44 protein-coding genes and 1 tRNA gene are annotated in these 48,290 nt (G+C 70.2%); 21 read left to right on the forward strand and 24 right to left on the reverse strand.

The window, feature by feature from the left end; translation table 11 throughout:
• Nucleotides 1–166: 166 nt before the first annotated feature.
• The 3 genes from ACIPWY_RS12750 to bldG all read right to left on the reverse strand — a co-directional run bounded on the left by ACIPWY_RS12750 (nucleotide 167) and on the right by bldG (nucleotide 3,783).
• Complete coding sequence (locus ACIPWY_RS12750; protein ID WP_362901013.1) at nucleotides 167–2,575, reverse strand: sodium-translocating pyrophosphatase; 2,409 nt, start codon at nucleotides 2,573–2,575, stop codon at nucleotides 167–169.
• A 331-nt stretch (nucleotides 2,576–2,906) separates the two neighbouring features.
• Nucleotides 2,907–3,344, reverse strand: coding sequence for an ATP-binding protein (locus ACIPWY_RS12755; RefSeq protein WP_362901015.1), 438 nt, complete (start codon nucleotides 3,342–3,344; stop codon nucleotides 2,907–2,909).
• Between the two features lie 97 nt (nucleotides 3,345–3,441).
• Nucleotides 3,442–3,783: an anti-sigma factor antagonist BldG gene (gene bldG / locus ACIPWY_RS12760; protein WP_003975386.1), complete on the reverse strand. Its 342-nt coding sequence runs from the start codon at nucleotides 3,781–3,783 to the stop codon at nucleotides 3,442–3,444.
• A gap of 80 nt (nucleotides 3,784–3,863) precedes the next feature.
• Here bldG and ACIPWY_RS12765 point away from each other — a divergent pair, with 80 nt between their 5' ends.
• A complete protein-coding gene (locus tag ACIPWY_RS12765; protein WP_401533097.1) occupies nucleotides 3,864–6,440 on the forward strand; it encodes a DEAD/DEAH box helicase in 2,577 nt (858 codons plus the stop codon).
• A gap of 18 nt (nucleotides 6,441–6,458) precedes the next feature.
• On the opposite strand, the gene ACIPWY_RS12770 is transcribed toward ACIPWY_RS12765, so the two are convergent.
• The 7 genes from ACIPWY_RS12770 to ssd all read right to left on the reverse strand — a co-directional run bounded on the left by ACIPWY_RS12770 (nucleotide 6,459) and on the right by ssd (nucleotide 12,074).
• On the reverse strand, nucleotides 6,459–7,049 hold the full coding sequence (locus ACIPWY_RS12770) for an Rv3654c family TadE-like protein (RefSeq protein WP_401533099.1): 591 nt from the start codon (nucleotides 7,047–7,049) through the stop codon (nucleotides 6,459–6,461).
• Entirely contained in the window at nucleotides 7,046–7,435 is a 390-nt protein-coding gene (locus ACIPWY_RS12775) for a TadE family type IV pilus minor pilin (protein ID WP_401533101.1), read from the reverse strand. The genes ACIPWY_RS12770 and ACIPWY_RS12775 overlap by 4 nt, the downstream gene beginning before the upstream one ends.
• A gap of 70 nt (nucleotides 7,436–7,505) precedes the next feature.
• A complete protein-coding gene (locus ACIPWY_RS12780; protein WP_401533473.1) occupies nucleotides 7,506–7,709 on the reverse strand; it encodes a DUF4244 domain-containing protein in 204 nt (67 codons plus the stop codon).
• 120 nt (nucleotides 7,710–7,829) lie between these two features.
• Nucleotides 7,830–8,615 carry a type II secretion system F family protein gene (locus tag ACIPWY_RS12785; RefSeq protein ID WP_362901021.1) on the reverse strand — a complete coding sequence of 262 codons (786 nt, stop codon included), beginning with the start codon at nucleotides 8,613–8,615 and terminating at the stop codon, nucleotides 7,830–7,832.
• Nucleotides 8,612–9,532: a type II secretion system F family protein gene (locus ACIPWY_RS12790; protein WP_393699626.1), complete on the reverse strand. Its 921-nt coding sequence runs from the start codon at nucleotides 9,530–9,532 to the stop codon at nucleotides 8,612–8,614. The genes ACIPWY_RS12785 and ACIPWY_RS12790 overlap by 4 nt, the downstream gene beginning before the upstream one ends.
• Nucleotides 9,533–9,625: 93 nt before the next feature.
• Nucleotides 9,626–10,762 (reverse strand): TadA family conjugal transfer-associated ATPase, encoded by a 1,137-nt coding sequence (locus tag ACIPWY_RS12795; RefSeq protein ID WP_389547505.1) that lies wholly within the window; start codon nucleotides 10,760–10,762, stop codon nucleotides 9,626–9,628.
• A gap of 190 nt (nucleotides 10,763–10,952) precedes the next feature.
• Nucleotides 10,953–12,074 carry a septum site-determining protein Ssd gene (ssd, locus tag ACIPWY_RS12800; RefSeq protein ID WP_393699624.1) on the reverse strand — a complete coding sequence of 374 codons (1,122 nt, stop codon included), beginning with the start codon at nucleotides 12,072–12,074 and terminating at the stop codon, nucleotides 10,953–10,955.
• A 594-nt stretch (nucleotides 12,075–12,668) separates the two neighbouring features.
• Here ssd and ACIPWY_RS12805 point away from each other — a divergent pair.
• Nucleotides 12,669–13,514: an HAD-IB family hydrolase gene (locus tag ACIPWY_RS12805; RefSeq protein WP_362901027.1), complete on the forward strand. Its 846-nt coding sequence runs from the start codon at nucleotides 12,669–12,671 to the stop codon at nucleotides 13,512–13,514.
• 418 nt (nucleotides 13,515–13,932) lie between these two features.
• Here the strand turns inward: ACIPWY_RS12805 and ACIPWY_RS12810 are convergent, their stop codons facing one another.
• Nucleotides 13,933–14,757 (reverse strand): oxidoreductase, encoded by an 825-nt coding sequence (locus ACIPWY_RS12810; RefSeq protein WP_362901029.1) that lies wholly within the window; start codon nucleotides 14,755–14,757, stop codon nucleotides 13,933–13,935.
• A gap of 101 nt (nucleotides 14,758–14,858) precedes the next feature.
• On the opposite strand from ACIPWY_RS12810, the gene ACIPWY_RS12815 reads away from it, so the two are divergent.
• Nucleotides 14,859–15,839: an ATP-binding protein gene (locus tag ACIPWY_RS12815; RefSeq protein ID WP_393699621.1), complete on the forward strand. Its 981-nt coding sequence runs from the start codon at nucleotides 14,859–14,861 to the stop codon at nucleotides 15,837–15,839.
• Between the two features lie 28 nt (nucleotides 15,840–15,867).
• Here ACIPWY_RS12815 and ACIPWY_RS12820 read toward each other — a convergent pair whose 3' ends face one another.
• On the reverse strand, nucleotides 15,868–17,148 hold the full coding sequence (locus ACIPWY_RS12820) for a hypothetical protein (protein ID WP_393699619.1): 1,281 nt from the start codon (nucleotides 17,146–17,148) through the stop codon (nucleotides 15,868–15,870).
• A 349-nt stretch (nucleotides 17,149–17,497) separates the two neighbouring features.
• Here ACIPWY_RS12820 and ACIPWY_RS12825 point away from each other — a divergent pair, with 349 nt between their 5' ends.
• From ACIPWY_RS12825 to ACIPWY_RS12850, 6 genes are all read left to right on the forward strand, one after another.
• Nucleotides 17,498–19,855 carry a bifunctional SulP family inorganic anion transporter/carbonic anhydrase gene (locus ACIPWY_RS12825; protein ID WP_393699617.1) on the forward strand — a complete coding sequence of 786 codons (2,358 nt, stop codon included), beginning with the start codon at nucleotides 17,498–17,500 and terminating at the stop codon, nucleotides 19,853–19,855.
• A 123-nt stretch (nucleotides 19,856–19,978) separates the two neighbouring features.
• Nucleotides 19,979–21,997, forward strand: a complete 2,019-nt coding sequence (acs, locus tag ACIPWY_RS12830) for an acetate--CoA ligase (protein ID WP_393699615.1) — start codon at nucleotides 19,979–19,981, stop codon at nucleotides 21,995–21,997.
• A gap of 204 nt (nucleotides 21,998–22,201) precedes the next feature.
• Nucleotides 22,202–23,617: a Na+/H+ antiporter NhaA gene (gene nhaA / locus ACIPWY_RS12835; RefSeq protein WP_362901038.1), complete on the forward strand. Its 1,416-nt coding sequence runs from the start codon at nucleotides 22,202–22,204 to the stop codon at nucleotides 23,615–23,617.
• A 98-nt stretch (nucleotides 23,618–23,715) separates the two neighbouring features.
• A complete protein-coding gene (locus tag ACIPWY_RS12840) occupies nucleotides 23,716–24,225 on the forward strand; it encodes a phage holin family protein (RefSeq protein ID WP_362901040.1) in 510 nt (169 codons plus the stop codon).
• Nucleotides 24,222–25,172, forward strand: a complete 951-nt coding sequence (locus ACIPWY_RS12845) for an alpha/beta hydrolase (protein WP_362901042.1) — start codon at nucleotides 24,222–24,224, stop codon at nucleotides 25,170–25,172. Before ACIPWY_RS12840 ends, ACIPWY_RS12845 begins: the two co-directional genes overlap by 4 nt.
• A 152-nt stretch (nucleotides 25,173–25,324) precedes the next feature.
• Nucleotides 25,325–25,513: a hypothetical protein gene (locus ACIPWY_RS12850; protein WP_362901044.1), complete on the forward strand. Its 189-nt coding sequence runs from the start codon at nucleotides 25,325–25,327 to the stop codon at nucleotides 25,511–25,513.
• Between the two features lie 36 nt (nucleotides 25,514–25,549).
• On the opposite strand, the gene ACIPWY_RS12855 is transcribed toward ACIPWY_RS12850, so the two are convergent.
• From ACIPWY_RS12855 to nth, 3 genes are read right to left on the reverse strand one after another with little or no spacing between them, the layout of a single operon-like run.
• Nucleotides 25,550–26,749, reverse strand: a complete 1,200-nt coding sequence (locus ACIPWY_RS12855) for a MarP family serine protease (protein ID WP_362901046.1) — start codon at nucleotides 26,747–26,749, stop codon at nucleotides 25,550–25,552.
• 13 nt (nucleotides 26,750–26,762) lie between these two features.
• On the reverse strand, nucleotides 26,763–27,479 hold the full coding sequence (locus ACIPWY_RS12860) for an NUDIX hydrolase (RefSeq protein ID WP_389547302.1): 717 nt from the start codon (nucleotides 27,477–27,479) through the stop codon (nucleotides 26,763–26,765).
• Nucleotides 27,480–27,538: 59 nt separating this feature from the next.
• Nucleotides 27,539–28,453, reverse strand: a complete 915-nt coding sequence (nth, locus tag ACIPWY_RS12865; protein WP_393699610.1) for an endonuclease III — start codon at nucleotides 28,451–28,453, stop codon at nucleotides 27,539–27,541.
• 450 nt (nucleotides 28,454–28,903) lie between these two features.
• On the opposite strand from nth, the gene ACIPWY_RS12870 reads away from it, so the two are divergent.
• From ACIPWY_RS12870 to ACIPWY_RS12880, 3 genes are all read left to right on the forward strand, one after another.
• A complete protein-coding gene (locus ACIPWY_RS12870) occupies nucleotides 28,904–29,578 on the forward strand; it encodes a Crp/Fnr family transcriptional regulator (protein WP_100596519.1) in 675 nt (224 codons plus the stop codon).
• A 116-nt stretch (nucleotides 29,579–29,694) separates the two neighbouring features.
• The gene (locus tag ACIPWY_RS12875) at nucleotides 29,695–30,495 is read left to right on the forward strand and encodes a nucleotidyltransferase domain-containing protein (RefSeq protein WP_362901050.1); all 801 of its coding nucleotides are present in this window, start codon (nucleotides 29,695–29,697) and stop codon (nucleotides 30,493–30,495) included.
• Between the two features lie 19 nt (nucleotides 30,496–30,514).
• Entirely contained in the window at nucleotides 30,515–31,387 is an 873-nt protein-coding gene (locus tag ACIPWY_RS12880) for a sigma-70 family RNA polymerase sigma factor (RefSeq protein WP_401533110.1), read from the forward strand.
• A gap of 13 nt (nucleotides 31,388–31,400) precedes the next feature.
• On the opposite strand, the gene ACIPWY_RS12885 is transcribed toward ACIPWY_RS12880, so the two are convergent.
• From ACIPWY_RS12885 to ACIPWY_RS12900, 4 genes are all read right to left on the reverse strand, one after another.
• Nucleotides 31,401–32,231 (reverse strand): MBL fold metallo-hydrolase, encoded by an 831-nt coding sequence (locus tag ACIPWY_RS12885; RefSeq protein ID WP_362901054.1) that lies wholly within the window; start codon nucleotides 32,229–32,231, stop codon nucleotides 31,401–31,403.
• Nucleotides 32,228–33,097 (reverse strand): NUDIX hydrolase, encoded by an 870-nt coding sequence (locus tag ACIPWY_RS12890; protein ID WP_362901056.1) that lies wholly within the window; start codon nucleotides 33,095–33,097, stop codon nucleotides 32,228–32,230. Before ACIPWY_RS12890 ends, ACIPWY_RS12885 begins: the two co-directional genes overlap by 4 nt.
• Before the next feature lie 121 nt (nucleotides 33,098–33,218).
• Entirely contained in the window at nucleotides 33,219–33,689 is a 471-nt protein-coding gene (locus tag ACIPWY_RS12895; protein ID WP_362901058.1) for a RidA family protein, read from the reverse strand.
• Nucleotides 33,686–33,844 (reverse strand): DUF4177 domain-containing protein, encoded by a 159-nt coding sequence (locus ACIPWY_RS12900; RefSeq protein ID WP_073492664.1) that lies wholly within the window; start codon nucleotides 33,842–33,844, stop codon nucleotides 33,686–33,688. The genes ACIPWY_RS12895 and ACIPWY_RS12900 overlap by 4 nt, the downstream gene beginning before the upstream one ends.
• 81 nt (nucleotides 33,845–33,925) lie before the next feature.
• On the opposite strand from ACIPWY_RS12900, the gene ACIPWY_RS12905 reads away from it, so the two are divergent.
• Both ACIPWY_RS12905 and ACIPWY_RS12910 read left to right on the forward strand, forming a co-directional pair.
• Nucleotides 33,926–34,921 (forward strand): ArsA family ATPase, encoded by a 996-nt coding sequence (locus ACIPWY_RS12905; protein WP_401533113.1) that lies wholly within the window; start codon nucleotides 33,926–33,928, stop codon nucleotides 34,919–34,921.
• Between the two features lie 6 nt (nucleotides 34,922–34,927).
• On the forward strand, nucleotides 34,928–36,349 hold the full coding sequence (locus ACIPWY_RS12910; RefSeq protein ID WP_401533115.1) for an ArsA family ATPase: 1,422 nt from the start codon (nucleotides 34,928–34,930) through the stop codon (nucleotides 36,347–36,349).
• Nucleotides 36,350–36,479: 130 nt separating this feature from the next.
• On the opposite strand, the gene ACIPWY_RS12915 is transcribed toward ACIPWY_RS12910, so the two are convergent.
• Nucleotides 36,480–36,824, reverse strand: a complete 345-nt coding sequence (locus ACIPWY_RS12915; RefSeq protein ID WP_206302096.1) for a WhiB family transcriptional regulator — start codon at nucleotides 36,822–36,824, stop codon at nucleotides 36,480–36,482.
• A 428-nt stretch (nucleotides 36,825–37,252) separates the two neighbouring features.
• On the opposite strand from ACIPWY_RS12915, the gene ACIPWY_RS12920 reads away from it, so the two are divergent.
• Nucleotides 37,253–39,490, forward strand: a complete 2,238-nt coding sequence (locus ACIPWY_RS12920; protein WP_362901064.1) for a transglycosylase domain-containing protein — start codon at nucleotides 37,253–37,255, stop codon at nucleotides 39,488–39,490.
• 158 nt (nucleotides 39,491–39,648) lie between these two features.
• Here ACIPWY_RS12920 and ACIPWY_RS12925 read toward each other — a convergent pair whose 3' ends face one another.
• Nucleotides 39,649–40,113, reverse strand: coding sequence for a GatB/YqeY domain-containing protein (locus ACIPWY_RS12925; protein ID WP_389547327.1), 465 nt, complete (start codon nucleotides 40,111–40,113; stop codon nucleotides 39,649–39,651).
• A gap of 76 nt (nucleotides 40,114–40,189) precedes the next feature.
• Between ACIPWY_RS12925 and ACIPWY_RS12930 the strand changes: the two genes are divergently transcribed.
• Nucleotides 40,190–41,128 (forward strand): metallophosphoesterase, encoded by a 939-nt coding sequence (locus tag ACIPWY_RS12930; protein ID WP_362901068.1) that lies wholly within the window; start codon nucleotides 40,190–40,192, stop codon nucleotides 41,126–41,128.
• Nucleotides 41,129–41,219: 91 nt separating this feature from the next.
• Nucleotides 41,220–41,293: transfer RNA gene (locus ACIPWY_RS12935), tRNA-Pro, on the forward strand.
• Nucleotides 41,294–41,504: 211 nt separating this feature from the next.
• Here the strand turns inward: ACIPWY_RS12935 and ACIPWY_RS12940 are convergent.
• A complete protein-coding gene (locus tag ACIPWY_RS12940; RefSeq protein ID WP_401533119.1) occupies nucleotides 41,505–42,482 on the reverse strand; it encodes an aldo/keto reductase in 978 nt (325 codons plus the stop codon).
• A gap of 272 nt (nucleotides 42,483–42,754) precedes the next feature.
• On the opposite strand from ACIPWY_RS12940, the gene ACIPWY_RS12945 reads away from it, so the two are divergent.
• Complete coding sequence (locus ACIPWY_RS12945) at nucleotides 42,755–43,642, forward strand: helix-turn-helix transcriptional regulator (RefSeq protein WP_393699551.1); 888 nt, start codon at nucleotides 42,755–42,757, stop codon at nucleotides 43,640–43,642.
• Nucleotides 43,643–43,693: 51 nt separating this feature from the next.
• On the opposite strand, the gene ACIPWY_RS12950 is transcribed toward ACIPWY_RS12945, so the two are convergent.
• On the reverse strand, nucleotides 43,694–44,113 hold the full coding sequence (locus ACIPWY_RS12950) for a cupin domain-containing protein (RefSeq protein ID WP_351986503.1): 420 nt from the start codon (nucleotides 44,111–44,113) through the stop codon (nucleotides 43,694–43,696).
• A gap of 45 nt (nucleotides 44,114–44,158) precedes the next feature.
• A complete protein-coding gene (locus tag ACIPWY_RS12955; RefSeq protein WP_362901091.1) occupies nucleotides 44,159–45,001 on the reverse strand; it encodes an SDR family oxidoreductase in 843 nt (280 codons plus the stop codon).
• A 171-nt stretch (nucleotides 45,002–45,172) separates the two neighbouring features.
• On the opposite strand from ACIPWY_RS12955, the gene ACIPWY_RS12960 reads away from it, so the two are divergent.
• The 3 genes from ACIPWY_RS12960 (at nucleotide 45,173) to ACIPWY_RS12970 (ending at nucleotide 48,218) form a co-directional block, all read left to right on the forward strand.
• Nucleotides 45,173–46,057, forward strand: a complete 885-nt coding sequence (locus ACIPWY_RS12960; protein ID WP_362901093.1) for a helix-turn-helix transcriptional regulator — start codon at nucleotides 45,173–45,175, stop codon at nucleotides 46,055–46,057.
• 207 nt (nucleotides 46,058–46,264) lie between these two features.
• The gene (locus ACIPWY_RS12965) at nucleotides 46,265–47,242 is read left to right on the forward strand and encodes an ATP-binding cassette domain-containing protein (RefSeq protein ID WP_362901095.1); all 978 of its coding nucleotides are present in this window, start codon (nucleotides 46,265–46,267) and stop codon (nucleotides 47,240–47,242) included.
• A gap of 145 nt (nucleotides 47,243–47,387) precedes the next feature.
• Nucleotides 47,388–48,218, forward strand: a complete 831-nt coding sequence (locus ACIPWY_RS12970; RefSeq protein ID WP_362901097.1) for an ABC transporter permease — start codon at nucleotides 47,388–47,390, stop codon at nucleotides 48,216–48,218.
• Nucleotides 48,219–48,290 lie beyond the last annotated feature (72 nt).

Raw genomic sequence — 48,290 nt, forward strand, 5'->3', positions numbered from 1 at the left:
GGCGGTTTTGGTTTTTTTTTGGTTTTTTTCCAACCGTTCCCCCCCCCCCCACCCCCCCCCCCCCCCGGGGCGCCCCCGGCCGGGGGGGGGGGGGGCCCCCCCCCCCGCCCCCCCCCCCCCCCGCCCGTTGAGCTTGCGGCCGTCCCTGACCAGGTGAAACCCGGGGTCAGGAAACCACCGCCGGATCCGCCGGCTGCTTCGGTACGTGGTCGGAGTTGTCGTCGTCGTCGCCGACCGTGATGCCGCGCCTCTTGGAGACATAAACGGAACCGACGATCACGGCGATCGACACCACGGCGATCCCGATCCGTACGCCCACGCTCGCGTCCGCCCCGTAGCTGAACTTGACGACCGCGGGCGCGATGAGGAGCGCCACCAGGTTCATCACCTTCAGAAGCGGGTTGATCGCGGGCCCGGCCGTGTCCTTGAACGGGTCTCCGACCGTGTCGCCGATGACGGTCGCGGCATGGGCCTCGCTGCCCTTGCCGCCGTGGTGCCCGTCCTCGACGAGTTTCTTCGCGTTGTCCCACGCGCCACCGGAGTTGGCGAGGAAGACCGCCATCAGGGTTCCGGTGCCGATCGCGCCGGCGAGGAACGCCCCGAGGGGCCCGACACCGAGCGTGAACCCGATCGCGATGGGCGCGAGAACGGCGAGCAGACCCGGCGTGGCCAACTCCCGCAGCGCGTCCTTCGTACAGATGTCGACGACGCGCCCGTACTCCGGCTTCTCCGTGTAGTCCATGATCCCGGGGTGCTCGCGGAACTGCCGCCGCACCTCGTAGACCACGGCGCCCGCGGACCGCGACACCGCGTTGATCGCGAGTCCGGAGAAGAGGAAGACGACCGCCGCGCCGGCGATCAGGCCCACCAGGTTGTTGGGCTGCGAGATGTCCATCACGAGGTTCATCGGGCCGCTGTCGCCGACCTTCTCGCCGACATCCTTGGCGGCGGAGACGATCGCGTCCCTATAGGACCCGAAGAGCGCCGAGGCCGCGAGTACGGCCGTGGCGATGGCGATTCCCTTGGTGATGGCCTTGGTCGTGTTGCCCACGGCGTCCAGGTCGGTGAGGACCTGCGCGCCCGATCCCGTCACGTCGCCGGACATCTCGGCGATGCCCTGCGCGTTGTCGGAGACGGGCCCGAAGGTGTCCATGGCGACGATGACGCCGACCGTGGTCAGCAGGCCGGTGCCCGCGAGGGCGACCGCGAACAGCGCCAGCATGATCGACGTGCCGCCGAGCAGAAACGCTCCGTACACACCGAGGCCGATCAACAGGCCGGTGTAGACGGCCGATTCGAGGCCGACGGAGATTCCGGCGAGCACGACGGTCGCGGGTCCGGTGAGCGACGACTTGCCGATGTCGCGCACCGGGCGCCGGCTGGTCTCGGTGAAGTAGCCCGTCAGCTGCTGGATCAGCGCGGCGAGCACGATGCCGATGGCTACGGCGACGAGGGCGAGGATCCGCGGATCGCCGTCCTTCACCTTGATCGCCGCGTCGGTGATGCCGTTGAGCTCGGCATACGTGGCCGGCAGATAGGTGTAGACCGCTACGGCCACCAGGGCGAGCGAGATGACCGCGGAGATGAAGAACCCGCGGTTGATGGCACTCATCCCGCTGCGGTCGGACCGGCGCGGCGCCACGGCGAAAATCCCGATCATCGCCGTCACTACGCCGATCGCGGGAACGATCAGCGGAAAGGCGAGCCCGGAGTCGCCGAAGGCCACCTTGCCGAGGATCAGCGCGGCGACCAGCGTGACGGCGTACGACTCGAACAGGTCGGCGGCCATACCGGCACAGTCGCCGACGTTGTCGCCCACGTTGTCGGCGATGGTCGCGGCATTACGCGGATCATCCTCCGGAATGCCCTGTTCGACCTTGCCGACCAGGTCGGCGCCGACGTCGGCGGCCTTGGTGAAGATGCCGCCTCCGACACGCATGAACATCGCGATGAGCGCCGCGCCGAGGCCAAATCCTTCGAGGACCTTGGGCGCGTCGGCCGCGTAGACCAGCACGACACAGGAGGCGCCGAGCAGACCCAGCCCCACCGTGAACATGCCGACTACGCCGCCCGTGCGAAAAGCGATCTTCATCGCCTTGTGCGAGACAGCGGTGAGATCCTTTTCCGGCTCGCCTTCCGCCGGGGTGGCTTCCCTGGCGGCGGCGGCGACGCGCACATTGCTGCGCACCGCGAGCCACATTCCGATGTATCCGGTGGTCGCCGAGAACACGGCGCCGATCAGGAAGAAGATCGAACGCCCGGCTCGCTGATTCCAATCGTCCGCGGGCAGCAGCATGAGCAGGAAGAACACCACCACGGCGAATACCGCGAGGGTCCGCAGCTGCCGCCCGAGATAGGCATTCGCGCCTTCCTGGACCGCTGCCGCGATCTTCTTCATGCTGTCGGTGCCCTCGCCTGCCGCCAGTACCTGGCGTACGAGCACTGCGGCCACCACGAGGGCGGCGAGCGCGACGATGCCGATCACCATGACGATGAGCCGGTTGTCGTCGGTCAGGACCGCGGCTGCGAAGGTTGAGGGGTGGTCAAACGCTTGAGGGGTAGAAAGCCCCGCCATTCGTCCTCCTTGACGCTTGGGCTGAGCTCAAGATGTGGACGGATTGTAGGGAGCGGCGCCTGATCAAAACAGTGCGCGAGAAACGGAATTTGCCATCCGTTACTACCCGGCAAATGATCGTCCAACACGATGGGCGCATAAGAAGCGGTAATGCCCTGAAAGCATTGAGGCGTGATCCAATTATGATCGACGATCTAGGAAACGCAAAAGGGCCCTGCTCACCGGGGTGAGTGCAGGGCCTCGAACCAGAAACGATCACATGGGGGCGCCGCCGGGCGGGGCCACGGGCGGGTGGTTCAGGGGGCGTTGTGTGGACGCCGGGTGGACCGCGTCAGGACGGAAGAGCCGCCGACGTGGTCGGCCAAGTCATCCGAATGAGTCCACCGGACTCGTCCGCGGTGACCTCCACATCGTCGACGAGGCCACTGATGACGGCGAGACCCATGTCGTCCTCGCCCTCCGCGTCCAGATCGTCCGACCCGCCGGGCGCGTCGGACGACTGTTCGCCGGGAACGCTCCGCGAAGCCTCGTCCCCGACCTCGATGGAGAACTGCTTCTCCTCCTCGGTGAGAAGGACCCGAACGGGTGCAGCGATACCGCCACTGCGGTGAAGGCCGACGGCGCGGCTGCAGGCCTCGCCGACGGCGAGCCTGACCTCGTCGAGCACGGCCTCGTCCACTCCGGCCCTGCGCGCCACCGCGGCCGCCACCAGACGGGCGGTTCTGACGTGCTCGGGCTGCGCGCTGAATCGGAGTTCGACGGTGGCCATGCATCCCCCTCGGATGTACGGGCGTGCTCGGAAGGGACCGGGCCATCGGCCCGGCCCCCACTTCCGCTCAGCCACCGGCCTGTGGGCCGGTGACCGATCAGTCGGTAGCCGCTACGGCTTCCTCGACCGAGGTGTGGATGGGGAACACCTTGGTCAGGCCGGTGATACGGAAGATCTTGAGAATGCGCTCCTGGTTGCAGACCAGTCGCAGCGAGCCCTCATGGGCCCGCACTCGCTTCAGACCGCCCACCAGTACGCCGAGCCCGGTGGAGTCGAGGAAATCGACTCCCTCCATGTCGACGACAAGGTGGAAACTGCCGTCGTTCACCAGCTCGACCAGCTGCTCACGCAGCTTGGGCGCGGTATATACATCGATTTCGCCACCGACCTCGACGACCGTACGATCGCCGACGGTACGGGTCGACAGGGACAGGTCCACGGATCCTCCAGCACCTTGCTATCGAGCGGTCGTCCCTCGGGACACCTCGGCAGAGCCCCCGGGACGGATCGCCAGCCGCGATGGCATTCAATCACTTACCGGCAGGCGTGCACGACGCCTTAGGAGCATTGTCCGTCACGCCAGTGACACACTCGGTGCCGATGGCCAAGAATCACCGTCGCGGACAACCCTCGGCGGACACCGCTTCCCGCCCCTCTCCAGGGGCGATTCTCGACCGGCTCGTCTCGGGTCCGGGCCGGGCTTCGCGCATCACTCATACGGAGCACTTGCCCCCGCGACCGGGTCGTCATGCCGTATGGCCCGACCGCATCCGATCCGAGGTCATCGCCGCCGTACAGTCGGCCGGAATCGAGCACCCCTGGGCCCACCAGGCACTCGCGGCCGAGCACGCGATGGACGGCGAGTCGGTCGTCGTCTCCACCGGAACGGCCTCCGGAAAGTCCCTCGCGTACCTCGTCCCGGTCCTCTCCCGGCTCCTCGACGGCTCCGAGGCGCCGAACGGCCGCGGCGCCACCGCGCTCTACCTCGCGCCGACGAAAGCGCTCGCCGCGGACCAGTGCCGATCGGTGAAGGAACTTTCACAACCGCTCGGCACGGCGATCCGCCCGGCGGTCTACGACGGCGACACCCCCGTCGAGGAACGCGAGTGGGTGCGGCAGTACGCCAACTACGTCCTGACCAACCCCGACATGCTGCACCGCGGGATATTGCCCTCACACCCCCGCTGGTCCTCCTTCCTCAAGTCGCTCAAGTACGTCGTCATCGACGAGTGCCACACCTACCGCGGTGTCTTCGGGTCCCACGTCGCCCAGGTACTGCGCCGGCTACGCCGCCTGTGCGCCCGCTACGGCTCGGAACCCGTGTTCCTCCTGGCGTCCGCCACCGCCGCCGACCCGGCCGTCGCCGCCGAGCGTCTGACGGGCCTCCCCGTCCTCGAGATCGCCGACGACGCCTCGCCCCGCGGAGAGCTCGTCTTCGCCCTCTGGGAACCCCCTCTCACCGAGCTCCACGGCGAGAAGGGCGCGCCCGTCCGCCGCACCGCAACCGCCGAGACGGCGGACCTGCTGACCGACCTGACCGTGCAGGGCGTCCACTCCGTCGCCTTCGTACGCTCCCGGCGCGGCGCCGAGCTGATCTCGGTGATCGCCCAGGAACGCCTCGCCGAGATCGACCGCTCCCTCGCCCGCCGCGTCGCCGCTTACCGCGGCGGCTACCTGCCCGAGGAACGCCGCGCCCTCGAACGCGCCCTGCACTCCGGCGAACTCCTCGGCCTCGCCGCCACCACCGCCCTCGAACTCGGCATCGACGTCTCGGGGTTGGACGCCGTCGTCATCGCCGGGTATCCGGGCACCCGGGCGTCACTGTGGCAGCAGGCGGGCCGCGCGGGACGGTCCGGGCAGGGCGCGCTCGCCGTCCTCGTCGCCCGCGACGACCCACTGGACACCTACCTCGTCCACCACCCCGAAGCCCTCTTCGACCAGCCGGTGGAGTCCACGGTCCTGGACCCTGACAACCCGTACGTCCTCGCCCCCCATCTGTGCGCGGCCGCCGCCGAACTCCCCCTCACCGACGACGACTTGCCTCTGTTCGGCCCGACGACCGCCGAGCTGCTCCCTCAGCTGGAGGACGCGAAGCTGCTGCGCCGTCGCACCAAGGCCTGGCACTGGACCCGCCGCGAACGCGCCGCCGATCTGACGGACATCCGCGGCGACGGCGGCAGCCCCGTACAGATCGTCGAGGCGGGCACGGGACGCCTCCTGGGCACCGTGGACGCCGGCTCGGCGCACACAACCGTCCACGACGGCGCGGTCCACCTCCACCAGGGCCGCACCTACCTCGTGAAGCACCTGGACCTGGAGGACTCGGTCGCCCTCGTCGAGGAGGCCAACCCGACCTACTCGACGACCGCCCGCGACACCACGGCCATCTCCGTACTGGAGACGGACGTCGAAGTCCCTTGGGGCGACGGCAGGTTGTGCTACGGCTCCGTCGAAGTCACCAACCAGGTCGTCTCCTTCCTGCGTCGTCGCCTCATCACCGGCGAAGTCCTAGGAGAGACCAAACTCGACCTCCCTCCGCGCACCCTCCGCACCCGCGCCGTGTGGTGGACGGTGACGGAGGACCAACTCGACGCGGCCCGTGTGAACCCGGAGATCCTCGGCGGCGCGCTGCACGCCGCCGAGCACGCCTCCATCGGCATGCTGCCGCTCTTCGCCACCTGCGACCGCTGGGACATCGGCGGCGTCTCCATCCCCCTCCACCCGGACACCCTGCTGCCCACGGTCTTCGTGTACGACGGCCATCCTGGCGGGGCGGGATTCGCGGAACGGGCGTTCCACACGGCCCGCGAGTGGCTCACGGCCACCCTCGAAGCGATCGCGTCCTGCGAGTGCGAGGCGGGCTGCCCGTCCTGCATCCAGTCCCCCAAGTGCGGCAACGGCAACGACCCTCTCCACAAGCGTGGCGCGGTACGGCTGCTGAAGGTCCTGCTCAAGGACGCACCACCGGGTGCGACTCCGACGGCTCCTGCGGCCCCGACACCGGCCTCGACGGCTACGGCGGCGTCTCCGCCTGAGCCCTCGTCCGAGGGCCGCCCGACACCGCAGGATCAGGAACCCAGCCAGACGGCTGACTGACCGGCCCCGTGCAGCCCCTCACCCGGGATCAGCGGGGCCGGCCGGATCGGCAGGCGCCGGGTCGACCAGAACCCCGGAGCCGGGCTGATCGGCAGGACCTGTGAGGTCGGGCTGGGCCCAGGAACTTGCCGGATCGGCAGGACCTGTTGGGTCGACCAGGACCCCGGAGCCGGCCGGACCGACAGAACCTGTGAGGTCTGCTGGGGGGACCTCAGGTCCGGCTGGATCGGCACCAGCCGGGTCGGTCGGGACCTCAGGCGCTACCGGCCCCGCAGGGCCCGCCCGGGCCCTGACCTCCGTGGTCAGCGGCGCCGCACCGGCCGCCGCGGTGACATCCGAGACCTCTCCGTACACCGCGCAGCGCACGAGCCGCGTGCCCTGTGCGGCCGCCACCCGGCCCGCGTGGGCGCAGGCCTCCTTCCGGCCCTCCATCCAGTGATCGGCGGCCGCGAGAGCGGCCAAGTCGGCGGCCCCGCCTGCCCGGTGACGTACTACGACGGCCTGCCCCATGGTCAGTACGCATCCGAAGACCAGTCCGAGCGCGGCCATCGCCATCACGGCCCACACGGTCGCGGAACCCCGGTCCCCGGCCGCCCTTCGCCGCTTCATGACGCCCCCACCGTCCCCACGGTCCCGGCCACCATGGCTGTCTCGGCCGTCCCCGCCGTCCCCGCCGTCCCCACCGTCTCCTCCGCCAACGCCACCGCGTCGGCCCGCAGGTGGACGTTCAGCACTCCAGGGCCCGGCGCTGCGGCCACGACCGCGACTCGGACCAGATCGCCCTCCCGGCTCACGGCGACCTTCGCGCCACGTGGCGCGACCCTCTTCGCCGTCTCCACGGCCGATGCCTGCGGGTCCTGGCGGGCGATCGCCCGGGCGCCCGCCCTGGCCGCGTCCACGCACTGAATCTGCGCGGACGCAGCCATCAGTGCCCAGACCAGCGCCACGGTAAAGGTCACGAGCACCGGCAGCACCACGGCCGCCTCCGCCGTCACGAACCCCCGGTCCCCGGCCCGCCGCATACCGGCCCGCCGCTCATCAGCCCGCCGCCTACGCTGGTCGGCCCTACTCATTGAGCGCCCTCTCGACGATCCCCTGAAGCGCGGCCTGCACCTGTCCGCTGGTCAGCACCTTCAGCAGCAGCCCGGCGAACCCGACCGCCGCGATCAGCCCCATCGCGTACTCCGACGTGACCATCCCCGCGTCCCGCCTCGCCGCACGCATCCGACGCACCCACATCCCCGCACGCGCCCGCATCACTCCGTACATCTCAACCCCCATGTAGTCCCGACTGAAGTCCCTCTGAAGTTCCTCACCGGCCGACGCCCCCATGACGTCCACCGAACTCGGCCCGAGCCATGCAACGGCCCGGGCCGCCCCCGCGGCCTCTCATCGACCTCCCAACAGCCCGCCGGCCACACCGATCACCACGGGCAGCACTCCGATGGCCACGAACGCGGGCAGGAAGCACAGGCCCACCGGCGCCGTGATCAGCACGGCCGCCCGGCGCGCCACCGCGGCGGTCGCACGCCCCCGCTCGGCCCGGGCCTCCGCGGCCAGCCGCGCCACCGGCTCCGCGGCCGGGGCGCCCGAATCGCCGGCCCGCTCAAGGAGCCCGGCCAGCGCACCGGCCCCCGGTATCGACGCCAACTGCCGCCACGCAGCACGTGGTTCACCGCCGAGCCGCACCTGGGCCGCACCCCGCGCCAAGACCTCCCCGACCGGGCCGCCCAGCGACTCCCCCACAGCCCTCGCCGCCCTCACGGGATCCGCCCCGGCGGCAATGCAAGCGGCGAGCAGGTCAGCGGCCAGCGGCAGTTGCCGACGTGCCTCTGCGTGCGCGGCCTCCGAGGACGACGTAGCGTCGGCCACCGCACGGGCCCTTCGCCGCCACCGCCACACCGCGAACGCCGCGACCAGCCCCAACAGCAGCCCGACCACCCCACCCACCAGCACGTATCCGGCACAGACCGCCCCCGCTGACGGCCCCCACCGGCCCACGGCGCCCCGCACATCCACCCCCCGCCCCGACGGCTTCTCGGCCACCGCCTCCAGCAGGGCGTTCAGCCTCCGCAGCAGCGCCCGTTCCCTGCGCCGTACCGCCACCTCGTGCACGACCCACCCCAAGGCCGCCACGGCACACAGCACGAGCCCCAGCCTGTGGACAACGTTCATCGCTCCTCCGCCCCCCGTACGATCCGCAGCGCCCACCACAGCCCCGCACCTTCCAACGCCCCACCCACCAACAGGCACCCGAACCCCGCACCGGTGTGCAGCAGCACCCTCAGCGGCCGGGCCCCGAGCACGCTCCCTAGCAACAGGCCCAGGACGGGAAGCCCCGCGAGCATCACCGCTGTCGATCTCGACCCGGCCAACTGGGCGCGCAGATCGGCCTTTTGGTCCCGCTCGGCCCGGAGCGCGTCGGCAAGGCGCTCCAGCCCGGATGCGAGTCCGGCGCCCCGGTCCACCGCCACCCGCCAGCACGCCGCCAGCCCCAACAGCCCCTCGGCCCCCGGGTCCCGTGCCGCCTCCCGCAACGCCCCCGGCACATCCCCTCCGAACCGGGCAGCAGCCACCACCGCCCCATCGCCGACACCCGAGCCGTCGCCCTCTCTCAGCCCTCCCTCCTCGCGCACAGCCACGACCAGCGCCTCCCCCGGCTGCCGCCCCGCCCGCACCTCCCCCGCCAGCACGCCGCACAGCGAGATCGCCGCGCCCGCCCGACGCTCCCGCACCCGCCGCTCCTCGCGGTCACCCCGCACCCGCGCCGCCAGAGGCACCCCGGCCGCACCCACCACCAGCGGCACCACGGAGGCCCCGAGGACCGCGAGCACGCCCCCTACGACCAGCACCCACCACTCCCACCGCTCCCGCCACCGCGCCCAGCCCACCCGCCACGCCCGCGAGCCCCACGGCACACCACCGCCGGCACCCAGCAACTCCCTCGCCCGCCGCACCTCACGCCCGCGCCCACCGCCGGCAACCCAGGCCGCGGCCCCGACACACACCAGAGCCGCACAGCCCGGACCCACCCCGACCCCCACCGGCCCAGCCCCAACCACACCCACAACAACCGCCCCCTCCACGGACATCACCCCTCACACCGCCCCACGCCCCGCCCGACCCGCGCCCCCACTCCAGTCCCGCCCCACTCCAGTCCCCACACGCCTAACCCCCTCCACGACCTACACGAACTCCCCGAGCAGCCCCCGCAACCGCCCCCACCCCCGCTCCCGCACGAACTCCCCCTCGCCCCACCGCAGCGCCGGCACCGTGACCACCCAGCCGGCCGCGTCACGCTCCAGGACATGCACCTCGGCGATGCGACGCCGCCCCCTCCGGTCCCGTACGAGGTGAAGAACCACCGACAGGGCCGCCGCCAACTGGCTGTGCAGGGCGCCGCGATCGAGGCCGGCCGCCGTCCCCAGGGCCTCCAGGCGGGCGGGCACATCGTGAGCAGCGTTCGCGTGGACCGTGCCGGAGCCACCTTCGTGTCCTGTGTTCAGAGCGGCGAGGAGCGCCACGACCTCCGGGCCCCGCACCTCGCCCACCACCAGGCGGTCCGGCCGCATGCGCAACGCCTGACGCACCAGGTCGTCCAGGGCCACGAGCCCCGCCCCTTCCTGATTGGCGGGCCGCGCCTCGAGTCGCACCACATGCGGATGGTCGGGCCGCAGCTCGGCGGAGTCCTCGGCGAGCACCACGCGCTCCCCCGGCCCCACCAGGCCGAGCAACGCGCTCAGGAGCGTCGTCTTCCCAGATCCCGTACCGCCGCTGATCAGGAACGACAGCCGGGCGTCGAGAAGGGCCCGAAGCACCCGGTCCCCGCCCGGCGGCACCGTCCCCGCCGTCACGAGTTCCTCCAGCGTGAAGGCACGCGGCCGCACCACCCTCAGCGACAGGCAGGCGCAGCCGACGGCGACGGGCGGCAGCACGGCGTGCAGCCGGGTCCCGTCCGGCAGCCGAGCGTCCACCCACGGCCTCGCGTCGTCCAATCGTCGCCCTGCCACCGCGGCGAGCCGCTGCGCGAGCCTGCGCACGGACGAGGCGCTCTCGAACGACACGCCTGTCAGCTCCAGGCCACCGCCCCGGTCCACCCACACCCGGTCGGGCGCGGACACCAGCACGTCGGTCACCGAGGGGTCGGCGAGCAAAGGCTCAAGCGGGCCCGTGCCCACGAGTTCGGAGCGCAACTGGCCTGCCGCGCCCAGCACTTCGGCGTCCCCGAGAAGCTTTCCCTGGGCCCTGAGCGCTTCCGCGACCCGCGCCGGCGTCGCCTCCGCGCCGTTCTCCGCGAGCCACTGCCGCACCCCGTCCAACATGCGCACGCCCACAACCCCACTCACGCGCCGCACACCGTCATCACCCACCACACCCGTACTCACAGCCCACCCCCGTCGACTCGCCGCACCCGCACCCGCACCCGCATAGCGACCCCTACGCCGCACGCCCACACACCGACCCCCACACCCCCGCTGTCACACCCCGCATACCGACCGCCACGCCCCGCCCTTACGCCCCACCCCCTTCAGCCGCCACAACCGGCACCCGCTCCCAAAAGGCCGCGCAGAACCGCGAGAGCGGCCCCCGCGCCGCGCCACCCGGCGGCAATCCGCCGTCCTGGCCCGCCAACAGCGCGCGGTCGACCGGAAGTTCACCGGCCAGGGGAAGCCCGAGAAGCCGAGCCACTTCCTCCGGGTCGAGCGCGCCGGCAGAGCCTCCGCGCGCGGGCCCCACTACGACGCGCAAATCCCGCAGCACCATCCCCACGCCGGAGGCGACCCGTTTCGCCGCCGCGACGGCCCTCAGCTCCGGCGGCACCACCAGGAGCCCCAGATCCAGCTGGGCCAGCGCCTCGGCCGCCCCCTCGTCGACCCGGCGCGGCAGATCCACCACGACCGCGCCGCCCCGCCGCCGCGCCGCGGCCAGCACCGCGCGTACGGCCTCAGGCGGGACCGACACCGTGTCGCCCCGGTCCCAGCTGAGCACCCGCAAGGCATGCAGCTCGGGGAGCGACTCCTCCAGTGCGCCACCCGCGACCCGCCCCCGCGACTCGGCGAACGCGGGCCACCGCATCCCTTCGGCGACCTCCCCGCCGAGCAGCACGTCGAGCCCGCCGCCGAGCGGATCCGCGTCGACGAGGAGGGTGCGCCGCCCGGCCTTCGCCGAGGTCACGGCGAGCGCGCACGCCAGCGACGACGCCCCGGCACCGCCCCGCCCACCGATCACCCCGACGGTGAGTGCGGGCCGTCCCACGCCTTCAGCAACATCGGCGATCCGGTCCATCAGCCACTGCTCGCCGTCCGGCAGCATCAGCACATGGTCGGCGCCGATCTCGACAGCCCGCTGCCACACGCCCGAGTCGTCCTGATCGCGCCCCACCAGTACGACGCAGCGCCGCCGCGCCACACCCCGTACCCGCTCGACCGCGTCGTCCCCGATGAGCACCAGCGGTGCGGATTCCCAGCTTCCTCTGTGCTCCGGCACCCCGTGATGGACCTCGGGCCGCGCGCCGGCGGCGGCGCACAGCCGCAGCAGGTCGTCCAGCAGATCCACATCCTCGGTCACGATCAGCGGTGTGCGCCGCCGCCCGTCGGCGACCGGCGCCCGGTCGCATGTGATGGCTCCCGCCACGATTTCCGCCCCCTTGCTCGCTGTCCCGCTCGCACCTGCGAGCCGGGCACTCCCCTCGCGCAGCCAGGCTCGGCCGACAGCCCTAGCGGCTGCCCGGCCGGCGAACCGAACCGGTAATGAACACCGGTCCCGACTTCGCGAGTGGAATCACCGTGCAGCGATCCCGGAAATCGTGTGGATCTTGGTCAATTACTGTGGACAAGAGAGTGCTTGTGAATATCCCCATCACCCATACCGGTGACATCACTTGTGCCGTCAAGGGCGACCCCTCAACTATCCTCTCCACGCCTTCCGTAGAGCAGCCCCACGGCTACACACGGTGACGACGTGGGGCAGTGAGGAGCCCGGCGCCGGAAGCGCGACACGGGGCGAAACAGGGGTGGAGAACGCAAAAGTCCGGACCCAAAGTGGGTCCGGACATGCGACGACCCCCGCCGGGGGGGAGAGCGGGGGTCGTCCCCACGGTCCGACTCGGGGGGGGAGGAGCCAGACCGGGTTAGCACGGTCGCGAACGATCCGTGACTTCCATGGTGTACCCGAGAGCCTTCTCAGGCAAACCCACGCGCCAGAGCTTACGCCGAATGGTGGGCGCCTATGCTCGGGCTCGTGGAAAACCACTCCTTGACCCACTCGCTGCCCCGCACAGCCGCGTTCTTCGACCTGGACAAGACGGTCATTGCGAAGTCGAGCACGCTCACCTTCAGCAAGTCGTTCTACCAAGGCGGGCTGATCAACCGCAGGGCGGTGCTGCGGACCGCGTACGCGCAGTTCGTGTTCCTCGCCGGCGGCGCCGACCACGACCAGATGGAGCGGATGCGCGAGTACCTCTCGGCACTCTGCCGCGGGTGGAACGTGCAGCAGGTGAAGGAGATCGTCGCCGAGACGCTCCACGACCTGATCGACCCGATCATCTACGACGAGGCCGCGTCGCTCATCGAGGAGCACCACACCGCGGGACGCGACGTGGTGATCGTCTCCACGTCCGGCGCGGAGGTCGTCGAGCCGATCGGTGAACTCCTCGGCGCGGACCGCGTGGTGGCCACGCGCATGGTCGTGGGCGACGACGGTTGCTTCACGGGCGAGGTGGAGTATTACGCGTACGGGCCGACGAAGGCGGAGGCGGTCGAGGAGCTCGCCCGGTCCGAGGGGTACGACCTCTCGCGCTGCTATGCGTACAGCGACTCGGTGACCGATGTGCCGATGCTGAAGTCCGTCGGCCACCCCTACGCGGTCAATCCTGACCGGGCGCTGCGCCGTGAGGCTCTCGCGCGCGAGTGGCCGATTCTCGACTTCAACCGGCCCGTCCGTCTTAAGCAGCGGCTTCCCACTCTGTCAGCGCCGTCGCGGCCTGCTCTCGTCGCGGCCGCCGCCGTCGGCGCCGCGGCTGCCACCGCCGGCCTGGTCTGGTATGCCAGTCGCCGGCGCGCCACAGCCGGCTGACCGGCCCCTTTGGGTAAGCCCGCCACACATGGCCACTGGACAGTCCCACATTCAGGGCGCCCGTTTCATCCCTAATTGAACCTAAAAGTAAAGAAGTCCGGCCAGGGGTTTCGCTTCCTCCACTCCTGGAGTACAAATGAGGCAACGGCCCGCGAGACCAAGGGACATCCGAGAGGATCACCTTTTAACGCAACCAGGCCCCACGGACCGAGCATGAACACCAGGCACCCACGCGACGTCGACCCGTCGATTACGGGCCAGCCGCACCAGGCCACGGGCTAAGTTCCCGACCTGATGGGCAATTTTCGAGGACGCTTGGTAACCAGGTGAACATGCCAGCGGCGGTACGAGGACTCGTACCGCCGCAACCCTTTACAGGGACCCCTTTTCAGGGACTTTCCAAAACCCGTTACGGCGCCTACGCCGCTCCGCGCTGGAGCGCCTCACAGACCGCCGTCGACTCCCTGACACCCAGCTCCACGGACCGGCCGCAGTGCGCGATCCATGCGGCCACTCCCTCCGGAGTGCCCGACGCATAGCCCTCGAGTGCGGCCAGATACTCCGCGCGCCCTTGTTCCGCGTGCCCCACCTCGGCCGGACAGATCGACTTCGGGTCGAGACCGCTGCCCACCAGGACGATGCGCTCGGCCGCGCGCGCGACCAGCCCGTTGTGCGACCCGAAAGGCCGCAGCGCGAGCAGTTCACCGTGCACGACGGCGGCGGTGACCAGGGCCGGAGCCGAGCCGCCCGCGATGATCAGCCCCGAGAGCCCTTCAAGGCGGCCCGCCACTTCCTGCGCGTCCGGCAGTGGCAGCTCGACCAGCGGCTCGTCGACCGGCTCGCCACCCTGACGGGGGCGCCCCACGGTGTCGCCGTTGTCGGCTGCCGCCACGAGGTGCAGGCGGGCGAGCACCCGGAGCGGGGACTGCCGCCAGATCGACAGGAGCTGGCCCGCCTCCGCGGTCAGCCGCAGGGCGGCGCCGACAGCGCGCGCCTCCTCGTCCCCGCCGGCGCCGCTGAAGTCGGAGCGCCTGCGCACCTCTTCGAGCGGCCAGTCGGCGCCGGACAGCGCCGCGCTGCCGCGTGCGCCACGCAGAGCGGCCTCGGAGGTGACCGCATTGCTGCGACGTCGCATGACCCGGTGGCCGTAGACGCGGTCCACCGCCTTGCGTACGGAATCCACGGATTCGGCCACGCCCGGCAGGGCCCCGAGGGCGGCGAGCGGATCGGCTGTCGTACTCATGAGTACGACACTACGCAGTTCAGAAGCCCCCTCCACGAAGGAGTGGTCTTCTTCACGCTTCCCGGACACGAACAGCGACTATCCCGCTACGCTTGGTGAACATGAAGATCGCTTTCGTGGGGAAGGGCGGCAGCGGGAAGACCACGCTGTCCTCGCTCTTCATCCGCCACCTCGCCGCCATGGGCGCCCCGGTCATCGCCGTCGACGCCGACATCAACCAGCACCTGGGGCCCGCGCTCGGCCTCGACGACGAGCAGGCTGCCGACCTGCCCGCCATGGGCGCACGCCTCCCGCTCATCAAGGACTACCTGCGTGGCTCGAATCCACGGATCGCCTCCGCGGACACGATGATCAAGACGACCCCGCCCGGCGAGGGCTCACGCCTCCTGCGGGTGCGCGAGAACAATCCGGTGTACGACGCGTGTGCCCGACCGGTGGAACTCGACGGCGGGGCCGTGCGTTTGATGGTCACGGGCCCCTTCACCGAAGCCGACCTCGGTGTCTCCTGCTACCACTCCAAGACCGGAGCGGTGGAGCTGTGTCTGAACCATCTCGTCGACGGCCGCGACGAGTACGTGGTCGTCGACATGACCGCCGGTTCGGACTCCTTCGCCTCCGGCATGTTCACCCGCTTCGACATGACGTTCCTCGTCGCCGAGCCGACGCGTAAGGGGGTCTCGGTCTATCGCCAGTACAAGGAGTACGCACGGGACTTCGGCGTCACGCTGAAGGTCGTGGGCAACAAGGTGCAGGGGCAGGACGACCTCGACTTCCTCCGCGCAGAGGTGGGGGACGACCTGCTCGTCACCGTCGGGCACTCCGACTGGGTGCGGGCCATGGAGAAGGGCCGCCCGCCCCGGTTCGACCTCCTGGAGGAGCCCAACGCGGCCGCCCTGCGCACGCTCCGCTCCACCGCGGACGCGGCATACGCGGGCCGTGACTGGGAGCGCTACACACGCCAGATGGTCCACTTCCACCTGAAGAACGCCCAGAGCTGGGGCAATGCGAAAACGGACGCCGACCTGGCCGCCCAGGTCGACCCCGGTTTCGTCCTGCGGGAGAGCGTGGCCGCACCGGCCTGACCGGCGCGGCCAGGCCCGAGAGACTCGGTCACTGCTTGACCGCCGGCGCGCCCGGGACCCCCTTGGGCGCCGGGGCCGGGCTGGTCGACAGGAAAGACGCCCAGCCCCGCTTCGGGGCATCGCCGACGCCCAGACTGGCGAGCCGGTCCAGGGTCTGCGGGTCCTGGGCGTCCAGCCAGTCGGCGAGCTGGCGGAAGGATACGCAGCGCACCTCGGGCTTGTTGCACACGGCGTGGACTGTCTCGCCGACGGCGCGCATGTAGTTGCCGCCGTTCCAGGATTCGAAGTGATTGCCGATGATCAGCGGCGCGCGGTTGCCCTTGTAGGCGCGGTCGAAGCCCTGGAGGAGGCCGTCCCGCATCTGGTCACCCCAGAGTTCCTGCTTGTCGGGGTCGCCCTGGGTCGCGGTGCCCGACTGCTTGATCATGAAGTTGTAGTCCATGGTGAGCTGCTCGTACGAGTGCCCCGGGAAGGGCACAAGCTGCATCGAAAGGTCCCACAGGCCGTCCTTCTTCCTGGGCCAGACCTGGTCGTTGATGCCGCTGGTGTCGTAGCGGAAGCCGAGGTCGTGGGCCGCTCGCCTGAAGTTCTCCTTACCCTCCAGGCACGGGGTGCGGGCGCCGATGAGCTCCTTGTCGTAGTCGAAGGGGAGCGGGGCCGCGTTCTTCATGCCCGAGTTCGTCTTCCAGGACTTCACGAAGGACTTGGCCTGGCCGATCTCGTTCTTCCAGTCGGCCACCGACCACTCGCCGACGCCGCCGTCCTTGCCGCAGAAGTGACCGTTGAAGTGCGTGCCGATCTCGTTGCCCTCGAGCCAGGCATCGCGGAGCTGGGCCACGGTGTCCTTGATTCCCTGCTCGTCATTGAATCCGATGTCCGAACTGCCCGGTGAGTGCTGCGGGGGCCGGTAGAGGTCACGCTTCTCCTCCGGGAGCAGGTACACGCCGCTGAGGAAGTACGTCATCGTCGCGTTGTTCTGCTTGGCGACCTTGCGGAAGTGCGAGAACAGCTTCTGGCTGTCCTCCCCTGCGCCGTCCCAGGAGAACACCACGAACTGCGGCGGCTTCTGACCGGCCTTCAGGCGCTCGGCCCTCGGCAGATGCGGCTGATGTCCCGTGAAAGCGGTCGAGCCGTCCCCGATCAGTCGCATCGCGCTTCCCGGCGCGGGGGCGGGGAGCGCCTCCTTCGGACCCGGAGCGCCCTTCTGGGGTCCGGTCGTCTGGTGGGCACCGGTCGCGCAACCGGACAGGACTGCGGCACACACCGCGGCGGCGGCGAAGCTCGCGGCGAGCTTCTTGGTGGCGGCCATGTCCGCCCACCTTCTTCCTTGGGTCTCTTCGGCTTGGATCTCTTCACGTCCGGGGCGGGGGCAATGCGGTGAAATGACGCATTTGCCGACGGTGCCGCCAACGTCGCACGAGTCCCGAGGAAGAATTAATACGACAAGCTGAAGAAAGACCCCCATTCACCCACTGAGGTGAATCATTGCCCCATTTGCTCCGAAAATACGTCCACAACCTTTACTCTGCATTACGATCCATTTACCGAGAGTTGATTCATCCCGCCGCTGCATGCCGTGATCCACGGCCGCGACCCTGCCCCGCCACAGACGGGGCCCCTCATTCCGCGACCGCGCTGCCCCGGAGGAGACGGGAAATATGTCAGCCTGCGTCCCCACACGCCCCGCCGATCCGACACGGACCGACGAATCCAGCCGTACCCACCCACCCCACAGCCCGCCGCCGAAGCCGCCCCGCCGCTTCCGCATCTCGGGCGCCGACCTGTCCGCGTCCGGGGCGGTCTTCCTGATCGCCCTGCCGCTTTCCCTCGGAATCGCCCTCGCCACCGGGGCCCCACTCCAAGCAGGACTCGTCGCCGCCGCCGTCGGCGGACTGGTGGCCGGCCGCCTCGGCGGCTCACCCCTCCAGGTCAGCGGCCCTGCCGCCGGCCTCACCGTTGTCACCGCCGACCTCATCCACCGCTACGGCTGGCGGACGACCTGCGCGATCACCGTCATCGCCGGACTCGCCCAAATCGGCCTCGGCTGCCTGCGCGTGGCCCGCACCGCACTCGCCGTGTCCCCCGCCGTCGTCCACGGCATGCTCGCCGGAATCGGCGTCACCATCGCCGTCGCCCAGCTGCACATCGTGCTCGGCGGCACCCCTCAGAGCGCGGTTCTGGACAATCTCCGTGCGCTGCCCGCCCAGTTGACCAACGCCGACCTGGCCGCGCTGCTCCTGAGCCTGCTGACACTCACGGTCCTGCTCACCTGGCCCCGGATCCCCGGGCGCGCCGGCCGGGCCCTGCGCCGGGTGCCCGCCGCGCTCGTCGCCGTTGCCTGCGCCACCGCGACGGCCGCGTTCGCCGGGATCTCCGTGACCAAGGTCGACCTGCCGTCCTGGAGCAGCCACGCCCTGGCGGGAATGCCCGAAGGGCCCGTACTGGGCCTCGCGGCGGCCGTCCTGACCGTGACGCTCGTGTGCAGCGTGCAGTCGCTGCTCGGCGCCGTCGCCGTGGACAAGCTCGCGTCCTCGAAGCCCGCCCTGCGGCCGGAGGCGCGCCGCTCCGACCTCGACCGCGAGCTGCTCGGCCAAGGCGCGGCCAACATTGTCTCCGGCACCCTCGGCGGACTCCCCGTCGCCGGGGTCGCGGTCCGCAGCGCCGCGAATGTGAACGCGGGCGCTGAAAGCAGGAACTCCACGATGCTGCACGGCGTTTGGGTAGTAGTGGCCGCGCTCCTGATGGTCCCGACGCTTGAGCTGATCCCCCTCGCCTCACTCGCCGCCCTGGTGATGGCCGTCGGCATCCAGATGGTGTCCCTGCACCACATTCGGACGGTCACCCGCCACCGCGAGATCCTCGTCTACGTCGTGACGACGCTCGGCGTGGTCGTCCTCGGCGTACTCGAGGGCGTGGCCCTCGGCATCGCGGTCGCCGTCGGGGTCGCCCTGCACCGGCTCGCCCGCACGCGGATCACCCACTCCGTGGACGAGGCGGGTGCCGAAGGCCAAGGCGGGACGCATCACGTGCGGGTACGCGGGCAGCTGACGTTCCTCGCCGTGCCCCGGCTCAGCCGCGTACTGCACCAGGTGCCCCAAGGATCCCGCTGCGTAGTGGAGTTGGACGGGTCCTTCATGGACCACGCAGCGTTCGAGTCCCTCCAGGACTGGCAGAAGTCGTATGTCGCGCAGGGCGGCAAGGTCGAGGTGACCGGGCGGGCGGGGACCCGTATCGCCGAGCCCGCCTCGGCGTCGAACTCCTGCTGCCGGCCGTGGACACCCTGGCGCAACCATCACTGCGACCGCCCGCAGAGCGAGACCGCCGCTCCCCCCGCGGGCGGTGGCGGGTATCAACTGGCCAGTGGGATCAGCGCTTTCCAGCGGAACACCGCTCCGCATGTGCGGGACGAGCTGGCCCGGCTCGCCCGCGAGGGACAGCGGCCCACCCAGCTGTTCCTGACCTGCGCCGACTCCCGGCTCGTGACGTCGATGATCACCTCCAGCGGTCCCGGCGACCTCTTCGTCGTCAGGAACGTGGGGAATCTGGTGCCGCTGCCGGGCGCCGAGAGTGGTGACGACTCGGTCGCCGCGGCCATCGAGTACGCCGTCGACGTACTGAAGGTGCAGTCGATCACCGTGTGCGGGCACTCCGGCTGCGGGGCGATGCAGGCGCTGCTCAACAGCCCGCCCGAGGGCGGCGCGCAGACACCCCTGAAGCGATGGCTGCGGCACGGCCTGCCCAGCCTGGCCCGCATGGAGGCCGCGAACCAGCCATGGGCGCGGCTCGCCGGGCGCGCCCCCGCCGACGCGGTCGAGCAGCTCTGCCTGACCAATGTCGTCCAGCAGTTGGAGCATCTGCGGGCGCACGAGTCGGTGACCCGCCGCCTCGAGGAGGGCTCGCTCGAACTGCACGGGATGTACTTCCACGTGGGCGAGGCGCAGGCCTATCTGCTCACCGAGGAGCCCGACGAGGTGTTCGACCAAGTGGAGCCGGAGGGTGAACTGCACCGCGCATGAAGCTGCTTGAACCCTTACGTGACGGCGTGCGTGCCGGTGAGTGACCCCTCGGCACGCGCGCCTCAAACCCAACAGGTCTACACCAATATTCGGACCCCCCTTGTCATCGAGGGGGGCCGTCTGATGAGCTGTGGCCTGGGACACAACGGTCGCGCCCCGGCAAAGCACCGTAAGGGAGATGTCGTGAGCAACGAAAGCCTGGCCAACCTTCTCAAGGAAGAAAGAAGGTTTGCGCCGCCGGCCGACCTGGCGGCCGCCGCCAACGTCACCGCGGAGGCGTACGAACAGGCCAAGGCTGACAGGCTCGGCTTCTGGGCCGAGCAGGCCCGCCGGCTGACCTGGGCCACCGAACCGACCGAGACCCTCGACTGGTCGAACCCGCCGTTCGCCAAGTGGTTCGCCGACGGGAAGCTGAACGTCGCGTACAACTGCGTCGACCGCCACGTCGAGGCCGGGAACGGCGACCGGGTCGCCATCCACTTCGAGGGTGAGCCGGGCGACAGCCGGGCCATCACCTACGCGGAACTCAAGGACGAGGTCAGCCGCGCGGCCAACGCGCTGACCGAGCTGGGTGTGCACAAGGGCGACCGCGTCGCCGTCTACCTGCCGATGATCCCCGAGGCCGTCATCGCGATGCTGGCGTGCGCGCGCATCGGCGCCGCGCACTCGGTCGTCTTCGGCGGATTCTCGGCCGACGCCATCGCGGCCCGTATCCAGGACGCCGACGCCAAGGTCGTCATCACGGCCGACGGCGGCTACCGGCGCGGCAAGCCGTCCGCGCTCAAGCCCGCCGTCGACGATGCCGTCAGCCGCGTCGACGGAGTCGAGAAGGTCCTCGTCGTCCAGCGCACCAAGCAGGACGTGGCCTGGACCGAGGGCCGCGACGTGTGGTGGCACGAGATCACGCAGAGGCAGTCGGCGGAGCACACGCCCGAGGCGTTCGACGCCGAGCAGCCGCTGTTCATCCTCTACACGTCCGGCACGACGGGTAAGCCCAAGGGCATCCTGCACACCTCCGGCGGTTACCTCACCCAGGCCTCGTACACCCACCACGCGGTGTTCGACCTCAAGCCGGAGACCGACGTCTACTGGTGCACGGCCGACATCGGCTGGGTCACCGGACACTCGTACATCACCTACGGCCCGCTCTCGAACGGCGCGACGCAGGTCATCTACGAGGGCACCCCGGACACCCCGCACCAGGGCCGCTTCTGGGAGATCGTGCAGAAGTACGGGGTGACGATCCTGTACACGGCGCCGACGGCGATCCGCACGTTCATGAAGTGGGGGGACGACATCCCCGCCAAGTTCGACCTGAGCAGTCTGCGGGTCCTCGGCTCGGTCGGTGAGCCGATCAACCCCGAGGCCTGGATGTGGTACCGGAAGAACATCGGCGCCGACAAGTGCCCCATCGTGGACACCTGGTGGCAGACCGAGACCGGCGCGATGATGATCTCGCCGCTGCCGGGCGTCACCGAGACCAAGCCGGGCTCCGCCCAGCGCGCCCTGCCCGGCATCTCGGCGACGGTCGTGGACGACGAGGCCAGGGAAGTGCCCGACGGGGGCGGCGGTTACCTCGTCCTGACCGAGCCGTGGCCGTCGATGCTGCGCACCATCTGGGGCGACGACCAGCGGTTCATCGACACGTACTGGTCGCGCTTCGAGGGCAAGTACTTCGCCGGCGACGGCGCCAAGAAGGACGAGGACGGTGACATCTGGCTGCTCGGCCGGGTGGACGACGTGATGCTGGTCTCCGGCCACAACATCTCGACCACCGAGGTCGAGTCGGCGCTCGTCTCGCACCCCTCGGTCGCCGAGGCGGCGGTCGTGGGCGCGGCCGACGAGACGACCGGCCAGGCCATCGTCGCCTTCGTCATCCTGCGCGGCACGGCGTCCGCCGACGACGAGGGTCTCGTCGCCGACCTGCGCAACCACGTGGGCGCGACGCTCGGCCCCATCGCCAAGCCGAAGCGGGTCCTGCCCGTGGCCGAGCTGCCCAAGACCCGCTCCGGAAAGATCATGCGGCGCCTGCTGCGTGACGTCGCGGAGAACAGGGAACTGGGAGACGTCACGACCCTGACGGACTCGTCCGTCATGGACCTCATCCAGACCAAGCTCCCGGCCGCGTCGAGCGAGGACTGACCGCACGCACACCACGATGGGCACCCGGCGCAGAACGCGCCGGGTGCCCATTTCGTGCGTAAAGTGATGATCACCAGCTACGGCCCGCGTACACCCGGTAGGGTGAAAGCTCAACTGGTGTGCCGGGAAGTCTGGTCGGCAACGCCGTCGGCGACCCCTCGTCGGCGCGTTCGCGAAAGCCGAATCCGCCGGAGGTCTTCACCCGTGGCCGCGCCCAGCAAGACGCCCGCCCCCAGCAAGAACAGCCGCAAGGCACTCGGCCGGCTCTCTCTGCCCGAGCGTACGTTCGTGGCGGACGCCCTGCGTACCGAGACCGTGGGCGGAGTCCTGCTCCTCGTCGCCGCGATCGCCGCGATCATCTGGGCCAACACCCCGCTCAGCCACAGCTACGAGGCCGTGAGCGACTTCCACATCGGGCCCGCGGCACTCGGCCTCGATCTGTCCCTCGAGCACTGGGCCGCCGACGGACTGCTCGCGGTGTTCTTCTTCGTCGCCGGCATCGAGCTCAAGCGAGAACTGGTGGCGGGCGACCTGCGCGACCCCAAGGCCGCCATGCTGCCGGTCGCCGCCGCGCTCTGCGGAATGGCGGTCCCCGCGCTCGTCTACTTCCTGGTCAACGTCACGGGTGGCGGCTCGCTCGACGGCTGGGCCGTGCCGACCGCCACCGACATCGCCTTCGCACTGGCCGTCCTCGCCGTCATCGGCACCTCGCTGCCGTCCTCGCTGCGCGCGTTCCTGCTCACGCTCGCCGTCGTCGATGATCTCTTCGCGATCCTGATCATCGCCGTGTTCTTCACCAGCGACATCAACTTCGCGGCCCTCGCCGGCGCCGTCGTCGGCCTCGCCGTCTTCTGGCTGCTCCTGCGGAAGGGCGTGCGCGGCTGGTACATCTACGTGCCGCTGGCCCTCGTCATCTGGGGCCTGATGTACAACAGCGGCATCCACGCCACCATCGCCGGTGTCGCCATGGGCCTGATGCTGCGCTGCACCCGGCAGGAAGGCGAGGAGCACTCGCCCGGCGAGCACATCGAGCACCTCGTGCGGCCCTTCTCCGCAGGCTTCGCCGTCCCGATGTTCGCCCTGCTCAGCGCGGGCGTCGCCGTGTCGGGCAGCGCCCTGACCGACGTGTTCACCAAGCCGGAGACGCTCGGCGTGGTGCTCGGGCTCGTCGTCGGCAAGGCCGTCGGCATCTTCGGCGGTACCTGGTTGACGGCCCGCTTCACCCGCGCCTCGCTCTCCGACGAACTGGCCTGGCCCGACGTGTTCGCGGTCGCCTCCCTCGCCGGCATCGGCTTCACCGTCTCGCTCCTCATCGGCGAACTCGCCTTCGCCGAGAACCCCTTGCTGACCGACGAGATCAAGGCCGCCGTCCTGATGGGCTCCCTCATCGCGGCGGTTCTGTCGGGCGTCCTCCTCAAGCTCCGTAACGCCAAGTACCGCGCGATGTGCGCGGAGGAGGAGCGCGACGAGGACCTCGACGGCATCCCCGACATCTACGAGGAGGACAAGCCGGAGTACCACTTGCGGATGGCGGAGATCTACGAGAAGAAGGCCGCCGAACACCGCAGGCTTGCCGAAGTGACGGGCGGGGCAAGCGACGGAAGCAGTCGTCCGGCATGATCTGACAGCAGGTCCGCGCAGGAGCGCGGCCCGCGGCGGACGACACGCCCGATACACCACCCGCTTCACAAGCCCGCGAAGAGACGAGGGAGTACGCGATGAGCGCACCCGACGGGACACCGGTCGGCGCCGAGCGCAGCATCGGCCAGCTGGTCGCCACGGCCACGACCGAGATGTCCGCGCTGGTGCACGACGAGATCGCCCTGGCGAAGGCCCAGCTCAAGCAGGACGTGACGCGCGGCGCGATCGGCAGTGTCGTCTTCGCGGTGGCCGGCGCGATCCTGATCTTCTCGCTGCCGATGCTGAGCTTCGCACTCGCGTACGGGATCCATGCGTGGACCGGCGGACACAACGGCGAGGGCGGCTGGAACCTCGCCTGGTGCTTCCTGCTGTCCTTCGTGGCGAACGTGCTGGTGGCCGTCCTGCTCGGCCTGATCGGCCTCGTCTTCTTCAAGAAGGCCAAAAAGGGCAAGGGCCCGCAGAAGGTCGCCGCCTCGGTCAAGGAGACGGCCGGCGTCCTGGGGAACGCCAAACCGCACCCCCGTCAGGCGACCCCGGCGAACCGAGTCGGCGACACGGTCGAGGCTGTGGCACGCTCGTCTTCATGACGGACCCCGCCACACCTTCGGCGCAACCTGCCTCGGTCGTACGCATCGGCATCCCGGGCGGCGGCGAGCTGACCCACCGGGACGTCGCCGCCAACGGCGCGCGCTTCCACATCGCCGAGATGGGCGACGGGCCGCTGGTCCTGCTCCTGCACGGCTTCCCGCAGTTCTGGTGGACGTGGCGGCACCAGCTCGTGGCGCTCGCCGACGCCGGGTTCCGGGCCGTGGCCATGGACCTGCGCGGCGTCGGCGGCAGCGACCGCACCCCCCGCGGCTACGACCCGGCGAACCTCGCCCTCGACATCACGGGCGTCGTCCGCTCCCTCGGCGAGCCCGACGCGGCGCTCGTGGGGCACGACCTGGGCGGCTATCTCGCGTGGACCGCGGCCGTGATGCGGCCCAAGCTGGTGCGCCGGCTCGTCGTCTCCTCGATGCCGCACCCCCGGCGCTGGCGCTCGGCCATGCTGTCCGACCCCAAGCAGACCGCCGCGGGCTCGTACGTCTGGGGCTTCCAGCGGCCGTGGATTCCGGAGCGTCAGCTCGCCGCGGACGACGGCGCGTTGGTCGGGCGGCTGATCCGGGACTGGTCGGGACCGCGCCTCCCCGACGACGAGGCCGTGGACGTCTACCGGCGCGCGATGTGTATCCCGTCCACGGCGCACTGCTCGGTCGAGCCGTACCGGTGGATGGTGCGGTCGATGGCCCGTCCGGACGGCATCCAGTTCAACCGGCGCATGAAGCGTCCGGTGCGGGTGCCGACGCTGCATCTGCACGGCTCGCTCGACCCCGTGATGCGTACGCGCAGCGCGGCGGGCTCCGGCGAGTACGTCGAAGCGCCGTACCGCTGGCGGCTGTTCGACGGTCTGGGCCACTTCCCGCACGAGGAGGACCCGGTCGCGTTCTCGAACGAACTCGTGAACTGGCTGAAGGACCCCGAGCCCGACCGGTGACGGCTGTGCGGCCACCCCTCCCACGATCAGGTGACGCGTTCGAGCCATGTCCGGGAACAACTGTCCTTCGAACTGCCAATTGCCTGGCGCATAGGCCAATTGGGGGGCGTGCGGGCGATTACCGACCTTGGGGCACGGGCACAGGTCGGGGTATGGGCTGGACGCACGACTACAGTGACGCAGCACGCAACCGCCGCTCAGCCACGGTGCTGAGCCGTCACCCGGGGGGTGGCCCGCGGGAAGCGGGCCATGGCCGAACCCCTCCGGGGATCAACATTCCCCGCCTCCTGCGCCGCCGGGCCCGCTGGGTCTCGGCCCGGCTGCGGCACACGCGCGACTGACGCGTCACCGGCCCGGCCTTCACCGCCTCCAGAACCTCACAGGGCGCAGCTGTCGCTGTCCACCTGCTGGTTGGCCGTGCGGCCGCGTTCGATGTCCTGGCTGATCTCGTCGCGGGTGAGCGCGTACCCGGTCTGGGCGCTGTCGAGTGACTTCGCGAAGACCACGCCGTACACCTTGCCCTCGGGCGTGAGCAGCGGGCCGCCGGAGTTGCCCTGACGGACCGTCGCGTAGAGCGAGTACACATCGCGTTGCACGGTGCCGCGGTGGTAGATGTCCGGGCCGTTGGCCGTGATGCGGCCGCGCACGCGCGCGGGACGGACGTCGTACGCGCCGTTCTCCGGGAAGCCGGCGACGATCGCGCTGGCGCCGCGCTCGGCGTCCGTGGACGTGAACTGGAGCGGAGGCGCCTTCAGGGTGGGCACGTCGAGTACGGCGATGTCGCGCTTCCAGTCGTAGAGGACGACCTTCGCCGCGTACATCCGGCCCTCGCCGCCGATCTGCACGTTCGGCTCGTCCACTCCGCCGACCACGTGCGCGTTCGTCATGACGCGGCGGTCGGCGAAGACGAATCCGCTGCCTTCGAGGACCTTGCCGCAACTGGGCGCCTGGCCCGTCACCTTGACGATGGAGCGCTTGGCCGTCGTCACGACCGGGCTGTTCGCCAGCTTCGGGTCGGGGGGCTGGACCTCGGTGATCGGCTCGTTCGAGAACGGGCTGAAGACCTGTGGGAAACCGTTCTGCGCGAGCGCGGAGGAGAAGTCCGCGAACCACGTGTTGGCCTGCGTGGGCAGGGCTCTGGACACGCCGAGCAGGACCTTGGAGTTGCGGACTTCCTTGCCGAGCGTGGGCAGCGTCGTGCCGGCCAGGGCCGAGCCGATGAGCCACGCGACCAGGAGCATCGCCACCACGTTCACCAGGGCGCCGCCCGTGGCGTCCAGGGCGCGGGCCGGGGACCAGGTGATGTACCGGCGCAGCTTGTTCCCCAGGTGCGTGGTGAACGCCTGTCCCACGGAGGCACAGACGATGACCACGATGACGGCGACGACGGCCGCGGTCGTAGTCACCTTGGCCTCGTCGGTCACCGCGCTCCAGATGGCGGGCAGGACGTAGACCGCGACGAGGCCGCCGCCCAGGAAGCCGATCACCGACAGGATGCCGACGACGAAGCCCTGGCGGTAGCCCACGATCGCGAACCACACGGCGGCTACGAGCAGCAGGATGTCCAGCACATTCACGTGGGCCACCCTGTCATGAGCGCCAGTCGAGTGGGACCTGCTTACTGCGGTCCCAGGGGCGCTCCCATCCCGCGTAGTGCAGGATCCGATCGATCACTCCGGCCGTAAAGCCCCAGACCAGCGCTGATTCTACGAGGAATGCCGGGCCCTGGTGGCCGCTCGGGTGGACCGTCGTCGCACGGTGGCGCGGATCCGTGAGATCCGCCACGGGGACCGTGAAGACGCGGGCCGTCTCCGCCGGATCGACCGCCTGTACGGGCGTCGGTGTGCGCCACCAGCCGAGGACCGGCGTCACCACGAAGCTGCTCACCGGGATGTACAGCTTCGGCAGGACACCGAAGAGCTGGACGCCCCGCGGATCGAGCCCGGTCTCCTCCTCCGCCTCGCGCAGGGCGGCGCGCAGCGGCCCGTCCGTACGCGGATCGCCGTCCTCCGGGTCGAGGGCACCGCCGGGGAAGGACGGTTGGCCCGCGTGCGAGCGCAGCGATGTGGCCCGCTCCATGAGCAGCAGCTCGGGGCCGCGCTCGCCCTCCCCGAAGAGGATCAGGACGGCGGACTGGCGCCCGTCGCCGCTCTCGGGCGGCAGGAAACGGCTCAGCTGGAGCGGCTCGACCGTGTCGGCGGCCTTCACGACCGGGTCGAGCCACTCGGGCAGCCCCTCTCGGCTCAGCCGCACAGGCTCGTCCTTCGTCACGCGCTCTTCCTGCGCCTCACTGTGTGCATGCGTCATAGGCACCCCCGTCCAACTGAACACAACGCTTGCGTCCCCACCGTTCGTTCCGCGATGCGTCACTCCCCCGTGGCGGGCGGCGCGGTGGCGCCGAGCGGGGGCGCCGGAATGCCGCCGGCGTCCAGGTACGACTGCGGGGGCTTCAGGCGCTGGCCGGGGAAGCCGCCCTTCTCGTACTTCAGGAGCTTCTTCGCCTTCTCCGGGTCGGTCTCGCCTTCCCCGTACGCCGGACAGAGCGGGGCGATCGGACAGGCGCCGCAGGCGGGCTTCCGGGCGTGGCAGATACGGCGGCCGTGGAAGATCACGCGGTGCGAGAGCATCGTCCAGTCGCTCTTCGGGAAGAGCTCGCCGACGGCCTTCTCGACCTTGTCCGGGTCGGTCTCCGGTGTCCACTTCCAGCGCCGCACGAGCCGCCCGAAGTGCGTGTCCACGGTGATTCCCGGCCGCCCGAAAGCGTTGCCCATCACGACGAAGGCGGTCTTGCGGCCGACGCCGGGCAGCTTGACGAGGTCTTCGAGACGCCCCGGGACCTCGCCGCCGAACTCGTCCCGCAGGGCCGCCGCCAGCCCGATGATCGACTTCGTCTTGGCGCGGAAGAACCCGGTGGGCCGGATCAGCTCCTCGACGGCCTCGGGGTTCGCGGCGGCGAGGTCCTCAGGGGTCGGGTACGCGGAGAAGAGGGCCGGCGTCGTCTGGTTCACCCGCAGGTCGGTGGTCTGGGCGGACAACACCGTGGCGACGAGCAGCTGGAAGGGGTTCTCGAAGTCCAGCTCGGGGTGGGCGTACGGGTACACCTCGGCGAGCTCGCGGTTGATGCGCCGGGCACGCCGGACGAGGGCGGTCCGGGACTCGGGCTCGGCGGCGGCCTTCTTCACGGCCTTGTCCGACTTCGCAACAGCGGCCTTCTTCGGGGACTTGTCCGACTTGGCGGCGACTGCCTTCTTCGCCGGCTTGGCGGGAACAGTCCTCTTCACGGCAGCACGCTTCCCTCCGGAACTCGTGGCGCCACCGGAACCCGCGGCACCACCGGAACCCACGCCGCCACCAGCGCCCTTCCCCGCGGAAGCCTCAGCACCCCCGGCGCCATCCCCGGCACCCCGAGTCCGCTTTACCCCTTTTGCCGCTTTCTTGGGCGCGGCCGAGGCCTGTTCGCCCACAGCGGAATTACGTCCTGCGGTCACCGTCCCAGCCCCCTTGGCCTGTGCTCTCACCGGCGTTTTGGACACTCGGCCAGCGTAAAGGCAGTCGCTGACATCCGCCGTTGACCCCGCAGATCAGTCCTCGATTGGCCCCCTCCCCCACAGCTTGCGACGCCCGTGCGGCAGACTTGTGCCTGAGTGACTGATCACACTGTTTGGACCGTCCGGCAAAATGGGGAGCGGGAACCCGGTCCCCGGATGCAGGTCGACATAGGAGAGAAACTCGTGGACGACGTTCTGCGGCGCGCCCCGCTTTTCGCGGCGCTCGATGATGAGCAGGCCGCGGAGCTCCGCGCCTCCATGAGTGAGGTGACCCTCGCGCGCGGCGACGCCCTCTTCCACGAGGGCGACCCCGGAGACCGCCTGTACGTGGTCACCGAGGGCAAGGTGAAGCTCCACCGCACCTCCCCCGACGGCCGCGAGAACATGCTCGCGGTGCTCGGCCCCGGCGAGCTGATCGGCGAGCTGTCGCTGTTCGACCCGGGCCCGCGCACGGCGACCGCCTCCGCGCTCACCGAGGTCAAGCTCCTCGGCCTCGGCCACGGCGACCTCCTGCCCTGGCTGAACGCGCGCCCCGAGGTGGCCTCCGCCCTGCTGCGCGCCGTCGCCCGGCGCCTGCGCAAGACCAACGACCAGATGTCCGACCTGGTCTTCTCGGATGTGCCGGGCCGCGTGGCCCGCGCGCTCCTGGACCTCTCCCGCCGCTTCGGCGTGCAGTCGGAGGAGGGCATCCACGTCGTGCACGACCTGACGCAGGAGGAGCTGGCCCAGCTGGTCGGCGCCTCGCGCGAGACGGTGAACAAGGCCCTCGCGGACTTCGCGGGCCGCGGCTGGCTCCGTCTGGAGGCCCGCGCCGTGATCCTGCTCGACGTGGAGCGCCTCGCGAAGCGCTCGCGCTGACACCTTCGTACAAGGCGACGCAACGGGTCCCGTCTCCCCCTGGGGAGGCGGGATCGCCCGTTCGACGCCGCGGAAAATGCCGCGCCCACACCCGCCCTACACGGCACAGTGGACCCATGGCGATCACCGCACGTGGCCTCGACGACCACGGATTCATCGAGCGCGAAGGCTCCCTGGGCCGGATCCAGCCGGACTTCCGCCCCGTGGTGTCCGCGGCGCGCGACGGTCTGCTCGCCGCCTTCGGGCCGCGGATGACGAGCGCGTACCTCTACGGCTCCGTGCCGCGCGGCACGGCACGCCCCGGCCGCAGCGACCTTGACCTCCTTCTCGCACTGCGCGAGGAGCCGGCGGACGAGGACAGGGCGGAAGCCGAAGCCCTGGGCGACAGGCTGGACGAGGACTTCGCCCAGATCGACGGCGTAGGCATGATCGTGCTCAGCCGGGCCCAAGTCCTCAGCGACCTCGAACGACACGACCTGGGCTGGTTCGTGGCCTGCCTCTGCACGCCGCTCCTGGGCGAGGACCTGGCCGAACACCTGCCGCGCTACCGCCCCGATTCCCTCCTGGCCCGGGAGACCAACGGCGACCTGCCCCTGCTCCTGACCCGCTGGCGCGAACGCATCGCGCGAGGCGACGACCCGCGCACCCTGGACCGTCAGATCTCCCGTCACCTGGTCCGCACCGGCTTCACGCTCGTGATGCCCCGGTGGAACGGCTGGACCAGTGATCTGACGCAGATGGCCGAGGTGTTCGGCACGTACTACCCGCAGCGGGCAGACGCGATGCGACAGGCGGCCGAGGCGGCGTACGACCCGGTGGGCGCACCGCACACCCTCCGCACGTACACCGAGGACCTGGGCCCGTGGCTGGCGGCAGAATACGAAGCGGTACACGGGGTGAAGGCCCCCCGCCCCTGACCCGGGAAGCAGGACACCGATGAGCTCAGCGTCGACGGACACCCTGGCCGAGCGGTTCGAGGAGTCACGGGGCCACTTGCGTGCCGTGGCCTACCGGATGCTCGGCTCGCTCAGCGAGGCGGAGGACGCCGTACAGGAGACGTGGCTGCGACTCCAGCGGTCCGACACGGCGGCCGTCGAGAACCTGGGCGGCTGGCTCACCACCGTCACGGGCCGGATCTGCCTGGATCTGCTGCGCTCGCGCAGGGCGAGGGGCGAAGAGCCCCTGGAAACCCACGTACCCGACCCCCTGATCACGAGCCTCGACACCCCGGACCCCGAACAACAGGCGCTCCAGGCCGACTCGGTGGGCCTGGCACTGCTCGTGGTCCTCGACTCGCTGGCGCCGGCGGAGCGGCTGGCGTTCGTGCTGCACGACATGTTCACGGTGCCGTTCGAGGACATCGCGCCGATCGTGGAGCGCACGCCGGCGGCGACCCGGCAGCTGGCGAGCCGCGCGCGCCGCCGCGTCCAGGGAGCCCCGCCGCCGGAAACGGATCGAGTACTCCAGCGCGAGATCGTGGAGGCGTTCCTCTCGGCGTCCCGCGACGGCGACTTCGAACGGCTGGTCGCGGTCCTGGACCCGGACGTACTGCTGCGGGCGGACGCCGGGGCAACAGACCTCTCGCGCCTGGTCCGTGGCGCTCACGCGGTGGCGTCCGGGGCGATCACGTTCCAGCGCATGGCACCGCATGTACGCATCGTGCTGGTCAACGGCACGATCGGCCTCCTGGCACTCCCAGCAGGCCGCCCGGCATCGCTGATGTCGTTCACGATCACCGGCGCCAAAATCACCGAACTGAACGTCCTGGCGGACGAGGCCCGCCTGCAGGGCCTGATCCGCGAGGCCTGACCCGCGAGGCGCTCTAAATGAGCCCGTGCTCCGTCAGATAATCGAGCTGAGCCAGCACGGACAACTCGGCGGCGGGCCACAGAGACCGATCCACACCCGCGTACACGTGGGCAACGATTTCTGACGCCGTGACATAACCGCTCTCGACGGCGGTCTCGACCTGGGCGAGCCGGTTGGCGCGGTGGGCGAGGTAGAACTCGACGGCGCCCTGGGCGTCTTCGAGTACGGGCCCGTGCCCCGGCAGCACGGTGTCGACCCCGTCGTCGACGGTCAGGGACCGCAGCCGCCGCAGCGAGTCGAGATAGTCGCCGAGCCGCCCGTCGGGATGGGCGACGACGGTGGTCCCGCGCCCGAGCACGGTGTCACCGGTCAGCACGGCCCGGTCGGCGGGCAGATGGAAACAGAGCGAATCAGCGGTGTGCCCGGGCGCGGCGACAACACGCAGCTCAAGCCCGCCGACAGCCACGACATCCCCACCGCCCAGCCCCTCGTCCCCCAGACGCAGCGCGGGATCGAGGGCCCGCACCTTGGTCCGGGTCAGCTCGGCGAACCGGCCGGCGCCCTCCGCATGATCGGGATGCCCGTGCGTAAGAAGGGTCAGAGCCACACGCTTACCAGCAGCCTCGGCGACCGCGACGACATGCCGCAGATGCACGTCGTCGAGCGGCCCGGGATCGATCACGACGGCCAGTTCGGAATCAGGCTCGGAAACGATCCACGTATTGGTCCCGTCCAGGGTCATCGCGGAGGCGTTCGGAGCCAGCACGTTGACCGCGCGCGCGGTGGCGGGCCCCGACAACACCCCGCCGCGGGGCTGTCCGGGAAGGGCGGCGGCTTCGGTCATGCGGAGGCTCCCCCGGTCGGAATGTGCTTGGTGAACTCATCATGACCGGGCCAGGACAGAACAATCTCCCCACCCTCCAGCCGGGCCCGCGCGAGCACAGGGGAGAGATCCTGCGCCGCGGCCCCCACGAGGGCCCCCTCGGCGCTGTCGAAGCCGGCCAGCGCCCGCAGCGTCGCGATCGTGGGCGGCATCATCATGAGCTCGCCCTTGTCGTACCCCTCGGCAGCCTGCTCGGGCCGGATCCACACGGTCCGATCGGCTTCGGTGGAAGCGTTACGGGTGCGCTGCCCCTCAGGCAACGCGGCGACGAAGAACCATGTGTCGTACCGCCGGGGCTCGAACTCGGGCGTGATCCACCGCGCCCAGGCCCCCAGCAGATCGGACCGCAGGACCAGCCCGCGCCGCCCGAGGAACTCCCCGAAGGACAACTCCCGCTGGACGAGCGCCTCCCGGTCGGCCTCCCAGGACTCACCGGTCGTATCCCCCACCACGGACGCCGCGTCGGGCCCGGCGAGCAGCACGCCCGCCTCCTCGTACGTCTCCCGCACGGCGGCGCACACGATCGCCTGCGCCGACTTCTCGTCCACGCCGAGCCGCGCCGCCCACGCCGCACGTGAGGGCCCGCCCCACCGCACGACCGACTCGTCGTCACGGGGATCGACACCCCCGCCCGGATACGCGTACGCGCCCCCGGCGAAAGCCATGGAGGCGCGTCGACGCAACATGTGCACCTCGGGACCGGCGGCCGCGTCCCGCAGAAGCAGCACGGTCGCGGCCCGCCGCGGCACGGCGGCCGTCAGCTCACCCGCCGCGAGCGCACGAATCCGCTCGGGCCACTCCGGGGGATACCACTGCCCATTCGCCATGGCCGGAGGCTATCCGCTACCAAGCGGATGTTCGAGAGCCACAGACGATCAAGTAGGACAGAGAGCCGAACCACAGACCTCGGCCGAACGAACCCCTCGGCGGAAGCGCCCGGTCGCCCGGTCAGGCCGAAACGAGCTCGACCTGAACCTCGACCTCAACAGGCGCGTCCAGCGGCAGAACGGCCACACCCACGGCGGACCGAGCGTGCACACCCTTCTCACCGAGAACCTCGGCGAAGAGCTCACTGGCCCCGTTCACCACACCCGGCTGCCCCGTGAAGTCAGGTGCGGAGGCGACGAACCCGACAACCTTCACCACACGAGCGACCCGGTCGAGATCACCGGCGACGGACTTCACCGCGGCGAGCGCGTTCAGCGCGCATGTCCGGGCCAGCTCCTTGGCCTGCTCGGCGGTGACCTCGGCCCCCACCTTCCCGGTGAGCGGAAGCTTCCCGTCCACCATCGGCAGCTGACCGGCCGTGTACACGTACACACCGGACTGCACGGCCGGCTGGTAAGAGGCGAGCGGCGGCACGACCTCGGGCAGGGTCAGCCCGAGCTCGGCGAGGCGCGCGTCGACGATCCCGCTCATGCCCTCTCCCGCTTCAGGTAGGCCACGAGCTGTTCGGGGTTGTTCGGCCCGGGCACGACCTGGACGAGCTCCCAGCCGTCCTCGCCCCAGGTGTCCAGAATCTGCTTGGTCGCGTGCACGAGAAGGGGCACGGTCGCGTATTCCCACTTGGTCATACGGCCGACTGTAGCCGCTGGACCGGCGATGACCGACAGCCTCCTGCGTAGCCCGCGCCCGGACTGGTTAGGCTCGAAGACGTGAGCAGGCTCCAGGTCGTCAGCGGCAAGGGCGGTACCGGAAAGACCACGGTCGCCGCCGCACTGGCGCTCGCCCTCGCGACCGAGGGCAAGCGCACTCTCCTGGTGGAGGTGGAAGGACGCCAGGGCATCGCACAGCTCTTCGAGACGGAAGCGCTGCCGTACGAGGAACGGAAGATCGCGGTAGCCCCGGGGGGCGGCGAGGTGTTCGCACTCGCCATCGACCCGGAGCTGGCGCTGCTGGACTACCTCCAGATGTTCTACAAGCTGGGCGGCGCGGGCAGGGCGCTCAAAAAGCTGGGCGCGATCGACTTCGCGACGACGGTGGCGCCGGGACTGAGGGACGTACTCCTGACAGGCAAGGCCTGCGAGGCGGTACGCCGCAAAACAAAACAGACCACCAATGCCAAGCAAGACAAATACGCCTACGACTACGTGGTGATGGACGCCCCGCCGACGGGCCGCATCACACGCTTCCTGAATGTGAACGACGAGGTCGCGGGCCTGGCCAAGATCGGCCCGATACACAACCAGGCGCAGGCGGTCATGCGGGTCCTCAAGTCACCGGAGACGGCGGTGCACTTGGTGACGCTGCTGGAGGAGATGCCGGTCCAGGAGACGTCGGACGGCATCGCGGAGCTGCGGGCGGCGAACCTCCCGGTGGGCAGGGTCATCGTGAACATGGTGCGCCCGGCGGTCCTGGACGAGGCCGAACTGGCCCTGGCGCAGGGCGGCGTACCCCGGGCGGCCATCGCCAAGTCCCTGTCGGCGGCGGGCCTGGGCGGCGCCCGCAGAGGCGGCGGCGCCGAACGCCTGGTGACCCCGCTCCTCGACCAGGCGGCGGAATACGCGGAACGGCACGAGCTGGAGCGCAGCCAGCGGGCGGTGCTGGCCGATTCGGGCCTGCCCCTGCACGAACTGCCGCTGCTGACCGAGGGGATGGACCTGGCGGGCCTGTACCGGCTGGCCACGGAACTGCGGAAGCAAGGGATCTAGAGACACATGACGTCGTCCCTGAGCCTGAATCCGGCGGACACCCGCGTACTCGACGTGGACCCGCTCATCGACGACCCCGGGACACGCATCGTGGTGTGCTGCGGTTCCGGCGGCGTCGGCAAGACGACGACGGCGGCGGCACTCGGCCTGCGCGCGGCCGAGCGCGGGCGCAAGGTCGTCGTGCTGACGATCGACCCGGCACGCAGGCTGGCCCAGTCCATGGGCATCGACAGCCTGGACAACACACCGCGCCGCGTGAAGGGGATCGCCACCGCCGAAGGAGCAGAGGGCGGCGAACTGCACGCGATGATGCTCGACATGAAGCGGACGTTCGACGAGATCGTCGAGGCGCACGCGGACGGCCAGCGGGCCGAGGCGATTCTGGGCAACCCGTTCTACCAGTCGCTCTCGGCGGGCTTCGCGGGCACGCAGGAGTACATGGCGATGGAGAAGCTGGGCCAGCTGCGGGCCCAGGGCGAGTGGGATCTGATCGTCGTCGACACGCCGCCGTCCCGCTCGGCGCTCGACTTCCTGGACGCGCCGAAACGTCTCGGCTCGTTCCTGGACGGCAAGCTGATCCGGGTCCTGATGACTCCGGCGAAGGTCGGCGGCCGGGCCGGCATGAAGTTCCTGAACGCCGGGATGTCGCTGATGACGGGCGTGCTCGGAAAGCTGCTCGGCGGTCAACTCCTGCGCGACGTGCAGACGTTCGTGGCGGCGATGGACACGATGTTCGGCGGGTTCCGCACCCGCGCCGACGCGACGTACAAGCTGCTCCAGGCCCCCGGTACGGCGTTCCTGGTGGTGGCGGCTCCGGAGCGGGACGCGCTGCGCGAGGCGGCGTACTTCGTGGAGCGCCTCGCCGCGGAGGACATGCCGCTGGCCGGCCTCGTACTGAACCGGGTGCACGGCAGTGGTGCCGCGCAGCTGTCGGCCGAGCGGGCGCTGGCGGCCGCAGAAAATCTTGACGAGCGCGGCATTGTGGATCAGGGGGACGGGAATGTAGAGCTGCGTACCGCTCCCGAAGCAGGCTCCCCCGCCCCAGCAAGGGACACGACCGACGAGCACGCCCAGACGCCGGACAAAACCCCACATAGCGCACCTGTGCACGCACACGAGCCCAACTCGCCTGCCACAGGCACGCCTGCCACCGCGACCACAGACCGCGCCACGACAGACCGCTCGGCCGCCACAGACCACACAGCGACAGACCAACTCACAGCAGGCCTACTGCGATTGCACGCGGAACGCATGCAGTTGCTGGCACGCGAACAGCGCACACGCGACCGCTTCGCCGCGCTCCACCCGGAGGTGGCGGTCACCGAGGTCGGCGCCCTGCCCGGCGATGTGCACGACCTGGCAGGCCTGAGGAGCATCGGGGACCGGCTCGCGGCCGGCACGAACCCGTACCCGACCGGAGCTGCGTGAGCCGTACGGACACCCCCTGAGGCGCGGGCCACACCACACGGCTCGCACCCCTCGGACACCCTTGAATACCCTTCGGACGCCCTCGAACACCCCTCGGACGCCTTGAGGGAGCTCAACCAGCTCGGCTCCCTCACCCCACGGCGGCGTACCTCTCGTACGTCTCGTCGTCATCGATGTCCACGGGCAGCAGGCCCGCTCCGCGCTCGTACTCCGTACGAGCCGTCTCGAGCAGTCGGCGCCACGAGGTGACGGTGGGGCGCCTGCGCAGCAGCGCACGGCGTTCCCGCTCGGTCATGCCACCCCACACGCCGAACTCGACGCGGTTGTCCAGCGCGTCGGCCAGGCACTCGGTCCGCACCGGACATCCGGTGCACACCGCCTTCGCCCGGTTCTGCGCTGCTCCTTGAACGAACAGTTCATCTGGATCGGTAGTGCGGCAGGCCGCCTGCGCACTCCAGTCGGTTACCCAGCCCATACCGGCGCCGTCCTCTCCCGAATCGAGGCTCCCCCACGGCGGCAGCGGCATATTCACCGCCGCCAGTTGAGGACGTTACGGAAGGTGGGCACAGCGCAACACCCCCTTCGGGCCCAATCTTGAATGGCCCGAACGGACTATGCGTAAGCGGCAGATCACCCGACGGAGTGAGCCGAGGGCATGTGCGACCAACCCGGCAAACCGGGGCATTTCAGTTGAGTCACAGCGGACACCGGGTGACACTCAAGGCGGTTTCGGACACGCCCTCACCAACCACGGAACGACCGCGGCGGAGTGGTGAGATGACTACCGGAACGATTCGGGTTCGCCGGACGTCTTGATACGTGACCGCACTGCTGTGACAGTTGAGTGCAGCTTAGGCCAAGGCATATACGCCTGTCCGGAGAATCAGAACGTAGGCTGCCCTCATGGGAAAGAAGCGCTCGGGCGGTGGACTGTCACCGACTCAGCAGGCCGCCAAGTTCCTTGGTGTCAGTGTCCTCGCGGGAGCCGTCCTCGCCGGAATCGCGCTGCCCGCAGCGGGTGCGCTCGGCCTCGCGGCGAAGGGCTCGGTCGAGGGGTTCGACGAGATCCCGGCCAATCTCAAGCAGCCGCCACTCAGTCAGCGCACCACGATCCTGGACAACAAGGGCAGCACGATCGCGACGGTCTACTCGCGCGACCGCACCGTGGTGCCCCTCAAGAGCATCTCGCCGTACATGCAGAAGGCGCTCGTCGCGATCGAGGACTCGCGCTTCTACGAGCACGGCGCCATCGACATGAAGGGCATCCTGCGCGCGATCAACGAGAACGCGCAGAGCGGGGGCGTCGCGCAGGGCGCGTCCACCCTCACCCAGCAGTACGTGAAGAACGTCTTCATGGAGGAGGCCGGCGACGACCCGACGAAGCTCGCCCAGGCCACCCAGCAGACGATCGGCCGCAAGGTCCGCGAGCTGAAGTACGCGATCCAGCTCGAGGACAAGCTCGGCAAGAAGCGCATCCTCGCCAACTACCTGAACATCACGTACTTCGGTGAGCAGGCGTACGGCGTCGAGGCCGCATCGCAGCGGTACTTCTCCAAGTCGGCCAAGGACCTGACGCTGGAGGAGTCCGCGATGCTGGCCGGCATCGTCCAGTCCCCGAGCCGCTACGACCCCGTCAACGACGAGGCGGAGGCGACCAAGCGACGGAACGTCGTGCTCCAGCGGATGGCCGAGACGCACGACATCTCCCAGGCCGAGGCGGACCGCGCGAAGGAGAAGCCGCTCGGCCTGAAGGTCAGCAAGCCGCAGAACGGCTGCATCACGGCGGTCAAGGGCGCGGGCTTCTTCTGCGACTACGTGCGCGAGGTGTTCCTCACCGACCCCGTCTTCGGCAAGACGAAGGAAGCGCGGGCGAAGCTCTGGAACCGGGGCGGTCTCCAGGTGCAGACCACCCTCGATCCGCAGACGCAGGAATCGGTGCAGACGTCGATAAAGGATCACGTCTACCAGACGGACAAGGTCGCGTCGGCGGCCACGTTCGTCGAGCCGGGCACCGGCAAGATCCTCGGCATGGGGCAGTCGAAGCCGTACGGCTTCGGCAAGAACGAGACGCAGATCAACTACTCGGTCGACCGCAAGATGAGCGGGTCCAACTACGGCTTCCCGACGGGTTCGACGTTCAAGCCGTTCCTCGCCGCGGCCGCCCTGGAGCACGGCACCCCGGTGACGAAGTCGTACCCGGCGCCGTACCGGATGCCGTATCCGAAGTCGGTCCAGACGTGCAGCGGCAAGCCGTGGGTGAACAGCGGCGGCTTCACCGTGGAGAACGAGAACGAGTCCGAGGTCGGTCCGTACGCACTAGAGGAGGCGATGGCCAAGTCCATCAACACCTACTTCGTGCAGATGATCGGCGACACGGGCATGTGCCCGGTGATGGACATGGCCGACAAGCTGGGCGTCGTCCAGGGCAACGGCGACAAGCTCCCCCAGGTCCCGGCCATCGTCCTCGGCTCCAAGGGCATCTCGCCGCTGACCATGGCGAGCGCGTACGCCGCCTTCGCCAACCGCGGCACGTACTGCACCCCGATCGCCATCGAGTCGATCACGGCCCCCGGCGGCAAGTCGCTGCCGGTGCCGAAGTCGTCGTGCTCGCGCGCGATGACCACGAAGACCGCCGACAGCATCAACACCCTGCTGAGCGGCGTGATCGACTCCGGTACGGGCCAGGAGGCCGGTCTGACCGACCGGGCGAACGCGGGCAAGACGGGTACCACCGACAGCCGTAAGAACGCCTGGTTCGTGGGGTACACGCCGAACCTGTCGGGCGCGGTCTGGGTCGGCAGCGCCGGGCAGGACGTCCCGATGACGAACATCGTCATCGGCGGCGTGTACCAGGCGAAGGTCTTCGGCGGCCAGGTCCCCGGGCCGATCTGGAAGGACGCCATGGTCGGCGCCCTCTCGGGCAAGCCGTCCCCCGACTTCAACCTGATCGACATCCCCGACCCCGAGACAGACCATGACCGGGACCATGGCAGGGACCACGGCAGGGACCGTGACAGGGGCGAGGACCCGGGCCAGGGCGGCTCGAAGCCGAGCAGCGGCGGAACCGGCAACACCCCGTGGCCTGGCCTCCCGACGGGCCTGCTGGGTGGCGGGAACGGACACGGGGGCGGGCGCCGCTGAGGCGGCCACCGCTCGGACCGGACGGTGACGGTACGCCGATGGGGCACCCCCTTTACTCGGGGGCGCCCCATCGGCGTATGTGTGGTGATGAGGGGTGAGGGCGAGACGCGTGGCTCAGCCCGACTCTCCCACCGGGCCGGCTGAGCCGGCCGGCCCGCTCAGCCGGCGAGCAGCTGCTTCACGACGGCGGCCACGCGCCCGCCCTCGGCGAGCCCCGCGACCTTCGGGTTCACGATCTTCATGACCTGGCCCATGGCACGCGGCCCCTCGGCGCCGGCCGCCTTCGCCTCCTCGACCGCCTGGGAGACGATCTGGTGCAGCTCGTCGTCGGAGAGCTGCTTCGGCAGGTACTCGGCGAGCACCACACCCTCCGCCTTCTCCCGCTCGGCCTGCTCGGCGCGGCCGCCCTGCGCGAACGCCTCGGCCGCCTCGCGGCGCTTCTTCGCCTCGCGGGTGATCACCTTCTGCACCTCGTCGTCGGACAGCTCGCGTGCCGTCTTGCCCGCGACCTCCTCCTTCGTGATGGCGGAGAGGGTGAGCCGGAGCGTCGAGGAGCGCAGCTCGTCACGCCCCCGGATCGCGGCGGTGAGGTCTTCCTGCAGCTTCGACTTGAGCGTGGTCATGCAGCGATTGTCGCAGGTATGCAATGCCCTACGCCCCTTGATTTCCGGGACCTGCCGGGTCTGACACGATGGGCGTATGCGCGCGCGATACGGGATTCCCCTGAAAGTGACAGCAGGCATCACGGCGGCGGGCGCCGCCGGACTGATCTACGCGGCGGGGTTCGAAACCCGCTCGTTCCGCCTCCGACGGGTCACGGTCCCCGTTCTGCCCGCGGGGATGCGCCCACTGCGCGTCCTCCAGGTGTCCGACATCCACATGGTCGGCGGCCAGCGCAAGAAGCAGCGCTGGCTGCGCTCCCTGGCCGGACTGCGCCCCGACTTCGTGATCAACACGGGCGACAACCTGTCCGACCCGGAGGGCGTGCCGGAGGTCCTGGACGCGCTGGGCCCCCTGATGGAGTTCCCGGGGGCGTACGTCTTCGGCTCGAACGACTACTACGGCCCCAAGCTCCGCAACCCCGCCCGCTACCTCGTCGAGAAGGCCCGCGGCGCCCACGGCCTCAACGGCAACGCCCCCGCGGTCGGCGCAATCCACAACCCGTGGGAGGACCTTCGGGACGGCTTCGACGGGGCGGGCTGGCTGAACCTGACGAACGCGCGGGGCGCCCTCAAGATCGAAGGCATGGAGATCGGGTTCACGGGCCTGGACGACCCGCACATCAAGCGCGACCGGTACGCGCGCGTGGCGGGCGGCCCGGAGGCGGGCGCCGACTTCTCGATGGGCATCGTGCACGCCCCGTACCTGCGGACCCTGGACGCGTTCACGGCGGACGGCTACCCGCTGGTGCTGGCCGGCCACACCCACGGCGGCCAGCTGTGCATCCCCTTCTACGGGGCGCTGGTCACCAACTGCGACCTGGACACGGACCGCGTGAAGGGCCTGTCGTCCCACGAGGCCGAAGGACGCCGCTCCTACCTGCACGTCTCGGCCGGCTGCGGCGCGAACCGCTACACCCCGGTCCGCTTCGCCTGCCCCCCGGAGGCGACCCTCCTGACGCTGACCCCCGGCTCCTGAGAAAACCGGATTTCGTCTCCGGCCGCCGGTCCGCTAAAGTAATCGATGTCGCCACGACCTGCAGAACTGCGGGCCGGTGGAGCAACGACATCGGGGTGTAGCGCAGCTTGGCAGCGCGCTTCGTTCGGGACGAAGAGGTCGTGGGTTCAAATCCCGCCACCCCGACAGCTGAAATAACAGATCAGGCCCGGTTTCCTTCCGAGGAAACCGGGCCTGATCTGTTGTCTGGGGACCTCTCGGGAGTGAGCGGGGAGTGGATCATGGAAATCCCGCTCCGTGGGGGTGCTTAGCCGAGTACGAGCCCCCGGACCATCCGACCCGCCGGTTGCTTATCAAGGGGTACTACTCCAAAGGGAGAGCGCTGGGGGGCGGGAGGTCAGCGTTCGAGCATCCGTGCCTGGGCCTCGGTGTGGGTGGCACCGGCGGCGGGAGGCAGGCTGCTGAGCTGGTCGAGCTGTTCGGCGGTCAGCGTGACGGCGTCGGCGGCGGTGTTCTCCTCGACGCGGCTGACCCGCTTGGTGCCGGGGATCGGGGCGATGTCGTCGCCCTGGGCGAGCAGCCAGGCCAGGGCCACCTGTGCGGGAGTGGCGCCGACCTGGGCGGCCAGGGCCTTGACCTCGTCGGCGAGTGCGAGGTTGCGCTGGAAGTTCTCGCCCGTGAAGCGCGGGTTGTCGCGCCGGGCGTCGCTCTCGTCGAACTGGTCGATGGAGCGGACGGTGCCCGTCAGGAAGCCGCGTCCCAGTGGGGAGAACGGCACCAGGCCTATGTTCAGCTCCCGCAGGACGGGCAGGACGCGGTCCTCGATGCCCCGGGTGAACAGGGAGTACTCCGACTGCACTGCGGTGACGGGCTGGACGGCGTGGGCGCGGCGGATCGTGTCCGGTCCTGCCTCCGAGAGTCCGAAGGCGCGCACCTTGCCCTCGGCGATCAGCTCGGCGACGGCTCCCGCGGTCTCCTCGATGGGGGTGTTCGGGTCCACCCGGTGCTGGTAGTACAGGTCGATGTGGTCGGTGCCCAGTCGCTTCAGGGAGCCCTCGACGGCCGTGCGGATGTTGGCCGGGCTGGAGTCCAGGTTCCAGGCGCCGTCACCGCCGTGGGAGATCAGGCCGAACTTCGTGGCCAGCACCACCTGGTCCCGGCGGCCCTTCAGCGCCGTTCCGAGCAGCTTCTCGTTGGTGTAGGGGCCGTAGATCTCGGCGGTGTCGATGAGCGTGACGCCCAGCTCCAGCGCACGGTGCACGGTCCTGATCGACTCCGCGTCGTCGCTGCCGGCGCCGGTGTAGCCATGGGACATGCCCATCGTACCCAGCCCGATCCGGGAAACCTCCAGGTCACGCAGCTTGATGTAGTGCATCTCGACCTCTTCACATCGTGGGGTCGCCCGACACCCTCAGCGTCGTGCGGGCCGCAGGTCGTGCCTGCGGCCCGCCGGCGTTATGGCGGTGGCCACAGGCGTCATGTGGTGTCTCGGCGTCATGTGGTGTCTCGGCGTCTTGCGGTGTCTCGGCGTCTTGCTCATTCAGCTTCACCCGGATTGCGCGGGTGTGGCAGGGCGAGTTCTTCGGGGGCAATGACAGGGCCCCCTCGCACCTGCCGACCAGATCGTGTGCAGGCGAGACCGGAGCCATGGCAACGGAGAGCGCGCACAGTGAAGGCGCCGAGCTGGGCCGCTACCTGCGCGCCCGCCGCACCCAGACCAGCCCCGAACAGGCCGGTCTCACCGTCGGCACCGGCATCCACCGCACCCCCGGCCTGCGCCGTGAGGAGCTGGCCACCCTCGCCGGCATCAGCATCGACTACTACGTACGGCTCGAACGCGGCAAGGAGACCCGCCCCAGCCCCGCCGTCCTCGACTCGCTCGCCCGCGCCCTGCAGATGGACGACCAGGAACACCAGCACCTGCGCGAGCTCGCCGCCCGCGCCGCCCGATACGCCCCCGAACCGCCGCCCGCGCCCAGCCGAACGGTGCGCCCCCACATCAAACTGCTGCTCGAGTCCCTGCGTCCGAATCCGGCGTACGTGATCAGCCGCAGCATGGACATGCTGGCCTGGAACCCCGGCGGCCTGGCCCTGTACGCGGGCCTGGACGGCTGGCCGGCCAAGCACCGCAACCTCGCGCGCTACCTGTTCCTGCATCCCGCGGCCCGCGACCTCTTCACCGACTGGGACCGGCAGATCACCGCCTGCGTCGCCCGCCTGCGCGCCATCGCCGGCACCGCCCCCGACGCACCCGACCTCACCCACCTCGTCGGCGAACTCCTCCTGAAGAGCCCCGACTTCGCGGGCCTGTGGGAACGCTACGAGGTGACCGGACGCAAGCCCGCGCAGAAGACCTTCCACCACCCGCAGGTCGGCACGCTCACCCTCACGTCCCAGTCCCTGCACGTGGAAGGCACGCCCGGTCAGCGCATCGGCGTCTACACCGCCGAACCCGGCAGCCCCGACCACGACGCGCTGCTCCTCCTCGACATGACCGCACCCCGGCCGGCGCCCACTTCCGCGCCGACCAGGTGAGGGCAGGAGTCACCAGGTGAGAGTCAGTGGTCACCAGGTGAGGGCCGGTGGTCAGTGGCTGCGGGTGCGGCCGGCGTTGTACTGCTCGTCGGTGACGTGCTCCAGCCAGGTGGTCTCGGGCCGGTCGTCGTCGGGGGCGGTGCCCTCCCACAGGGCGAGGTGCTGCATGAAGCGGTCCTCGGTGGCGCCGTGCCAGTGCTCCTCGCCGGGCGGGCAGGTGACCGTCTCGCCGGGCCGGGCCTCGTACACGGTGCCGTCGCGGGTGCCGATCAGGGCGGTACCGGCGATGACGTGGAGCGTCTGACCGACGGCGTGGAGGTGCCAGGCGGTGCGGGCGCCGGGGGCGAAGCGCACCATGTTGGCGCGGATACGGGAGGGTTCCTGGCCTGCGTGAATGACGTCGAACCAGACGTCTCCGTAGAACCAGTCCTGGGGTCCCTTGCCGGTGGCCTGGGGCTTGACGAATTCCATGCGGGCTCCTGCGAACGTAGGGGGGTGGGGGTGTGCTTCGGGGTCTCAGGCCGCGTCTTCGTGGGACAGGCCGGTGCCCAGGGCACGTGAGGCCCGGGCCTGGTCGGTGATCTCCTTGCCCTTGGCCTCGATGGCGGGCACGGCGTCGTCACCGGCGACGAACCGCAGCGGCGGCTCGTCCAGGTCGATGACCTTGAGCAGGGCGTCGGCGAGTTTGGCGGGGTCGCCGGCCTGCTGGCCGTTCATCGACTGCCACATCTTCTTGGTCTCGGCGGTGCGCTCCGCGTAGTCGTCGAGGGACAGCTCCGCCCAGGTGGTGGAGGAGTCCACGAGCAGCTCGGTGCGGAAGAAGCCGGGCTCGACGATCGTGGTGCGGATGCCGTACGGCTCGACGTCGTGGCGCAGGGATTCCATCCAGCCCTCGACGCCGAACTTGGCGGCGGCGTAGGCGACGCAGAATTCCTGGCCGATCACACCGGCCAGCGAGGAGATCGTGACGACATGGCCCGCGCGCTGGGCGCGCATGACGGGCAGGACGGCGCGGGTGACGTTCATCGGCCCGAACAGGTTCGTCTCCATCTGCGCGCGCATCTGGGCGTCGGAGATCTCTTCGAAGTACCCGGCCTGGAAGGCGGCCGCGTTGTTGATCAGTACGTCGATCCGGCCGAACCGGTCGGTGGTCGCCTGAACCGCGGCGGCGGCTGCGTCCGGGCTGGTGATGTCCAGCGAGAGGGCCAGCAGGTTGTCCCGCTCGCCGCCGAGGGCGTCGAGGACCTTCTGCGGGTTACGGGCGGTGGCCACGACCTGGTGACCGGCGGCCAGGGCCTGGCGGGCGAGGTCGGTGCCCAGGCCGCGCCCGGCGCCGGTGATGAGGAAAACCTTGCTCATGAGGGGTGCTGCTTCCGTGTGTGCGGATGGGTGGGGGAGGTGTTCGGACGGCGTTGCGCAGCCGCTGCTGATATCGATGAAACCGCAGCTCAAAGCGGCCGGGGAGGGCCTGGGCCGCCAGGTACTGACAGGGCCCCCCACCCGTGCGCCGTCCGGCTTAGCCTGGAATGCGTGAGTACCGAGAGCGACATCCGCGCCTTCCTGGCCTCCCGCCGCGCCAAGATCACACCGCAGCAGGCCGGGCTGCCCGCGTACGGCGGCAACCGGCGCGTGCCGGGCCTGCGCCGCGAGGAAGTCGCCCTGCTCGCCGGTGTCAGCATCGACTACTACGTCCGTCTGGAGCGCGGCCACCTCGCCGGCGCCTCGGAGGAGGTCCTGGACTCCGTCGCGAACGCGCTGCAGCTCGACGACGCCGAACGCGCCCACCTCTACGACCTGGCCCGCGCCGCGGCCAAACGTCCCGCCCGCCGCGCCAAGCGCGCCCGCGGCCCCCTGCCGGACAGCGTGCTGCGCGTCCTGGACTCCATGACCGACGTACCGGCCTTCATCCGCAACGGCCGTCTCGACGTCCTCGCCGTGAACCGCCTCGGCCGCGCCCTGTACGCGCCACTGTTCACGGACGACGCCCCGCGCCCGGTCAATCTGGCCCGCTTCCAGTTCCTGAACCCGGCCGGCCCCGACTTCTACCCCGACTGGGATCAGTCCGTGAACACGACTGTCTCCCTGTTGCGCACCGAGGCCGGCCGGGCTCCCGGAGACAGCGACCTGACCGGCCTGATCGGCGAACTCGTCACCCTCAGCGACGAGTTCCGCACCGCCTGGGCCAAACACAACGTGCGTCTGCACCACACCGGCCGCAAATCCTTCCGCCACCCCGCCGTCGGCGAGATCACCCTCGACTTCGACGCCATGGAGCTGCCCGCCCAGCCCGGCCTCACCCTGACCGCCTACAGCGCCGCGCCCCACACCCCGGCACACGACGCACTCCGGATCCTCGCCACCTGGGCAGCCACCGAGGACGCATCCGCACCCACGGACCACACCCAGAGCCGCTGAACGCGCCTGAGCAGCCTGGGTGGCACCGCCTTCCCCTCCTCCCCACACGCGCTGTTCCCGGCCCCTGAGCAGGGCATGGCCCGTGCCCTGATACCGCCTGACAGCCGTCGGCGGCCGCTGTCAGCGCGCTGGCCGTGGGCTGTCAGCGAGGTGCGGAATCGTCCTGGTCATCGAGAACGACGAAGACCTGACGAGGAGTTGTTGAACATGGCGTACGCGATCCGGGCCGAGGGACTGGTCAAGAAGTACGGCGATTTCACCGCACTGGACGGCGTCGACCTGGAGGTGCCGGCCGGCAAGGTCGTCGGCGTCCTGGGGCCCAACGGCGCCGGGAAGACCACCACCGTGCGCATCCTGGCCACGCTGCTGCGGCCCGACGCCGGGCACGCCACCATCGGTGGGTACGACATCGCCGAGGACCCGGTCAGGGTGCGGCAACTGATCGGGCTGACCGGGCAGTTCGCCTCGGTGGACGAGACGCTGTCCGGCACCGAGAACCTGGTGCTCATCGCGCGGCTGCTCGGCCTGTCCCGGCGCGACGCGAAGGGGCGGGCCGCCGAGCTCCTGGAGAACTTCTCCCTCGCCGAGGCGGCCCGCAAGCCGATCTCCACCTTCTCCGGCGGTATGCGACGGCGTCTGGACCTGGCCGCCTCCCTGGTCGGCCGGCCCCAGGTGCTCTTCCTGGACGAGCCCACCACCGGCCTGGACCCGCACGCCCGGCAGGAAGTCTGGGATGTCGTACGGCAGTTGGTCGCGGACGGCTCCACGGTGCTGCTGACCACGCAGTACCTCGAAGAGGCCGACCAGCTCGCCGACTCCATCACCGTCTTCGACAAGGGCCGCAAGGTCGCCGAGGGCCGGCCCGGTGAGCTCAAGCGCCGCGTCGGCGGGCAGATCCTCCAGGTCCGGCCCACCGTGGCCGCCGATGTGCCGCAGGTGGCCGGGATGCTCGCCGAGCTGACCGGGCACGCCCCCGCCCAGGACTCCGGGGTGCTCACCGTGCCCGCTGACGACCCGCTGGTCGTCGCCGCGGTCGCCCGGCGCCTGGACGGCGCCGGCATCACCGCCGACGAGCTCGGCCTGCGGCTGCCCAGCCTGGACGAGGTCTTCCTCGCCCTGACCGGAAACGCGCCCGCCGCCGGTGACGACCAGCCCGTCACCGACGACCAGCCGCTCGCCGTCTGAGACCTCGGCCGTCCAGGGGCCGTCCAGGACCTCGGCCGTCTGAGACCTCGGCCCCCGAGCCACCACCCCGTTCCACCCGTCCTGCCGTCCTGCCGTCCTGCCCATTCCGTACGTTCCGCGCAGACTTTCCCGAGAGGACCCCGCCATGAGTACCCAGACCCTCAGCGCCCAGCCCCTCAGCGCCCCCGCCGAGCTCTCCGGCCGTATCGGTCTCGCGCAGACCGCCCGGCACAGCTTCGCCCTCGCGGGCCGCGGCGTCGCCAAGTTCATGAAGTCGCCGATGCAGCTGGTCGATGTGGTCCTCACCCCGATCATCAGCCTGCTGATGTTCATCTATCTGTTCGGGGACGCCATGTCCGGTGGCGACACCGACGGCTATCTGCGGCTCGTCACCCCCGGCGTCATGGTCATGGCCGTCTTCCAGGCCAGCATCGGCATCGGCGCCTCGCTCAGCGCGGACGCCAGTACCGGGATCTTCGACCGGTTCCGCAGCATGCCGATCGCGCGCTCCAGCCCCCTGATCGGTGCCGTCCTCGCCGACATCGTCCGCTACGTCATCTGCCTGGCGACCCTGGTCGTCCTCGCCCTGGTCATGGGCTACCGCATCGAGACCGGCCCGCTCGCCACACTCGGCGCGCTCGCCCTGCTCATCGGCTTCGCCCTCAGCTTCTCCTGGATCTCGGTGTACCTCGGCATGCTGATCAAGAACCCCGCCTCCGTGCAGGGCCTGATGACGATCCTGATCCTGCCGCTCACCTTCGCCAGCAACGTCTTCATCCCCCGGGACGGCATGGCCGGCTGGCTCCAGGCCTGGTCCGACGTCAACCCCGTCTCCCTGGTGGCCGAATCGGTCCGTGGTCTGCTCAACGGCGGCCCGGTCGCCGACTCGCTGACCGGCACCTTCGCCTGGATGGTCGGCGTGATCGTGGTCTTCTTCCCACTGGCCATGCGCGCCTACCGCAAGAACGCCGGCTGATCCATGGGGTGAGAAGCCGAGGAAAGGAAGCGACAAATCGAGCCGGGCGGGTCCGCACCCATGGTGCGGACC

This window comes from Streptomyces sp. NPDC090032 (assembly GCF_044748025.1).
GTDB lineage: Bacteria > Actinomycetota > Actinomycetes > Streptomycetales > Streptomycetaceae > Streptomyces.

What these genes read in the sequence shown, in the direction of transcription:
- ACIPWY_RS12750 (WP_362901013.1), bottom strand. Translation starts at nt 2,575, where the DNA reads ATGGCGGGGCTTTCTACCCCTCAAGCGTTTGACCACCCCTCAACCTTC.
- ACIPWY_RS12755 (WP_362901015.1), bottom strand. Translation starts at nt 3,344, where the DNA reads ATGGCCACCGTCGAACTCCGATTCAGCGCGCAGCCCGAGCACGTCAGA.
- ACIPWY_RS12765 (WP_401533097.1), top strand. Translation starts at nt 3,864, where the DNA reads ATGGCATTCAATCACTTACCGGCAGGCGTGCACGACGCCTTAGGAGCA.
- ACIPWY_RS12770 (WP_401533099.1), bottom strand. Translation starts at nt 7,049, where the DNA reads ATGAAGCGGCGAAGGGCGGCCGGGGACCGGGGTTCCGCGACCGTGTGG.
- ACIPWY_RS12780 (WP_401533473.1), bottom strand. Translation starts at nt 7,709, where the DNA reads ATGTACGGAGTGATGCGGGCGCGTGCGGGGATGTGGGTGCGTCGGATG.
- ACIPWY_RS12785 (WP_362901021.1), bottom strand. Translation starts at nt 8,615, where the DNA reads ATGAACGTTGTCCACAGGCTGGGGCTCGTGCTGTGTGCCGTGGCGGCC.
- ACIPWY_RS12790 (WP_393699626.1), bottom strand. Translation starts at nt 9,532, where the DNA reads ATGTCCGTGGAGGGGGCGGTTGTTGTGGGTGTGGTTGGGGCTGGGCCG.
- ACIPWY_RS12795 (WP_389547505.1), bottom strand. Translation starts at nt 10,762, where the DNA reads ATGTTGGACGGGGTGCGGCAGTGGCTCGCGGAGAACGGCGCGGAGGCG.
- ACIPWY_RS12805 (WP_362901027.1), top strand. Translation starts at nt 12,669, where the DNA reads ATGCTCGGGCTCGTGGAAAACCACTCCTTGACCCACTCGCTGCCCCGC.
- ACIPWY_RS12810 (WP_362901029.1), bottom strand. Translation starts at nt 14,757, where the DNA reads ATGAGTACGACAGCCGATCCGCTCGCCGCCCTCGGGGCCCTGCCGGGC.
- ACIPWY_RS12815 (WP_393699621.1), top strand. Translation starts at nt 14,859, where the DNA reads ATGAAGATCGCTTTCGTGGGGAAGGGCGGCAGCGGGAAGACCACGCTG.
- ACIPWY_RS12820 (WP_393699619.1), bottom strand. Translation starts at nt 17,148, where the DNA reads ATGGCCGCCACCAAGAAGCTCGCCGCGAGCTTCGCCGCCGCCGCGGTG.
- ACIPWY_RS12825 (WP_393699617.1), top strand. Translation starts at nt 17,498, where the DNA reads ATGTCAGCCTGCGTCCCCACACGCCCCGCCGATCCGACACGGACCGAC.
- acs (WP_393699615.1), top strand. Translation starts at nt 19,979, where the DNA reads ATGAGCTGTGGCCTGGGACACAACGGTCGCGCCCCGGCAAAGCACCGT.
- ACIPWY_RS12840 (WP_362901040.1), top strand. Translation starts at nt 23,716, where the DNA reads ATGAGCGCACCCGACGGGACACCGGTCGGCGCCGAGCGCAGCATCGGC.
- ACIPWY_RS12845 (WP_362901042.1), top strand. Translation starts at nt 24,222, where the DNA reads ATGACGGACCCCGCCACACCTTCGGCGCAACCTGCCTCGGTCGTACGC.
- ACIPWY_RS12850 (WP_362901044.1), top strand. Translation starts at nt 25,325, where the DNA reads ATGGGCTGGACGCACGACTACAGTGACGCAGCACGCAACCGCCGCTCA.
- ACIPWY_RS12860 (WP_389547302.1), bottom strand. Translation starts at nt 27,479, where the DNA reads ATGACGCATGCACACAGTGAGGCGCAGGAAGAGCGCGTGACGAAGGAC.
- ACIPWY_RS12875 (WP_362901050.1), top strand. Translation starts at nt 29,695, where the DNA reads ATGGCGATCACCGCACGTGGCCTCGACGACCACGGATTCATCGAGCGC.
- ACIPWY_RS12880 (WP_401533110.1), top strand. Translation starts at nt 30,515, where the DNA reads ATGAGCTCAGCGTCGACGGACACCCTGGCCGAGCGGTTCGAGGAGTCA.
- ACIPWY_RS12885 (WP_362901054.1), bottom strand. Translation starts at nt 32,231, where the DNA reads ATGACCGAAGCCGCCGCCCTTCCCGGACAGCCCCGCGGCGGGGTGTTG.
- ACIPWY_RS12890 (WP_362901056.1), bottom strand. Translation starts at nt 33,097, where the DNA reads ATGGCGAATGGGCAGTGGTATCCCCCGGAGTGGCCCGAGCGGATTCGT.
- ACIPWY_RS12895 (WP_362901058.1), bottom strand. Translation starts at nt 33,689, where the DNA reads ATGAGCGGGATCGTCGACGCGCGCCTCGCCGAGCTCGGGCTGACCCTG.
- ACIPWY_RS12900 (WP_073492664.1), bottom strand. Translation starts at nt 33,844, where the DNA reads ATGACCAAGTGGGAATACGCGACCGTGCCCCTTCTCGTGCACGCGACC.
- ACIPWY_RS12910 (WP_401533115.1), top strand. Translation starts at nt 34,928, where the DNA reads ATGACGTCGTCCCTGAGCCTGAATCCGGCGGACACCCGCGTACTCGAC.
- ACIPWY_RS12915 (WP_206302096.1), bottom strand. Translation starts at nt 36,824, where the DNA reads ATGGGCTGGGTAACCGACTGGAGTGCGCAGGCGGCCTGCCGCACTACC.
- ACIPWY_RS12920 (WP_362901064.1), top strand. Translation starts at nt 37,253, where the DNA reads ATGGGAAAGAAGCGCTCGGGCGGTGGACTGTCACCGACTCAGCAGGCC.
- ACIPWY_RS12925 (WP_389547327.1), bottom strand. Translation starts at nt 40,113, where the DNA reads ATGACCACGCTCAAGTCGAAGCTGCAGGAAGACCTCACCGCCGCGATC.
- ACIPWY_RS12930 (WP_362901068.1), top strand. Translation starts at nt 40,190, where the DNA reads ATGCGCGCGCGATACGGGATTCCCCTGAAAGTGACAGCAGGCATCACG.
- ACIPWY_RS12940 (WP_401533119.1), bottom strand. Translation starts at nt 42,482, where the DNA reads ATGCACTACATCAAGCTGCGTGACCTGGAGGTTTCCCGGATCGGGCTG.
- ACIPWY_RS12945 (WP_393699551.1), top strand. Translation starts at nt 42,755, where the DNA reads ATGGCAACGGAGAGCGCGCACAGTGAAGGCGCCGAGCTGGGCCGCTAC.
- ACIPWY_RS12950 (WP_351986503.1), bottom strand. Translation starts at nt 44,113, where the DNA reads ATGGAATTCGTCAAGCCCCAGGCCACCGGCAAGGGACCCCAGGACTGG.
- ACIPWY_RS12955 (WP_362901091.1), bottom strand. Translation starts at nt 45,001, where the DNA reads ATGAGCAAGGTTTTCCTCATCACCGGCGCCGGGCGCGGCCTGGGCACC.
- ACIPWY_RS12965 (WP_362901095.1), top strand. Translation starts at nt 46,265, where the DNA reads ATGGCGTACGCGATCCGGGCCGAGGGACTGGTCAAGAAGTACGGCGAT.
- ACIPWY_RS12970 (WP_362901097.1), top strand. Translation starts at nt 47,388, where the DNA reads ATGAGTACCCAGACCCTCAGCGCCCAGCCCCTCAGCGCCCCCGCCGAG.